Here is a 57671-nt window from a genome sequence, read left to right on the forward strand (position 1 = left end):
CAGCATCAGGTTAATGAACACAAATTTACAGGTAACGAATTTCAGGCTGGAGATACAGAAAATATAAACCAGCAATCAAGAAGTAGAGGCCGATAACCTAACAAAAATCCTATGAACAAACTTTTTAAAAAAATTGACCGCATTAGGGGTAGTGGAACCGCTATGCTTGACCTTCGTCCGAACTCCCCTTATTTCCACCTTGACGGGCAGGTCTTTGCCGTACACAGCATTGGCACTCCAGGCCTTAAATGTCCGGTGGTGCTGATCATCGAAGGCGAGCAGGTGGAGTTTTCAATTGATGATATCCATTAGTCATTATTTATCCATTTTATGAGCAAGATAAAATTAAAAACCCCCATCAGCTATTATGGCGGGAAACAAAAGCTAGCTTCCAGGATCGTATCGGTTATTCCTGAACATGTGCTCTACTGCGAACCGTTCATTGGCGGTGCTGCCGTCTTCTTTGCAAAACCACCCTCAAAAGTTGAAGTGATCAACGATACCAACAGGGAACTGATGAACTTTTATAGGGTGGCCAAGGAAGATTTCGTTTCCCTGGAAAAGGAAATCCGCATCAGCCTGCACAGCCGTGACCTATACCGCAAGGCTTCGGTAATCTATAACAACCCCGATATGTTCAGTGAGATCAAGCGGGCCTGGGCCGTCTGGCTAAGTGCCTCCCAAAGCTTCAGCTCTCAGCTGGATAGCAACTGGGGTTATGATAAACAGAGCAATACTACCAGTAAAAGAATCCAGAACAAAAAGGAGAATTTCGTTGAAGAAATGGCTATCAGGCTACAGAACTGCCAGATCGAATGTGCAGATGCACTCTATATCATTGGCAGCCGGGACACGGAGAACAGTTTTTTCTATTGCGATCCCCCGTACTACAATTCCAACTGTGGCCACTATGATGGTTATTCGGAGCAGGATTTTGAGTCCCTGCTATTTCTTCTTTCCAAGATCAAAGGAAAATTTCTGCTCTCATCCTATCCCTCGCCACTGCTTGAAAAATACACCAAGGAAAATGGCTGGGTGAACTGGTCCATTGAGCAGCAGGTTTCGGTTAACGCAAAATCGGGAAAGCTCAAAAGCAAAACCGAGATGCTCACGGCAAATTATCCATTTGCACTGGAAAAGGAGTTACCAAAAGACCGATCATCTCCCACACCAACTGATGAAATACATAATTAAATCCACTTTATTATCTGCTTACAAAGGAGGCGAGAATGGAAAATACCTGTTGGAACAAACTTGAAATCCTTGGTGAAACGCTTACAATGTCCTTGAGCACTTCTATGAAATGGGCTATGATGCTCCTCCGTTTCTTGCTATCCTGGTCGATACGGAAGCTGTCTATTTTGAATCCCGTATTGCACCTCCTTTAAAAGACCTTCAGGAGATTGCCGAATCCTTTGATGTGGATCTGAAGCTGCTATATATCCTTCCCGATGAACATAAAAGAGAAAAATTCAACTATACATGCCTAAAGAACCGAAAGCTAGAAGGCCTGGCCAGTGACCTAAAGAAGCAGATTTTTAAAGCAGTCTCTGTTCAGGAGCTCGAAAAGGCTTCTGTATCCATTAACGAAAAAGGGCACGGGTCGCACATTAACATGAATGAATGGACAATCTTGGCCTACCTGGCAGAAAAGAAGTACAATGAACTTGCGATTGCGCATAAACAAGTGGATGAAGGTATCTCATCACCAAAAAGAAAAATAGGCAGATAAGCCCTCTGATTAAAAAGGAAAGCGATTTCGCCTTCTTTTTCTAGCTTCCCTTCTTAGGTAGCCAATAAATACAAGGCATAACACCAACATGAGCATGCCGCTACGGGCAGAATCTTTCATGGCAATTCCAGAAAGCATGATGCCCGCACTGAGCATGGAAAAGATGAATAGATAAATGATATTTTTCATAACACTGATTAACAGAGAATTATCGTCTAATTCTGTTCCACTTTTCGTCCGATCAAAATAAATATTGATTTTTCTGCTAAATCATTTTGTTATTTGGGTTAAAGGTCTACATTTGACCCTGAGAGCGTTAATTTAGATACAGGCAGATTTGGATTCGTCCGGTCTGTCTGTTCTTTTCCACAGCATCGAACTCCAAGTTTTCGCGATTTTCAGGTCTTAGGATATTTCCCCAATTCGTCCCTACCACTATTTACTTCTCGAACTGTTATTCACTATGAATTCTGAACTTATCAAAACCTTGGAGGAAGATAAGACTCCTGGGCAGCATACTTATTCAGTTACCATCAAAAGACCTAAAAAAACGCCCAAAACCTATAAGATAAATGTAACTTATATTCCAACGACCGAAGAAAAAGCAAGAATAAAACTCTCGATTGTAGAAAGTATTATCAAACGGACTTTCATCAAATAGTACGACTGGATATCGCATCCATCCGTTCCTATCTTTCCCCAAGACTTTTTAAAAAGAAACGGGAACAATCATCCCGACTGTTCCCGTTTATCTAAATTAACGCTCTCTTTATAAAGACGACCAATCTGAAAAGATATTGTGTTACCACCAAAGTTTTTCATCTGGTCCAAAAGGCAAATCTGCTAGGCCTGAAAAGCATCTTACCTCCCGAATCCATCTCCTTTCAACAACAGCTCGAGCTGCTCCAAGTTCTCTTTCTTGGGAACAGACTCCCCGGCTTCCCAAGCACCAATTGTCGTGCTATTAACTCCCAAAATTTTACCAAGCCGCTTATGGCTTAATCCATTTTTCCATCGATAAGCCTTTAGTTTCCCTCCAAAATTGCTTTCGTCAAAAGTCAAAGGTGAGTAACCTAAAAATAACTGTATGCCCGGATAATAGTTGATTTGTGGTATACTTTTATTGTTCTCCCAGTTCGTGATACAATCCTCTGAAACACGTAAAATATCAGCTAAATCGCACTGTAACAGCCTTAATTCCATCCTCTTCTTTCTCAGATGCTCCCCAATAGTCATGGGCTTTTTTGGATAGGACTTTGGCATTGGTTTGTTGACTTTTCGCTTAAAATTGACAAAAGGCAACGCAACCATGTCCTTGCGGCTTTTATAATCACCCGGAGAAAGATTGTGTTTGCGCTCCTGGCGTAGTACAGAAATACCTGAGTAAAATATCCGGACCACTTTTAGACCGCATCGATCTTCATGTAGAAGTTACCCCTGTTGATTTTACAGAACTAGCCTCTTCACAGGAAGCAGAAAAAAGCAACCTCATTAGAGAACGAGTAATTAAAGCTAGGGAAATTCAGGATAAACGTTTTGCAGATAAAAAGGAGCTACACTGCAACGCGCAGATGAATCCTAAAATGGTTCGGAAAGTATGCGAGATAAGTGAAGCAGGCACCGGCCTCTTAAAAACAGCTATGGAAAGATTAGGATTATCTGCACGTGCTTACGATCGGATTTTAAAAGTAGCACGTACCATTGCCGATTTAGCAGGTAGTGAAAATATAGCGCTCGAACATTTAGCCGAATCGATTAATTATAGAAGCCTGGATAGAGAGGGTTGGGCAGGGTAACATACCGTGCTCCTACAGCATAAATAAAACACAATAAGCTAATTTTTAAGAAATTACAAACAATCTAAATAAATTAACATGTCAGAAACAGAAAACAAACAGCAGTTAATCAAGCCTCAAATTAAACACGAGCAACATTGGATATTGAGGTTTATCAAAACTTGGATAGTGCTGGCACTATTACTCATTATGGCAGGATTATTCCTTAACCATATTTACGAAATGTCGCACGAAATATATTACTTATTTGGCTGCCACTTCCTAATTATTTTAGGCGAAGCCATTTTTGTAATGTTCACCTTACACTTACTTGTCGAAAAAAGAAATCATGATTACAGTTACTCCCTCTTACAAGAACAGTCTCAAAATTTTAACACAGAATTTAACAATTTAATAATTGGCTTTAAACAGGAAACAAAAGAAACACTCGAAGATTTAAAGGTTAATGGAATTTTTGCTGCTATTTTGAGAGAGAAATTACCCCATCAAATTGTAGAAAAGATGTTAAGCAGCAAATTCCTGAATGCCGCAATCCTCCGCGAAAACTTAAAACTTACTTTCGACTATTTAAGGATCGAAGGAGACAATATCATTTTTAACCAACGTATGGATTTTGACATTAGGTATATTTCTGGATCAAAATCACATTACGACTATGATTTGTATTTAAAACTGAGTAAAACCCCGGTTGCCGATTATAAATTTGAAGAGGCTGGGCATCGATCAGGTGATGACTGGGATAAGCTATATCACCTTGAAGGCGCTGAAAATGGAGGGATTAAGAAAGAACAAAATGATGTTTATAAAATGACTACCAACGTACCAATTGCCAAAAACGAAAAAAATAGTTTTTATCAAATATTAGAAGCAACCTATAATATCGGCGGAGAAGGTACGGTTGACAACTATTTCTCAAACTTACACACCATCAACATGAGTATTGAGATTAATAATTTCCCCAAAGAATATTCGTTTATTGTATATCCCACATTTCCAAGGGCAAACTTTAACCCTAAAATAACTGGCACGAAAATTTCTTATGAGTTAATTGAATTTCTGGTGCCAGGGCAAGGCTTTAGTTTCAGTATTTCAAAAAAATAATAAATTGTATATATTCGTATATTAAATAAAGGAATCATGCCGATTGAAAATTAATTAATTTGGAAAACAGCGTTAAAATTATCACAAAAGCAGTTTTTATGATTAAAACCTGTGAAAAGGGATATTCTTGAGAAGGGTATCCCTTTTTCTTTTTTACCAGCACCAAAGAAAACATGTCTTCTTATTGAATAAAGAAACTGCGGTGCAAAAATCATTTCCATAGTTAGGGGTAAATTGAACCCGGCTCCTGTAAACTAAACAGTTTCTTACTCCTTTCGGTTGTTTTTTATCCTCATAGCCAGGACGAGACCACCCTGCCAAACCACAACATAAGACGCTTAATACCAGCGAATTAAAATTTAAAAAACAAATCAAATCCCTTCATTTTCACCATGCTCTGGCCACCTTTGGCACAGTCGTTGTCATAGCACTGTTACATTTATTACCTATTTAAAATTAAAAAAGTGAAAGAGATGAAAAAGACAGTTCAAATTTTTAGCATGCTATTAATAGCATTAACCGTGATGGTATCGTGTAAAAAAGATACCGATCCTGCAGATCGAGATTTCTTTGTGGGCACTTACAATGGAACCGTTTCTTACCGCAGCGGCGAAACTACGATTAACAGTACCGATGGTAAAGTAACGGTAAGCAAAGTTGGCGAAACGTATAACTTTTACTTTGGCAACAACATTCCTGATATTACAGGTGTAAAGTTTGAAAAAACAGGCGACAATAGTTACGTAAGTATTGGTTCGGGTTTAACCGGTATCAGTATTGACGCTAGCACCCTTAAAATTTTGGTTTCAAAAGATGGAAAAACCTGGACGGCAAATTGCACGAGGTAACCATTTAAAAAAACAGAAGGCCCGATTTTAACAATCGGGCCTTTTTTATGTTTATAATTCTTCTTCCTCATCGTCCTCTTCTTCGGGGACATACTTTTCAATGGCCTGCCCAATGGCATTCACTTCTTCATCTTCCTCAAAAATCGGAAGTTCGGTTTTATAGTCCATTTTCAACCAGATGGATGAAGTATCTTTTTGAATCTGGATGTATTCTTTTCCATCTTTAAAAATGGTATATGAATCATTTCCCTCCGGAAAAACGGAATAATTAACTGGCCCTATTTCTATATCAAAAGGTTCTTGCATGGCGAATATTTTTCTTCAAAGATAAAAAATCTTTTCTTTGGATAATTGCAGTCAACCTGAGCTTCCTGATGAAAACCAACATCCGTAATAGAATGCCCTTGAATATTCTATAATTAAAAAATTACGCCTGATTGTTTAAAAATCCCATCATTTATATTACTTTACGGCTATAGAATTTACTGTACAGATAAGAAGATGAAGTTAACGTTTTGGGGAGCAGCACAACAGGTAACAGGAAGTATGCACCTGCTCGAAGTTGGACATTATAAAATACTGATAGATTGCGGATTAGATTACGAGAAAGAAACCTACCAGGAAGAAAATCAACAATTCCCATTCGATCCGGCAAGCATTAACCTCGTCATTTTAACCCATGCCCATATCGATCACTCTGGAAATTTACCTACGCTGGTTCGATTAGGTTTCGACGGCCAGGTACTCTGTACACCCCCAACCGCCGACCTTACTTCGATACTATTATTCGATTCTGTTGAACTTTTCTTAAGGAAAGCAGGCCGAAAACCCAGAACTAAACGTGGCAATTTTAGCGGGCCAAAACCTTTGTACCTGCACAAACACGTGATGGATACAATAGACCGTTTTGTAACCATTGCCTTTAACAAGCCCTTCAAAATCAATGGCGATATCAGTCTAACATTTGTGCCAGTTGGCCATTTGCTTGGTGCTGCTGCTGCTATTTTAACCGTAAATGATAATGGTCTGGAGAAGAAAATTGCTTTTACAGGCGATATCGGAAGAGAGAACTATCCGGTTTTGGTTAACCCAGAGCCCTTGCCAGAGGTTGATTATCTGATTAGCGAAGCAACTTATGGCGGGAGAATGCACACCAAAGATCAAACGTTAGAAGAAAGGTTGGTTCAGGAAATTACCGAAGCCTGTATTAAAAGTCCTGGTCGATTGATTATTCCAGCATTTAGTATTGGCCGTACGCAATCGCTGGTATTTGCACTGAATCAGATTTTCACCAAAAAGCTATTACCACCTATCCAGATTTTTGTAGATAGCCCAATGGCTATTCAAGCTACAGAGGTTTACCGGAAACACCACAACCTGGTAAATCAGGAGGCGAAGGATTTTTACCAAACCATGGGCGATGAGTTCGAATTTGAGCACCTGGCTTACGTTCAAACTATGAAAGAAAGTAAAGATGTTTCCAATTATTTCGATCCCTGCATTATTATTTCTTCTGCGGGTATGTTAGAAGGCGGACGGATTCAGGATCACCTCTATTACAACATCCAGAACTACTACTGTACTATTCTTTTTATCGGCTATTGTGCTAAGGGAACACTTGGATATAAGTTATTAAGCGGAGCGCCGATAGTGCGCATTAAAGATCGAGAAATGATGGTTTATGCAACAATACGCCAAACCGATCTGCTTAGTGGCCATGGCGATCACAACGACTTAGTGAAAACCATTAAACAAACGGGGCAGCCTAAAAAGGTTTTTTTGGTTCATGGCGAAGATAAAAGCTTGCAGAGCCTGTCAGCAGCTTTACAGGAAGAGGGTTTTAATGTAGAAGTGCCTGAAAGAGGGGCGGTTTTTGAGTTGTAGGCTCAATTGTTCATTGGTGATGATGGTTTTTCTTGACAGTTTATGGTCTTGTGGTTCATCGTTGATGGCCATCACGGCTAATAAACCATCAACAAAACAGATCTTCACTGCAATCAGAATAACAAGGCTTGTATCAACCCAAACATCTCACATCAGCACTCTTACATTTTCCATCATTAACCCCTTACTTGCCCGTCACCTCTTACCACCCACTTATAACTGGTTAATTCTTCTAATCCCATCGGACCACGGGCATGAAGTTTTTGCGTACTAATGCCAATTTCGGCACCAAGGCCAAACTGTGCACCATCTGTAAATCCGGTAGAGGCGTTGGCATACACGGCAGCGGCATCTACTTCATTTAAAAATTGAGCAATATTATCGGCGTCTTCAGAAATAATGGCTTCGCTATGTTTAGAGCTATAATCGGCAATGTGGTTTAAAGCTTCAGTTAAATCAGCTACGATTTTAACGGCTAATTTTAAAGATAAAAACTCTGTACCAAAGTGTTCTGGCGAAGCCTGATTTAACAGTTGCGCAGGATAAGAAACTTTTAGTGCTTCATAACTTTTTTCATCAGCATACAGTTCTACATTTCCATCGGCCAAAGGCGATAAAAGCGCAGGCAAATCAGTAAGCCGGTTTTGATTAATCAGCACACAATCTAAAGAATTGCATACACTTACCCTTCTGGTTTTGGCATTAAAAATAATCGCTTTGCCTTTCTCCAAATCACCAGTTTCATCAAAATAAGTATGCACAATTCCGGCTCCGGTTTCAATAACAGGGATTTTACTGTTTTCGCGTACGTAATTAATTAAAGATTGGCTTCCTCGCGGAATTAAAACATCAACAAAACCTCTTGCATTTAATAAAGCTTCGGTTGCTGCGCGTTCTGCAGGTAAAAGCGTTAAAATATCAGCATTGATTCCGTTTTTATCCAACACCCCATGAATTACTTTCGCAATGGCTAAATTTGAAAACTCCGCATCACTGCCGCCTTTGAGCACAGCAACATTTCCGGTTTTAAAACAAAGCGAGAATACATCGGCCGTAACATTTGGACGGGCTTCGTAAATTACTCCAACCACACCTAACGGTACACTTACTTTTTGTATATGAAGCTGGTTCTCCAGCGTTTTATCCGAAATAATTTTACCCAATGGACTGCTTAAGCCGGCAACATTTTTAAGGTCATTTGCAATATCAGCTATACGTTCTCTACTTAGCTTTAATCTGTCGTATTTGGGGTCTTCGATAGGCATTTTAGCTAAATCCTTGCCGTTTTCAGCAAGAATTAATTCAGTATTGGCCACTAAAGCAGCAGCCAGCGCTGTTAAAACAGCATCTGTTGTTTCTTTGCTCAGGCTAATTAAGGTACGACTAGCCTGTTGTGCTTTTTCGAAGTATTGTTTATAATCCATTGGTTTATTTAAGATCCTGAAACAAGTTCAGGATGACGTATGATTTTATTAAATAGCCGAGTAAAAATAATCGTAATGCACCAGCGCTTTTTGTTTCTTCTGCCCGATTCTTTCTCTGGCTTTATCCGATCCATATTCAGCGATTCCCAGTCCGATCAGGTTGTTTTTTTCATCAACAATTTTAATAATATCGCCTTTTAAAAAGTCTGTCTGGATTTCGATAATCCCAACCGGTAGTAAGCTGGTTGCTTTGCTGGAAGTTAATACCGTTTTTGCGCCATCATTTAATTTCACAACGCCCGTTGCAGCAGTTTCAGAATGGGCAATCCATTTTTTCTTGCCAGATTTGCTTTTTTCGGGCACAAAGCGTGTATGCACCAATTCGTTATTTAACAAAGAAGTCAGCACATTGTCTTTCGTCCCGTTGGCAATATGAACCGTGATGCCCAGTTTAGCCACTTTTTGCGCCATGGTCGATTTGGTAATCATTCCGCCGCGGCCAAATTGCGATTTACCGGTTTGGATAAAAGAGGCCAGATTAGCAACCGAACCATTAATTTCTTCAATAACCGCCGATCCTTCCACTTTGGGATCACCATTGTAGATGCCGTTTACGTTCGATAGGATAATCAAAGCGTCGGCATTTAACATCGAAGCAATTAGGCCCGCCAATTCATCGTTATCGGTGAACATCAGCTCGGTAACCGAAACCACATCATTCTCATTTACCACAGGAATTACCTCATTTTGAAGCAAAATCTGCAGACAGTTTTTCATGTTTAAATAATGTGCCCGGTCACGGAAATCTTCTTTGGTAACCAAAACCTGTGCACATTGTATCGCATGTGCTGCAAAAAAATTAGCGTAGGTATTAATCAGTTTTACCTGACCAATGGCCGCCAGTAGTTGTCGGGTAGTTACGGCATCTTGTTTTTCGGAAACTTTGATCAAACTTCTGCCCGATGCCACTGCTCCGGAAGAAACCAAAATAACCTCAATACCCTGCTTTTTAATGTCGGCCAGTTGATTTACAAGGTGTTTAATTCTTCCTTCATCAGGCAACCCATTCGCTTGTGTAATTACATTCGAACCAACTTTAACAACTATTTTTTTGTACCCTAATTTCATTATTATTTTCAAACGATTTGATGTGGCAATTTACCATCAATTTTTCTAATTCAGATCATTATCTATAGGCATAATGGATTTTTACAAAAATGGCAATGGGTTTGGCGTATGGTGTGAAGCGTTTGGGGTATGGTGTGAAGCGTTTGGGGTTAGGCGTCAATTAAACGATTAACCCTTTCCGCACTAATGAACCAATGACAAATGAACCATTGAACTAATGCCTAATGAACTATTGAACTAAATGATTAAATTGCATTCAACCTAAATTCAAACCGCCTATGAAACGTATCTTACCTGGCTTAATTGTGCTTAGTGCAATTACGGCTTGTAATAACCCTCAAAAGAAAGAAATGAAAGCGATTAAGTGGCCCGATGCCAAAGCTCCGGTAGCAGAAATTATTCCGCACCAAAGAGTTATACACGGCGATACCGTAGTAGATAATTATTATTGGATGATCGATTATTTTAAAAAAGGTCCCGATAGTACAAAAGTTGTCGATTATCTAAAAGCCGAAAACACCTACCTGAACACAATGATGAAAAGTACGGATCAATTTCAGGCTGATCTGTTTAAAGAAATGAAAGGTAGGATTAAAGAAAAAGATGAATCTGTTCCTGTTTTCAAAAATGGCTATTTCTATTATACCAGAACTGAAGACGGACAACAATATTTTAAATATTGCCGTAAAAAAGGGAGTTTATCTGCCGCGGAGGAAATACTCTTGGATGTTGATAAACTGGCAAAAGGCCATGCCTATTACAGCGCAACCGGATTTAATGTTAGTCCCGACAATAAACTTTTGGCCTTTGGCGTAGATCAGGTTTCACGCCGCCAATACACCATTAATGTTAAAAATTTAGAAACCGGTGAAATCCTGAAAGATGCCATTACCAACACCGAAGGTGGGGTAGCATGGGCGAATGATAATAAAACGCTTTTCTATACCTCAAAAAATCCGGTTACCCTCTTAAGCGAAAAAATCAAAAAACACACGCTGGGTACCGATGCTAAAACAGATGTAGTGGTTTATGATGAAAAAGACAACAGCAACTATATCGGTGTGATGAAATCAAAAAATGGCCGTTTTATTTTCATTGCCTCACAAGGAACATTAACTACTGAATACAGAATGATTGATGCCGATCATCCGGAAGCAGCCTTTAAAGTATTTTCGCCCCGCTCAAACGATGTTTTATACGATATTTTAACGGTAGATGATAAGTTTTACATCGTTACGAACTGGAATGCTAAAAATTTCCGCCTGATGCAGTGCCCGCTGGATAAAACAGAAAAAGAAAACTGGAAAGAAGTTATTCCTAACCGAAAGGATGTTTTACTCGAATATGGAGAGGAATTTAAAGATCATTTGGTGTTATCAGAGCGTAAAAACGGCTTAACCGAACTGCGTGTACTGAAAAAAGATGGCAGCGATTATTATATTAAGTTCGATGAACCTGTTTATGCGGCTGGCGTTGGTGCGAACCCCGAGTACAACAGTAAAACATTACGTTATTCCTATACCTCTCTAACTACGCCAAATTCGGTTTACGATTACGATCTGGAGAAAAAGGATAAAAAGCTAATGAAACAGCAGGAAGTTGTTGGCGGCTACGATCCAAAAGATTACGCAACTGAACGTGTTTTCGCTACGGCAAAAGATGGCACAAAAATACCGATTGCCTTGGTTTATAAAAAAGGCTTCAAAAAGAACAGCAATGCTCCATTACTCCTTTATGCCTATGGATCTTACGGATCGAGCACGGATGCAAATTTCTCTTCACCTAGGTTGAGTTTGTTAAACCGTGGCTTTGTTTTCGCTATTGCCAATATTCGTGGTGGACAAGAAATGGGACGTCAATGGTATGAAGATGGTAAACTGATGAAAAAGAAAAACACTTTCACCGATTTTATTTCGGCAGGGGAATACCTCGTTGATCAGAAATATACTTCAAAAGGCCATTTATATGCACACGGTGGTAGCGCTGGTGGTTTGTTGATGGGTGCAGTAGCCAATATGGCGCCCGATTTATGGAATGGCATAATTGCCGATGTTCCTTTTGTAGACGTAATTAATACCATGTTGGATGAAAGCATTCCGCTAACGACCAATGAATTTGACGAATGGGGCAATCCGAAACAAAAAGCAGCTTACGATTATATGAAAAGCTATTCTCCTTATGAAAATGTAGAGAAAAAAGCTTACCCGAATATGCTGGTTACGACAGGCTTACACGATAGCCAGGTACAATATTTCGAGCCGGCCAAATGGGTGGCCAAATTAAGGGCCACAAAAACTGATAAAAATGTATTATTGCTAAAAACCAATATGGAATTTGGTCATGGCGGCGCATCAGGCCGTTTCGATTATTTGAAAGATGTATCGTTACGCTGGGCGTTTTTATTCTCGCTAGAAGGGATAACGAAATAATTTTCCATAAATCCGTCATTCCCAACTTGATTGGGAATCTTAATGCAACCCGCTTTAAGATTCCCGCCTGCGCGGGAATGACGATTATCTTTTAAAATTTAAATTAAGCTAAAATCCACAATGAACACCAAACTAAAAACACTACAAACTATCCATCTTGCTTTATGCTCGGGGGTTTTCCTCTTTGCATTGGTAACCATTTTTCTCAACCGCGAAATCATGTTTTTTGATGCGAACCCTAAAACCACTTCGCCTTTTAATCCAATATTTCCGATTATGGGGTTAATTACCATCTCGGCGAGTATCTTTTTTTACAGAAATTTAATCGCTAAAATTGATAAAGCTGCGCCTGCCGACATAAAAATTAATATGTACCAAAGTGCATTTATCATTAGTTCGGCTTTACTGGAAGGAGGCGCACTTTTCAACATTGTTGGTTTTTTTATGACCCATAATTCATTCTTTTTAATATTTGGCGTTGCTAATTTTATTTTTTTGATACTCAAGAGGCCAACTAAAGATAAATTGATTTCCGCTTTACAATTGCAATACCCCGATACCGAGTCTTTGTAAGCAATTAGCCTTATCTTTGCCCCTCAATGGAATACAATGTTCACACTTTGCCAAACGGCATACGCTTATTGCATGTGCCCGCGGCCTCTGCCATATCTCACGCCTGCATTATCGTCAACACAGGATCGCGCGATGAACCTGAAAACAAAGCGGGTTTAGCACACTTTATTGAGCATTTGATTTTTAAGCGTACCGAAAAACGGAGCACCAACCAGATTTTAAACCGCCTGGAGAGTGTTGGGGCAGACTTAAATGCTTATACCACGAAAGAATATACCTGTGTGCATGCTTCTTTTTTAAATCCATATTTAGACAGAACATTAGATCTTTTCAACGATATCCTGTTTCACTCCACTTTCCCGGAAGAGGAAATGGATAAAGAAAAAAGTGTAATCCTGGATGAGATTTCTTCTTATCTGGATCAACCGGAAGAGGCTATTAATGACGATTTTGAGGACATGCTTTTCGCTGGCCATGCATTGGGCAACAATATTTTGGGCACAACCGAATCCGTTCAGCATTTTACCAGAGCAGATGTCATCAATTTCAGGAAAGCCAATTACCGCACAAACGAAATTGTAGTGGCCGTTTTAGGCAATTACACCTTAAATAGTGTGGTAAATAAAGGAAGCAAACATTTCGCTGATGTTGAAGAGAATAATCCAAACGGAGAAAGGATTAAACCAGGCATAATTGCGCAAAGCAATACCACTATTTATAAGCCAATTACGCAGGCGCACTGCATTTTAGGCACACAGGCCTATTCTACGCACCAATCGCAAAAGGTGCCATTAATGCTGTTGAATAATTATTTCGGCGGCAACGGAATGAGTTCGGTACTAAATCTACAGATCAGAGAGCGGCATGGAATTGCATATACCATCGAATCTAATTTTTCGCCATTAAGCGATACCGGCATTTTTTCGATTTATTTCGGCACCGATAAAGAAAAACAAGCTAAAGCACTCTCTTTAATCTTTAAAGAGATTAAAAAGCTAAGGGAACATCCTTTAAATGAATTACAGCTACAAAAAGCAAAAAACAAATTTATCGGACAGATTGCTTTAGGAGAAGAAAACAGGATTGGTTTAATCATTTCAATGGCTAAAAGCCTCATCGATCACAACAAAATTGATTCTCTGGAAACTGTTTTTGAGAAAATAAATGCCGTTACCACCAAGCAAATGGCAGAAGTTACCGATGAGATTTTAAATATTGAGCAACTGAATATCTTTACTTTCTGCCCAATAGAGGAATAATTCTTATTTTTGTAAAAATAATGCTTTTGCATTGCTTGACTTTTTCGTCATTGCGAGGCACGAAGCAATCCTACAACGATCGCTAGTTACTCTGGCGCATTAAGATTGCTTCGTACCTCGCAATGACGGACGACATAAATATAATACAATGAAATTACCAATAGTAGCTTACGGCGATCCTGTCTTAAAAAAGGTAGGAACCGATATTGATAAAGATTATCCTGAATTAAAACAATTAATCAGCGACATGTTCGACACCATGTATTATGCAAATGGTGTGGGCCTGGCTGCTCCTCAAGTTGGTTTACCTATCCGTTTGTTTATTGTAGACACAGGCGAAGACGAAGATGGCAAACCAGGTTATAAAAAAGTATTTATCAACGCAGAAATTTTGGAAGAAACAGGAGAGGCCTGGAGTTTTAACGAAGGCTGCTTAAGTATTCCAGATATCCGCGAAAACATTATGCGCAAGCCGAATGTGAAGATTACTTATTTTGATGAAAACTGGGTAGAGCATACCGAGGATGTAGATGGAATGGCGGCACGCGTAATCCAGCACGAGTACGATCATATTGAAGGAAAATTATTTACCGATAAGGTAAGCGTGCTCCGTAAAACGATGCTCAAAAGTAAACTGGATGCGATTTCGAAAGGAAATATCAAAACAGATTACAAAATGAAGTTTCCGAATAAAAGCAAAAAAAGATAAGTTTTGATGTAAGATGTTAGGGGGAAAATGGAAACGTTTTCCCTTTTTTTATTTGTGCAATTGACGCAGGCGTCATCCTGAAATGTTTCCCGATCTTTATAACAGCATAGATCCTGAAATAAATTCAGGATGACGAATATCTTAATAAATCATTGTAATGATTGAGTAACTCGGAGTCTTCTCCGCGCAAAAATCCGAACTCCAGACTCCCGACTAATTCGTCCGGCTCTTATCGCCATCAAAAATCTGCTGCATTAGCTTGCCCCAGGCGAAAGGATTAAGCAGGGGATTGGTTTGCACCATATTCTTATTGATCATCCTATCGAAATTATACCGATAGTTTTGGCTGCCGATTTCCTGTCCATCGCGTGGTAAGGTTTGGATCAACCCATCAATTGATGAACGTGAAAGGTTCTTTTTGGCTATGGCCATATCATCATCCGCCAGTTTCATTGATAAAAACTCGCGGGTAAATTCTTCTGTTGTTGCCCATGGAAAAACACGCACCGATGGTAAATCGATCACGTTGGCTTTCAGTTTAACCATTATGGTGTACTTGCTATCCGGTGTGCTTTCAGGAATTACCGTAGAAAACTTTTTGTAACCAATAGCGGTGAACAAGATGGTATCACCAGGCTTTACAATGAAGGTAAAATACCCTCTATAATCGGCACCAACCCTTTTACTCTTCGCAGAAAGGTTGGTGATGGTAACGTAAGGAATAACATTTGAGCTGTCGATATCGGTAATAATCCCAGAAAATTGGATGAGTTTATCCTGTGCCGGCTTTTGTTGTGCAAAAGCGGTAACAGAAAAAATAAGGCAAATTAGGGCAACACAATATCTCATTAAGACAAAAGTAATTTTATTAATAAAACTTCCTTGTTAAATAGTGTTAAAGCTTATTCTTGCTCGGCCATGTTAACGGCAACTACTGAAGTGATCTGAGGAACAGCTTTCATAATGGCTTGTTCGATACCAGATTTCATAGTCATGAAACTCATCGGGCAAGAACCGCAGTTGCCTAAAAGTTTAAGCTTTACTGTTCCTTCAGATGTAATTTCTTCAACAGAAACATCACCTCCATCAGCCTTTAAATACGGCCTAATAGTTTCTAATGCCTGTTCTACTTGTTCTGTTAAATTCATTATATATATTTTAATTTATAAAAATAGTAATTTTTTAGCAATTCACCATTTGCGCATTGTTGATGGATATTTGCTGTGCAATTTTACTTGCAATATCGCCAAATATCACATCCAGCAAAGGATTTTGGTTCAATGCTACCGGTTTGCCTTGATCTCCAGCCTCCGAAATGCTCTGGATAATTGGAATTTCGCCTAAAAATGGCACATCAAAACGTGCAGCAAGTTCAGTACCACCACCTTTTCCGAAGATATAATATTTATTATCCGGCAATTCTGCTGGTGTAAAATACGACATGTTTTCAATAACACCTAAAATCGGGATATTAATCCCTGGCATCCTGAACATCGCTAAACCTTTGTGCGTATCGGCCAGGGCAACCTGCTGAGGTGTAGTAACCACAACCGCCCCTGAAATCGGGAAACTCTGCGTAATGGTGATGTGAATATCGCCAGTTCCCGGTGGAAGATCTACAATCAGATAATCCAGCTCACCCCAGTTGGTATCGTTAAACAATTGTTTTACCGCATTCGATGCCATTGGTCCGCGCCATGGCACTGGCTGCCCCGGATCGGCAAAAAAACCTAAGGATAATAACTTGATCCCGTATTTTTCGATTGGTAAAATTTTCGTTTTACCATCAGCCGTTTCTTCCGCACCTGGCTTGGCATCAACCAGATCGAACATGGTTGGTACAGATGGCCCATAAATATCGGCATCGATAAGGCCCACCTTGGCACCATCTTTAGCCAATACTACAGCCAGATTACTCGCTACCGTAGATTTACCAACGCCTCCTTTTCCGGATGAAACCAAAATGATGTTTTTGATGTTATCTAACGATGATGAATTACTTGGCTGGGTAACCCTCGAAGTTACATTTATGATTACTTCTGCCGTTGGCGATACAAAATGTTTGATGGCATTTGTACAGGCATTTTTTAGCATTTCCTTCATCGGACATGCCGGTGTAGTAAGCTCTAATGTAAAATTGACCTGGTTATCGGTAATCTGTAAATCTTTAATCATGTTTAAAGTAACCAGATCTTTTTTAAGATCGGGATCTTCGACATTTTTAAGCGCATCTAAAACTTGTTGCGGGCTAATCTGCATGGTATTAATTTAAATTCAAAATTAACAAAACATAGCCACAAATACTTTTATTTAGGCTTTTTAACTGTAATTTTAACACGAAATAAACATTTAATTGTTACGTTTAAGCAATTAACCATTTTAACGACTATATGCGAATACCAAAAATTAAGATCCCCAAAAAATATTTAAAAATCGGAGCCTGGGTTTTAGGTGTTTTTTTAGTTGTTTGTATTGCTTTAGGTGCAGTTGCCTATAGCAAAAGGGAAGCACTTCTTAAAAAAATGGTGGCCAAAGCAATTGCTAAAGCCGACAAGGATTATGGTTTGGAGGTTAAAATCGGATCGGCTGGTTTTACCGGACTCAGCACCGTAAAAATGACCAATATTTCTGTTGTTCCGAAAGACAGAGATACCCTTTCAAATATTGGGGAACTCAGTGTAGGCGTAAAACTATTCCCGCTTATTTTTGGTAAAGTAAAACTCTCAGAAGTAAAACTGAACAATGGTTTTGTAAGCGTAGTGCTTAAAGATTCTACCACAAACATCGATTTCATCTTAAAAAGAAAGAAAAAAGACAGTACCCAAACCAATGCAAAAGCCAATTTACCAGAAATAGCCAGTAACATTTTAAATCAGGTTTTATATAAAATCCCTGATGATATGGACGTAAAAAACATGGTTTTTAAATTAAACGACCATGATACAGCCAAATTGAGTTTTGCAACTACTGCCACAATTGATGGCGGTGACCTAAAATCAACCATTGATGTGAATGGTCATGAATCTACCTGGCATGTAGATGGTTATGTAAACCCAGGAAGCAAAGAATTAAGCTTTACGGCTTATGCCGATGGAAAAAAGCTGGAATTACCTTACCTCAATAACAAACTCCACGCAAAAATCAGTTTTGATACTTTGCAAACCGAGTTAAAAAATGCGAAATACAGTGGTGATGATTATAAGATTTCAGGCTCATGGTCGGTTAAAAACATGTTGATTAATCAGCCCCGCATTGCGTCAAACGATATCATTGTCCAAAACGCAAAACTGGATGCCGATATTTTAGTGGGACCTAATTACATTGCTTTAGACAGCACTTCAACGGCTTACCTCAAAAATGCACAGATCCATCCTTTTGTTAAATATACTTTAGGAAAGAATAAAATATATGAATTAAAACTAAATGCCGAAGAGCAGGACGCACAAGGGGTTTTAGATGCTTTTCCGCAAGGTTTGTTCGAATCGCTTGAAGGCTTAAAAGTACAGGGTAAGGTTAAATATAACCTGAATTTTTATTTAGACACTAAAATACCAGATAGTGTCCGTTTTAGCTCTACATTAACACCGGTTAATTTCAAAATTGTACAATGGGGCAAAACCAATCTGCAAAAAATCAACAGTCCGTTTGTTTATACACCTTACGAGTATGGCAAACCGATGCGCGATATTACCATAGGGCCATCAAACTCAAATTTTACCCCTTTATCGTCGATATCTAAAAACTTTATCAATGCGGTTTTAACGGCAGAAGATCCTTCATTTTTTACACATAATGGTTTTGTTGAAGAATCGATCCGTAAATCTATCGCCGTAAACTTTAAAGAAAAGAAATTTAAACGCGGTGGCAGTACCATCAGTATGCAGCTGGTTAAAAACGTTTATTTAAGCCGTCAAAAAACATTGGCCCGTAAAGCTGAAGAAATTTTAATTGTTTGGCTTATCGAACACAATCACCTGGTAAGCAAGCAACGGATGCTGGAGGTATATTTCAACATTATGGAACTTGGTCAGAATATTTATGGAATAGGTGAGGCTTCGCGCTATTATTTCGGAAAACAACCTGCCGATTTAACCATCGGTGATGGATTATTCCTGGCGAGTATTGTACCTAAGCCCAAAGCATCTATGTACAAATTCATGGCCGATGGCAGTTTGAAACCTTACATGTTCAACTACTTCAGGTTCATGGGAAATATCATGGCAAGAAGAGGTCTGGTTGCAAGTGATACTTCGGGTTATGGCTTTTATAACGTCCGTTTAAGAGAAGGTTTACGCCGGTATTTAGCACCTGATACAGCTGTTATTGACACAACTGTATTCGATGATGATGAAGATGGCTTGCCACCGGTAATTGTACAGGATAAAAACAAAAGTTTATTCGATCGTATTTTTGGTGGTGGATCTAAAAAAGATACTTCCAGCAAACAGATAAGCAACCCAGCTGATACGGGTAAAACCAAAAAACAGCTAAGGCAGGAGCGAAGGGAAGAACGAAGAAGACAAAAGGAACTGGAGAAGGCGCAGCAGTAACCAATTGGCGATTGGCAGTCCGCAGTTGAATCAAAGGATTAAACAATTAACCAAATCAAGTTGATCTCAGCAATTCAACAATAAGACAATTAACAATAACCTTACATCACAAATGCACAAAATAAAAGTAGAGGATAAAGAGTTCGAGATATTTTTAGAGAATGACACCTTAAACAAAAGGATCCGTTTGCTGGGCATCCAGATGAACGTTGACTACGAGGGCAAATGCCCCTTGTTTATTGGTGTGCTAAATGGCAGTTTCCTGTTTATGGCCGACCTGATCAAAGAAATTGATGTGCCCTGCGAAGTTGCTTTTATGCGTGTGGCTTCCTACGAAGGAACAGCGAGCTCGGGAAATGTAAAAGAATTAATCGGACTGCCAGATAACATTGAAGACAGAGATATTATCATAGTGGAAGATATTGTTGATACAGGCCTAACCTTAACGCATATTTTAAAAACGATAAAAGAAAAAAATCCGGCTTCGGTTAAAGTAGCTTCGCTTTTACTTAAGCCAAGTGCTTTAAAATATGAAATTGAAGAACTGGAATACGTTGGTTTTGAAATACCTAACGAGTTTGTAGTGGGCTACGGACTGGATTATAATGGCCTGGGTAGAAACCTGACAGATATTTACAGAGCAACGGGCGCATAATTTTTAGATTGGATTAATTTATTTTTCGCACCTTTGCCCAATAATTTCTAAAACAATGACCATACATAAAGAAGGCTACACCACCATTGCCTTAAGCATCTTGTTTATCTTCGTAATCAACGCGGTAGTCGATTATAAATATCACGACATCACCTGGTTACGCTGGTTCATTTACATTTTTTCAGCTGCATTATTTATTATTGTGTTGCAGTTTTTCCGCAACCCGAGCCGCAGCTTTTCTTCAGGCGAAAACCTGGTGATCTGCCCGGCAGATGGTAAAGTTGTCGTAATAGAAGAAACAGAAGAAGGTGAATATTTTAAAGATAAACGTTTACAGGTTTCGATTTTTATGTCGCCAATAAATGTTCACATTAACCGTAATCCGATTTCGGGTGTGGTGAAGTTCTTCAAATATCACCCGGGAAAATATCTGGCTGCATGGAATCCAAAATCCTCAACGGAGAACGAACGCACGACAACTGTCGTAGAACATAAAAATGGTACGCCTGTATTGTTCCGTCAAATTGCCGGCGCTCTTGCCCGTAGAATTGTATGGTATGTAAAAGAAGGAGATCAGGTGGTACAAGCTGAACAATTCGGTTTCATTAAATTCGGATCGAGGGTTGATGTATTTTTGCCTGTAGGCACAAAAGTGAACGTAGAACTTAACCAGGTTGTAAAGGGTGGTATCACTACCCTGGCGACTTTAAGTTAAGGATACAATATTTTAAAAAAAGCCGGTTTAGTGAATGCTAAATCGGCTTTTTTGTTTTTACCTTGCTTTCCAAAAAAGTAATTTCTTTATTAGCCCAACATGGCCATACTTATAGCACTTTCATTAATTAAAGCGGTGGTCTGTGGAGGAACAGACCACGGGATCAGACCTGATAGATTTTAATCAGTAGCATCATTACCCACCTCTTCGTTCGTGCCTGCAGGAGCTGGTCTATCGCTAATTAAACGCTGAGTAGGGTAGGCGAAATCTGATTTATTCCGGATAACGATATCCATAATTTCCAGATTGATTTCCTGCCTGATTTTAAGGAATTCGGCATATTCCAACACTGTTACAAAATAGTTAACTTCTACATTCAAACCAGAGTCGCCAAAGCTTTTAAATGAAGCATTGCCATCATCACTGGTACCCTGATGACTGTTGATGTAACTTTCTATTTCGCTAATGATTTTTCTGAGTGAAGCTGAATTGGTTTCGTAGGTAAGACCGATAATAAAAGATACTTTCCGCGAGTTTCTTAGTGAAAGATTTTCTAAAACACCATCAATCATCCCTCTATTGGGGATCGTAGCCATGGTTTTTTCGGAAGTTCTGATCCTTGTACTCCTGAAACCAACCTTTTCAACCGTGCCTTCCACACCGTCAACCTTTACCAGGTCGCCAACGGTAAATGGTTTATCTAAAAAGATGGTGAACGAACCTATTAAGTTCTCTAAACTCTCTTTAGCGGCCAAAGCAATGGCAATACCACCAATACCCAATCCGGTAATCAGCGTCAATACATTAACCTCGAAAACAAAACCCAGAAGGGTGAAAAAACCGATAAAGATTACGATTGTTTTAAACAGTTCCTTTAAAAAGGGAACCAATTGATCGTCGGCCTTATTATCGGTAAGCGAAGCTTTATATAACAAAACGTGACTAATGAAGTCGATTATCCTTAAAATAATCCAAAAAACAGACAGGATGATCCCAAACAAAAATATCCGGTCGACACAATCTCCAATGGTTACGGGTATTAATTCTTTAACCTTACCAATTAATTTGCTATAATGGAATACAGCTACCTCTAAGGGATGTTTTAACTGGTTGATGGAAAGATAAAGTGTAGTTAACAGAATAAAAACCTCAATAGGTTTTACCAGTAAGGCAACGAAAGCATCGTTATGCGATTGATTGGAAAAGTTTTTAAAAAGCTTAAACAGCAACCTGCTTAACAGCTTAGAAACAATATTTTTGAAAACTAAGCCTAAAAAAAGTATCCCTCCGAAAAGGAAATAGGCTTTTACGGTGTTACCCCAAAAAACTTGGTCGAAAAAAGCAGAATCTAACATTTAACAAAGGTACAAACAAAAAAACCTCCACGAAATTAATCGTGAAGGCTATATCTTATAATAAAGAGTATTATTTTCTCAAAGATTTGATACGAGCAGCTTTACCAGTTAAAGCACGTAAATAGAACAATTTCGCTCTACGAACTTTACCATAGCTATTCACTTCTACTTTCTCAATGTTTGGAGAACTAAAAGGGAAAATACGCTCAACACCAACGCCGTTGCTCATTTTACGAACGGTGAAGGTTTCATTAGCACCTGCACTGTTACGTTGTATTACAACACCTTGGTAAATTTGAACACGTTCTTTATTACCTTCGCGAATTTTATAGTGTACGCTCACTGTATCGCCAGACTTGAACGCAGGAAAATCTTTTTTCGCGATGGCCTGCTCTTCAACAAATTTTACTAAATCCATGATTTTAAGCTATTAAACCAACTTTCTTTACCTTGAAAATCGGATTGCAATATTAGGGATTTTTTTTCATATAAAAAAACCTATTTTAATTTTTTCCACAATCTTTATGAATTCCACATTCGATTGTGTTAAATGCTTCTATTCCAAAAGGTCAGCAGGGCACTTATTCGCCAGCTTATTGCGAAATTTAGCCAATAATATTCTGCGCTAAATTATTTACCCACTGCTCGTTTATGTGTGTATGGCACAGTTGGGCAATGTTTCTTCTGCTTTAATAATTTTTTCCAAAATAGTATCCCGGCTTTCTTCTACTCCTTCATCGTGAGGGGATATATGCAGTTCTTTAAGGTTTTTTAAATCTTTTAAAACCCATATATCTTCTAACCTGATTTTAGTTCTCCAGATATCAAGGTATTCCAAATCGGTTAGTTTGTTCAGATAGGGCAGGCACGCTTTAGTAATATTTTCATGTTTCATGAGCGTTAAATGCTTAAGCTGCTTAACCGTGCTGATCAATTTCACGCCCTCATCGGTTACCCTCGTTTCTTTCAGATAAACGCTCCCCATAACCGAAACTTTTGCAAAAAGCATGGCCAAATACTCATCATCAACCAACGAATCGATGCTGGTAAAACCAGGCAGCTCAGCAGGAATGTTTTTTCGCTTCGGTAATTTGCCCAAAATGCCACCAGAACTGTTTTTCCGCTCCTTTGAGTTTCATTACTTAGCCTTATTCTTCATAGACGCCGTAGCCTACGGTACCCGATTTATCTTTTTCATTAGCCGAGGTTACAAAATTAAGTTTAGATCCCTTTATGCTCCATACACTCGTGGTTATTGTTTCCCCGTCAACATCTTCTTTAATCACTTTAGCTTTGTATCCTTTATCTTTTAGCTCCATCTCGATAAAAACATTATTTGGTGCGCCAGCATAAATGCAACTTACTCCTGTGGTTTTATTTTGTTTGTTGTAATTCACACCAACCAAATCGAACTGCGAACTAAAGGTAAATATTTCATTGGTGTCATCATCATAACCTTTGTCTACCTCTCCCTTTTTAAACCCTTTATCCTTCATAAACGAGTCGACGTTTCCCCTTGTCGTTTTGTAATACACATCGTAAATGAGGGCCAGCTTTTTATTCTCAAATTTTATCTGACTAAAGGCTACGGTTCCCTGAAATAAAAACAATAGCAATATTATATTTTTCATATCTATTTTATTTTTAGTGAAATAAAGCGTTATTGTGTAATTTCTTTTCCTGTTTTATCCATCGAGCCCCATCTGCCATTTAACCTAAAAATGGCTGCCCCATTTTTAAATTCACCAACCGCATCATACTTTATTGGAATCACTTCTTCGCCTGTTTTACTGATAAAACCTTCTTTTCCATTAAGCCCGGCTTTGGCTAAGCCCCCCTCAAAGTCGCTGATAAACCTGTATTTAAAAGGAATAATTTCATTCCCGTTTTTGTCAATGGCGCCATAAACTTTATTCCGTTCAACCGGCGCAACCCCGTCCGAAAAATCTTTAACATAGTCGTATTTAAATTTGGTAATTTCTTTACCTGTTTTATCTATAAAAGCCCATTTGTCTTTTAGCTTAACACCCGCAAAACCATCTTTAAAAGAATTTACGCCCTCATACTTTAGGGCTGTAATTTCCTTGCCTGCCGGGTCAACAAAACCATATTTATCGTTTAATCTTACCCAGGCAAATCCTCCATAAAAATCAAAGGCAACATCGTATTTTATGGCTGTGATTTCTTTACCTGTTTTATCGATATAACCTTCTTTCCCATTTAGTTCAACCTTACCAAAACCTTCTTTAAAATAAGTAGCGTTATCGTATTTAAAAGGAATGATTACTTTACCTGTTTTATCGATAAAACCAAATTTTCCATTTTGTTTAACAGCAATCAAACCTTCCTCGAAACTTCGGCTATCCTCATATATTAATGGGATAACTACTTTTCCGCTTTCATCGATGAAACCATGTTTTCCATTCAGTTTAACGTTTATTATGCCTTCTTTAAAACTATAGCCAACCTCATCGTAAGTAAAAGGAACAACTTCCTTTCCGGTTCTGTCTATAAATCCGTATTTGCCTTTATCGTTTCGTTTGGATTTTAAATTTTGTGCATAACCTGTAATACCCAGTGTACACAGCAATGCTGTAGCGATTAATTGTCTCATTTTCATTAATTTAGAGGATGGATTAATTTGTTAAGCTAAAGTATATGAAAGATACGCCGGCAGGAATACCCAGTAAAGGGTATATTTACAGATACAGAATTTACTGAAACGGCTAAAGTTTAGCGATGGGATGGGATATTGATCTGAATAATCGTGCCTTCGTTTTTAACGCTACTGATTTCGAAATTACCCTTGTAATAATTCACCCGCTTTTCGATGTTTTCGAGGCCAAAACCTTTACTTGTTTTCTGCAGATCGAAGCCGAGCCCATCATCGGTAAATTGAAAATGGTAGTTTTTGGGATATTTATAAAGCTCGATGGTAATTAACTCCGCATTACCATGTTTAATGGCATTGTTTATTACCTCCAGGGTGATAAGGTATACATCATAAATCCATTTTTCATCAATTTTATCAGGAAAATCATAACAAAAAAGCTCAATTTTTGCATCTGTTAAACCCGCATTTAAACTTGAAATCTGGCTTTGCAGACTTGACACCAATGCCCCTTCATCAAGTGCTTTTGGCAGTATTTTATGAGATATCTCTCTGATGTCTTCAGCCAGTTCATTTATGGTTTGTTTGGCAAGTCCAACATTTCTCATGTCGAAGAGGTGGATAATGTGCGCGATCTTACTCCCTACATTGTCGTGAATGATATTGGCGATATTTCTCCGCTCACGGAGCTGAACTTCACTAATGGCCCTTAATGAGCTTTCCTTTTCGAATATAACCTCCTGCATCAGCTCGTTGTTCTTCAAAAAAATATCGATATAATTTCTCGATAAAATGTATCCGAATAAAAATACCTCATAGAGACTGATAAATAACATCCAGTTATCGCCCAGTGATTGTGGAATAATTTCAAATGTTTTTAAAATTAAACATGCGCCCCAAACAAGTTGCGGAACAAAGGCAAGAAGCGCGTAAACGGCCTGGGTTTTTTCTATTTTTAGGTGTGCCACTGCCGACCAGAAAAGTATGAATATTGAAGCCAGGAATATGATGTAGCCCAGCACAAAAAAGTAACGGAACTCAACATCTTTATAAAGCACCAATAACGAAACCGAAATTAAAATCAGCAAAAAGTTTATGCCTCCGAGTGCTATAATTAATTTATGCTTAACGGGCTGATTTTCTTTGAGCTTTAAAAAATGTCCAAGGAAAATACTCAGGGCAATGTACCAAAGTGCCCCGGTGTAAACCCGGCCCTCGCTAAAAAACCTAAACTCCGGAAATAAAACATGCTTGGCAAAGTTGGTTGTAATTGCCGTGTAAAATGCAGTTAATATGGAATAGCCAATGTAATAAACATACAGCCTGTCCTTCGTCATCAAAAATAATATTGCATTGATCATGAGCAGCAAAAAGACGATGCCAATAAAAAAGGAAGTCAGCGCTGTTTTTCTTGATGACTTAGCTTCAAGGTAATCCTGATTTTCAAGGCTGTAGGAAAAATCTAAATAGGAGGTCACTTTTTTAACCCTAACCCAGACTAACCTTTCTTCGTTTGGCTGCAGATTAAGCTCGAATGCCAGGGTTTCGATAAAAGGGCTTTTGCCAACCGTCCTATCACCAATGGTTTTAATTACTTTACCATCATAAAGGCTCAGGCTATCGATATGGTTATTGTTAAAACATAGCCATGTTTTTGTGCTTTGTGAAGTGTTTACATTTTTTACAATGAACCTGCACCATACCGCTGCATCTCTGTTGTAGCCGATGTTAATTTTGTCGTTTTGCTTAAATGCATGAAATTTTTGTTGCTGAAGAAGGTCGATCGTCCACGATGAGTTTTGGTCTACGGCATAGCTGGAAACTACCGATACTGATTTGCTTGTGGTTTGTGCCCGGGAGAATAGCGGGAATAGCAGAAAGCTAATCAAGTAGATTATTCTCATGAGCAAATTTAATGAGCGAACTACTGTTATTAATTTCCAGCTTCCGGTGGATATTCTTCCGATGGGTAGTTACGGTGGTGATGCTGATAAACAGTACTTCAGCAATTTCCTTACTGGTTAATCCTTTGATGATTAACTTAATAATCTCTTTCTCCTGTTTAGATATCCGGAATTTATTAACGATTGAACCATCAATGGCACTGTATACACTCTCGCCTTTTTTATAAATCTTATTGGTATAAAACTCCCTGTTTTTGTTTGATTCGATAATACTGATCAGCTCCTCGGCAGGTGTTTCTTTTTTCAGGAAAGCATTTACACCCAATTTCTTTGCCTTTTGAATCAGAAAATCCTCGTAATAAGCAGTGAGTACAATTATTTTGGTGTTTTTCAGCTGAAGTTTGAGTTCTTCAATCAATACAAACCCATCAAAGTGGTTAATATTTAGATCACAGATGAACACATCAGCATGGTTTTGCATTAAATGGTTTCTGCAAGAATGCGCATCACTAAATTTAAAAATGTCGTAGTTATTCCCCGTATTTTTAAGCAATTCGGAAATGCCATTTAAAAAAAGTAAATGGTCATCACAAATAACAATCTGTTTGGGCATATGATCGGGACTAGAAGCTTTTCTCCTAAAATAGAATTTACCTTTATTATTTACAAGGAAATTTACTCTAAAAGATCAGGACGGCGCGTTTTAGTTCGCTCCAGGGCCTGTTCGTGTCTCCATTCATTCACTTTAGCCTCGTGGCCGCTTAATAAAACATCAGGCACTTTATGCCCACGCCAGTCTGCCGGACGGGTATAAACCGGTGCATCAAGCAGTTCTCCCTGAAAACTATCAGATAGGGCAGAAGTTTCATCATTTAAAACCCCTGGGATTAAACGCACAACAGCATCTACCACAATTGCAGCAGGCAGCTCTCCGCCACTCAAAACATAATCCCCAACCGATATCTCCCTCGTTACAAAGATATCCCGTATACGCTGATCTATGCCCTTATAGTGGCCGCACAAAATAATGATGTTTTTTTTAATGGAAAGTTCGTTGGCTGTGCTCTGGTTTAAAGTAACACCATCCGGGCTCATGAAAATAATTTCATCGTATGCTCTTTCCGCCTGCAGTTTTTCAATACAGGCCGCAAATGGCTCAATACTCATCACCATACCGCTACCGCCGCCATATTGGTAATCGTCTACACTTTTTTGTTTGTTGGTGGCATAATCCCTCAGGTTATGAACAACAATTTCGGCTATGCCTTTTTTTTGCGCACGTTGCAAAATAGAATGAGCAAACGGACTTTCTAATAAAGCGGGCAAAACTGTGATAATATCGAAACGCATGGTGCAAAGGTAAGTCTTTAGTCTGAAGTCTTTAGTCCGAAGTAAAATTTTGCGATTACTAAGTTGTCCACTGATCGTGTATTACAGCAACTAAGTAATAACCATTCTCATATTTTTTAAAAACAAGCCTCAAACTGCTCCAGTCTAAACCATTGTATTTTTGATCGAAACCACTGAAATAATATTCGGTAAAGTGAAGTTGAGGATAAATTTCTTTGAGGTTATTGATCGAATTGCCATTACCAATAAAAGCATCGTAGTCTTTTTTCTCGGCAGCTAAATAATCGGCATTGTAAATATAACGGTCGATATAAGGCTTAACCCGCAGCTTAATTGCTTCTCCTGATCCATCGTAATGTCCCCAGGTTAATATCCAATGTTTATCAATGGCCTCCAAAAAATCTTTGGCCAGGATTTGTTTATGCGTAAAATCTATAAAACCGTATGGCGAAAAGCGTACGCCTTCAACAGGATGGAAACACGATGCGAAACGGCTGTAATCTTTTGCTTTTAGAGCGCTTAACACTATGGAAGCCACTTTTTGAATCGAATCTTTTTGGGTGATCTTTCGTGCCTTATTTAAAGTCGTTTTATTTCCGGCCTGATCATTTTGTTTTGTTTGATTACAGGCGAAAAAAAGAAACACTGCGATGATCAGTAAATACCTCATAACAGATAGAACGAAAAACCACAAAAAAAGTTTCTTGTTAAATTTACTATTGCATTAAGTAAACATCCAGCAAACCTTCTGGTAAATCGAGGGTTAGTGTTTTTTCATCCTCATCGTATTCTACAATGAAATCTTCGTTTAGCGGGAACAGGATTTCGGTTTCTTTATACATCACGGTAGCCACAAATTGTTGCGGATATTCGTTCACCTCCACAATTTCGCCCAGTTCGCCCAAAGTTTCATCAATGGCTAAATATCCTTTAAAGTCGGTATAGAAAAATTCTCCTTCTTCGCGCTCGGGCATTTGCGCCAGGGGCAGGTATAATTTCTTTTTTAATAGCGGCTGTACCTTATCGATATGGTCAGCATCATCAAAGTTGAAATAGCCCGTTTTATTGGCTTGTAGTTTTGCCGAAGCCACGAAATAGGGAACAAGCTTACCATTCATATCGGCAAATACCACATCAAATTCGAGTTGTTCGTATTCATCAAATTCGAAAAATACCTGAACTTCTCCCTTTAAACCCCTTGTTTTGGTAACGTAACCTATATAAAATGCTTCTTCGTGTTTCATAACTACCCCTAAATCCCCTAAAGGGGACTTTTTAACACCCCCCTTTAGGGGCAGGGGGTATTAAAAAAATAGCGTTCCGAATATCCGGAACGCTATTTTGTGAGACAAAATAATTAAAATTATTCTGCTCCTTCTTCTTCAGTTGCTTCAGCTTCAACAGCTGGTGCTTCTTCAGTAACTTCTTCTTCAACAACTTCTTCTGCAACTGGTGCATTTTTAGCTGCGATAGCTGCTGCTTTATCTTCTTTTTTCTTAGCTTCTGCTGCTAATGCTGCTTTACGCGCATCTGCTTTAGAAGTAGCTAAACCTTCTGTTTTACCAGAGATTTTACCAGCCTTAGCATCTAACCAAGCAGCAAATTTCTCATCTGCCTGTTCTTGAGTTAAAGCTCCTTTTTTAACACCACCTTCTAAGTGTTTTTTGTATAAAACACCTTTGTAAGAAAGGATAGCACGAGCGGTATCAGTTGGTTGTGCACCACTGTTTACCCAAGCTAAAGTTTTTTCGAAGTTAATTTCGATGGTAGCAGGATTGGTGTTTGGGTTATAAGAACCTAAACGCTCAATAAATTTACCATCACGTGGAGAGCGAGAATCTGCTACCACAACGTGGAAAAAAGGTTTTCCTTTTTTACCGAATCTTTGCAATCTGATTTTAGTTGCCATTTCTTTTTGTATTTATGTATTCAACATAGTTCCCGGAGCTTCATGCTGCGGGGCTGCAAAGATAACTAAAATACTGTAAATTAAAAACATAGTTTAATTTCTTTGTTTTCAGGATATTTGCGCCAAAATATTTGCAGATACAAAATGGAAAGAATTGCGATTGATATGGACGAGGTGATTGCCGATCCCCTTGGAAAATTTATTAAACTATACAACCGGGATTTTAATGTTCCCTTAGATTTAAAAATTGATGCCGGAAACGAAATCTACCACCATGTTCCGCAGGATGTGAACCAGAAATGGTTCGAATATATAAATGAACCTGGCTTTTTCCGCGATCTTGAAGTTATTGCCGATAGCCAGCGGGTAATTAAGGCGCTACAAGAGAAATATGATGTTTACATTGTTTCTGCAGCGATGGAGTTCCGTAATTCATTGCTTGATAAATACGACTGGATGGCCGAACATTTTCCTTTCATCGATTGGCAACACATCATGTTCTGCGGAAATAAAATTGTGAATGTTGACATTATTATCGACGACCGCACTAAAAACTTTGTGAATTTTGCCGGCAGGCCATTATTGTTTACCTCTCCGCATAATTTACTGGTAACCGAATACGAGCGCGTTAATACCTGGGAGGAGGTTGCTGGATTGTTATTGTAATATTAATTCATAGGGGTCGACTTAAGTCGACGCCCATGAATGTGAAAAATCAATATCATTTCTAAAAATTAAACTCCCCGACCAAATTTCCCCCGCTTTTTCCAGCCGCCATTGGCAGCACAATTACTTTTCTTTGTTGATTACCTGTTGCATATCGGGTATAGATCTCGGCGGTTACGGTTGTTGGGCCGCTAATGTTAATCTGCCTGTCGCCGTAATAGTTCACTTCTATTTTATATTTTCCCTTGATCGCTTTTTTGATCATAAATTGTTCAGGACCATAACCTGAAGTAAAATCGTTGCTAATCCTGCCACCTATTTTTGTCTTCGCGTTTCCATAAAATCCTTTTTCGCCTGTTGGGTCGGTTAACCAGAGGTCGATATCGGTATCATTTTTATTCCAGTTTAGCACCACGCGTACATCTACTGGCAATGGCTGAATTAACCTTTTATCAATTCCTTTGGTACTTAATTTATTGCCATGTTTGGCAATCAGATTATTGATTTCGGAAATCACAATCTCTTCAATTCCCTGGTCGCGATCAGCAATCTGCGTATTATAACTTTGGGTAAGTACCTTATAGAGGTTATCTAAGGCATTTTGGTACTGCCCGTCATCGGCTAAGGCCAGGGCATAATCGCGATAACTTTGAGCGTCCATTGGCCGCCATTGCAAAACCTTCTGTGTGATAAAAATCTCATCTTTATAATTACCGGTCTGTTTTAATTTATAGGCTAGCGTTTTATATAAATCGGCATTTTCGAGATCCAGATCAGCAATATTACTTAAAATGGTCAGTGCCCTAACGCTATCCTTCTGTTGATAAAACCAATTGGCCACATCAAAATAAAACATAGGCGTACTCATGTAAGCCGAACGCATTTTCAGATAAGCCTGATAAGCACTATCTGGTTTTCCCACCAGGTTTTTCATATAATCCTTATCGCTTTTAAATTCGGGAATTATTATAGCCGGCTGGTTTTCTGCTATGGTCCTGGAGCGGGTTATATTCAGACCAGCCACCTTGCCCTGAAGCTGGCTCATTACATCTGTAGATGAACTTTGCTGTAAATCCTTTCCACTAATGGTTGCTACGGAGCCCGTAACAGTTGTTTTTCGTTGAGTACCATATCCCACGACCACAACTTCATTAAGCGCGTTAGCTTCATTATTGGTTAATGCCTGTTTCGCAACCGCAGCAGGCATTCTTACCTGACTTGCAGACTCGGCCCTGTATCTCGCACGCGCTTGGTCGGCAGCCTGATCTCTTCTTCTCTCTTCGCCAACCGGATCTGAGATGACAATATTCGCTGTGGGATCTCCATTTACATCACTTCGCCGCGGATCAGGATAGCCCTCTTTCTTCTTTTCTGTTCCTTTATAATAGAAATCGGTATTCCACCAGGTTTTCAGCTCTTTGGTCATGGCTACCGCCGCATTGATCAAATCTTCTTTACGTTCTAAAATAGCCGTTCTCCGTTGCTTTAAAACCGCATTATAGGCCTGTTGCAATTCAACGGGTGGTACGATATCATAACGCAAATAATCATCAAGGTTTTCTAAAACGATAAGACTGGTATTGCGGGTAACGATACCAAACTGTTTGCTTAAAACACTAATATCGTCCTTATTATCTTCATATTGAATGTCCATTTCAGCAATTTTCTTCTGTGCCCAAATACGGCTAACATCAATGCTGCTTAAAGCATGCTCCGTAACATTTAACCGAACAACTTGTTCTGAAATGACTGTATTTCCGAAGCCGAACTGCAACGTAAATTCGGTGTTAAACTCATTCATAATGCCGGCCAGAGAGAAATGTCCGTTTACATTTACTTTCATTGACGGATAAGTCTGCCTTACATCTGCGCCGTTTTTAATCCCTAAAAACTGAAGGTTTTGCTGGTTCAATTGTTTAAAAGCCTCTGTAACAGAAGTGGAATTGAGGTTTACAAACTGTCCGCCACTTTTCATACTGATCAATTTCAATGTACTATAATCAGCTTTAAGGGCTGTATTAATGCAGTGGACAGGTTTATTTAAGTTAACCGTATTTTTTCCAAACGTAGATAGTCCATCAGTAAATAAGATATATTCGTCGGCCTGCAGGCTTTTAGTGTTGATGGCGCTGAAATTTGTACCTCCATCATATACCAGATGATTCAGTTTATCTTTTAATGGTGTCCAATTACCGTTCGAGATTACAAAAGTTCCTGCATCTTTAAAGCCATTGTTAACCAAGCCCAACTGTATGGTTAAATTTTGTTTCTGTTGGATAATCAAATCCAAGAGTTCGATTTCCTTCTCCGTATTACGCTGAAGACCACTTAAAGAAACATCCCATATTAAACCGATTTGATTACCCCACTGTTTTTTGCGACTCTCGGCTTTAGGGAAAACATTCACCAGAAAATAATAACCTGTTGATGCTTTTTGCATTTGCACCTCGGTCAGATCATTTCGTTTTGGCAGATTGATAGTCAGACCTTTTTTAGGCTGATAATTGGTTTTATTGATCTCCCCAACATAGGTATTGCCATTGGCCTTTAAATCGAAGCTGCCGTCGGGCTGTTCGCCAAGCTCAGGCTTGATGATGCTTTCGAAAACAGTGGTTTTTAGTGTAAAGCTTTCAATTGCCTGGTTGTAATCGAGCGGTAAATGATATTTTAAAACGTTGTTATTGTTAAATCCGAGCTCTTCTTCATAACCAACCATTATGGTTCTGCTGCCATTGGCAGGCAAGGGATAAATCCTGGTACGGAAATTATTTCCCTCTACTTTCTCCAGCAAACCCGGATCAACTCTTCTCCGCTCAATACTTTCAAAAACCTCAGTTGCTTTGGCTTTTTCTACCGGAACAGCTTCGCGCATTTTCCCGTTAATATCTAAAGCGTAACGGCTTATACTTACCCCCTCCGGCATTGGAAAGGTGAGTTCACCCTCTAAAATGCGGTTACTACTGTTGTGGAAGGTCATGGTCATTACCGTGGTCGCCACATTTCCTGTAATCTGCACATCAATATTTAACTTTTTAAGTTTAACGGCATCTTTTTGTTCGCCGGTTACCGCTTGTTGTACTTTTAACACGGGCATTTGCGCCTGAACGAAAGATCCAATCAATAATAAGGCAAAGAGGACTAAGGTTTTAGAAGGTTTCATAATGGTAATTTTAAATAGTGATGCAAAAGCATTCCCGATTGCATAAATTTATTTTACGCGAAACACATTTTATTTGATTTAACATTCGCCATTGCCAGCCTAAAGTGAAATTGACTTTTCTAAAAAATGTAACATTTCTAAAAAAATTTGTTCTAATTATTAAAACTGAAGCTATGTTAGTCACTACAACGCCCACGGTTGAGGGCAGAAAAATTGTAAAATATATTGGTCTTGTTACCGGAGAAACGATTATTGGGGCAAATATTTTTAAGGATTTATTTGCAGGAATAACGGATATCGTAGGGGGAAGATCGAGTTCTTACGAACGCGTTTTAAGAGAGGGGAAAGATACTGCAGTTAACGAAATGCAACAATATGCAGCAGCCCTTGGTGCAAATGCTATTGTTGGTGTAGATTTAGATTACGAAACTGTAGGAAGCGGTGGAAGCATGTTAATGGTGAGCGCCAATGGCACCGCTGTAATTTTAGAAGATTAAGAAATTTGCTTATTGCGAAACTAAGCAAAAACAAGAAAGTCTTTCCGGTGCGGGAAAGACTTTTCTTTTATAAACTATTTTCGTTTAAAACGAAAGAATATCAATTAGTTTTAACCATTTAGAACTCACCTTCTCGGCATTGATGTGCTTGATCGCATGATCAAAAGGAGTAAAAACAATTTCGCGGTTGATCTGGCCAGCCATTACACCACTTTCACCATTAATTAAACCTTCTACCGCCGCAACGCCTAAGCGACTGGCCAATACGCGGTCCATACAGGTTGGTTTACCCCCGCGCTGAATGTGCCCCAGAACCGAAACCTTTGTATCGTAATGTGGGTATTTTGCCTGCAAAATTTCACCAACTTTAAATGCACCACCAGTATCATCACCTTCGGCAACAATAATAATTTTTGATGCCTTATCCTTACGGCTATGCTCTAACTTGTGCAAAATATCGTCTGCATTCATATTTGCCTCCGGAATCATGATGGCTTCGGCACCAACACCGATTCCACTTCTCAAAGCAATTAGCCCCGAGTCGCGACCCATTACCTCAACAATAAAAAGCCTGTCGTGCGATTCGGCTGTATCTCTGATTTTATCTACCGCATCGATAACCGTATTAATCGCAGAATCGTATCCAATGGTAAAATCGGTACCCGCCAAATCGTTATCAATAGTGCCCGGCAGGCCTACAATCGGGAAATCGAACTCTTTAGAAAAAATATTGGCTCCTGTAAATGTTCCATCACCACCAATTACAACCAAGGCATCAATTCCATTGGCTTTCAGGTTTTCGTATGCTTTTTTTCTGCCTTCTACGGTTTTAAATGCTTCGCTACGGGCTGTTTTTAAAATGGTCCCCCCACGTTGAATAATATTCGCTACAGATTTGCGGTCCATAGGGATAAAATCATTGTTGATCAGCCCTTCGTATCCCCGCATAAAGCCGGTTACTTCAATGTCATAATAAATAGAGCCCCTAACAACAGCTCTGATTGCGGCATTCATGCCTGGCGAATCTCCGCCAGAGGTTAAAACGCCAATATTCTTAATCTTATTCATTTGTTTGTTTCTTAGCAAATTCGGATAATCCATTATCCAGGTATTGCAAATATTTATCTATATCAAATTCAACTCCAATAGGAGGCGAAACTAATTCTTTTTCATCAGTACCCAAAAGTACATAATATGGTTGCGAAATGGTATTAAATCTTTCGGCCTGCAAATGTTTAAATTTTTTGCCAACAGTATTCACTTTGGTTCCTAAAATTTTAGACTCAAATTGCTCTGGAACGGGTAAACTTGTTTTATCATCTGTATAAAGCGATACAACGATATAATCTTCTTTTAATTTTTTAAGCACTCTTGGGTCAGACCATACCCTGGCTTCCATTTCTCTACAATTTACACAGCCATGGCCTGTAAAATCTAAAAACAATGGTTTTTTTACTTCTTTAGCATAAGCCAGTGCTTCCTGGTAATCGAAGAATCCATCAATATTATGGGGAATATGCAGGAATTCTGAATATTTCCTTTTTGCATGCGTAGGTGTTGCGCCAGCGTTCGAGCCAGCACCACTATCTTGCCCAATTACAAAATCCTGAGTTGATAAAGGTGGCACCAATGCACTTACTGCTTTTAAGGGTGCGCCCCATAAGCCAGGGATTAAATAAATGGCAAATACAAAAGTTGCTGTTGCAATAAATAATCTCGGTACAGAAACATAAGGAAGATCGCTATCGTGAGAGAATTTAATTTTTCCCAGTAAATAAACACCCAGGATTAAAGCGAGCACAATCCAGATGGCCAGGAAAATCTCCCGGTCTAATATTCCCCAGTGGTAGGCCAAATCGGCAGTAGAAAGGAATTTTAACGATAATCCCAACTCTAAGAAACCAAGGAAAACTTTAATCGAATTTAACCATCCTCCAGATTTTGGCAAGCCCGTCATTAAACTAGGAAAAATGGCAAACATGGTAAAAATCAACGCTAATGATAGTGAAAAACCAAACATTACCACTACAGGCGTTAACAGGTCAGTATTAATGGCCACCAATGAGGTTCCAATTAGCGGGCCTGTACAAGAGAAGGAAACAACCGCTAGGGTTGCTGCCATAAAAAATATCCCGCTTAAGCCTTTGGCATCCGATTTTGCATCAAGTTTATTCACAAATGAACTTGGCAAGGTAATTTCGAAAGCACCTAAAAATGATACCCCGAAAATAATCAGGATAAGGAAGATAAAAATATTAAAAAATCCATCTGTGGATATTTCATTTAATGCACTTGCACCCCAGATCAAGGTAATAATTACACCTAAACCAACATAAATTACAATGATGGATAGGCCATAAATGATGGCGCTCCTGATTCCTTTTGCCCTGCTTTCAGCCCTTTTGGTAAAAAAACCAACGGTAAGTGGAACCATAGGGAAAATACATGGAAGAAAAAAAGCAGCTATACCAGCCAGCAGCCCTAAGCCAAAGGTTACCCATAGCGATTGTTTCGGAGCAACAGTTGCAGCAACCGAAGCTTTTTCTACTTTGGCGGAATCCTTTTTAACCGTATCATTAACCGTTTTTACGGCGCTGTTTGCTGCACTATCCTGTGCAGAGCCTACTTCGGTAAAAACAATATCATCAGGAGGAGCAGTTGCTGTGGTGTCTTGTGTTACTAAAGCGTAACTCTTAACGGCAGGCAATGCCATAAACATTGTAGCCATTAACAACAATAATAAGACCTTTTTCATTTGTGTGTTTTGTGTGTGTGTTTTGAAACCGTGAAATTAAGAATAATTTTAGAAACGATTTTTTCTTAAGCCCTACACCACGTAGATTTTACTTTAAAAAGAAACAGTCCCGAAAATTCGGGACTGTTTGTAAATATTTTTGTTTCAACTATTTAACCGGAATGCTAAATTCAACTTCCTCTGGTGGAAGGCATTGTTTATCGTTACAAACCATAAACTCTACTACGCCTTTAACAACAGTTGTACCTTTATTCAATTTTACTTTTTGCTGGAAAATAACGGCTTTTTCAAAATAACTCACGTTCATTTTAAAAGTGCTTTCATATTTTACAATGGCTTTTGGCTCAATCGTTTTACCAACCAGGCTAAAATCTTTTGAGGGTGTAAATGTAAAAGTAGTTTTTACCGGACCACCGTCTTTCACGTTCTGTGAATAGATGTGCCATCTATCTTCTATAGTTGCTTTTAAATAGATAACGGCTTCCGTTTTACTTACTTTTTTAGCAGAATAGGCCCAGGTAACAGGCTTTTCGATCTGAGCAAATGCACCTGCAATGGTAAAAAGCACCATCGAAAGTACTAATGTGATTTTTTTCATTATGTGTTTATTTTGTGTGTGTAAATTCAATTTCTTTAAAGTTAAAGGCTTTTAAACCGTGTTTCGTATCAACAGTTAACCTACCGCCATCTTCAACTCCTTTTATTGTACCTTCAAAAAACGCTCCATTTTGCATATACAACGCCGGGATATTAAAGTTATAAAGCTTTGAAAGGTAATCCTTTTGTAAAATACCATATTTCCCGGCCCTCAAAATTAAGTAGTATTTTTCCATAAATATGAATATTTTATCCATAATATCCATTAAAGGCACATCTCTTTGTAAAATTTGAATGACGGAAGTAGCTCGATGGCTAATATTATCCGAAAATTCGGATTGATTTATATTTAAACCAATGCCAATTACGGATGATTTAATAGAACTGCCTGTCAGTGTATTTTCGATTAATATTCCGCCTAATTTCTTATTCTGGTAATACATATCATTCGGCCATTTTACTTTTATCCCATCTGGTATAAAAAAAGATAAAGCATCACTAACAGCCAAACTAACGGCTATATTTAAATAAAACTGCTTATCAAGGGGCAAAAAAGAAGGTTTTAAATAAATGCTTGTGCTAATATTTTTCCCGGCCTGGGTTTGCCAAACGCTTTCCTGCTGTCCTCTTCCTGCAAACTGATTATCTGCCATAATTACAGTCCCTTCGGCTAATGGCTCGGATTTTGACACCAAATCTTTTAAAAAGTTATTAGTAGAATCAACTTCTTTTAATTTGATTAAATTTTGACCAACAAATAGTGTCGAAAAAGTGTTATTTTGCAAGTGTTGAATTTATAATATTGTAATTCCAAAATTAAAGCATTTTAATGGTAAAAAAGAAAATAGTAGCCCTTTCTACATACCTTTCTGAGTTAGCCGTTCACGGCATACAGGAGAAAAAAGGAGAAGATATTGTGCGGTTAGATCTTAGAAATATTCATACTTCAGTAGCTGATTACTTTATTATTGCGAGCGCCAACTCTGGTACGCAGGTAAAAGCTATTGCCGATAGTGTAGAAAAAGAAATATATAAAGCCACTCAGGCCGATCCCAGACATAAAGAAGGTTTCGAATCAGCAGATTGGATTATTCTTGATTATTTCGATGTGGTTGTGCACATTTTTAAAACCGAAAAGCGCCACTTTTATGGCATAGAAGAACTTTGGGGGGATGCTGAAAGCACAAATTATCAAAGCGCATAACCTATAGAACCATTTTGACAAAGACAAATGAACGACAATCAAAATACCAACGAAAAACAAGGGAAGAGGATTCCAAACATCCCCAAAAAACCACAAAAAGGATCAAAATTTAATATTTTCTGGGTTTATGCGGCCATTATCATCGCAATTATAGCGGCGCAGTTTTTATTTACTACTGATGGTGGTAAAGAGGTTACTTACCAAAAGTTTGAACAACAGATGTTACTTAAGGGTGACGTTCAAAAAGTTGTCGCTTATAAATCTGATGATTTAGTCCGGGTAGAGGTTTATATTAAAAAAGACAGCTTAAAAAAACCGGCGTACGATGCCTATAAAAGCACCAGCACTTTTAGTGTAAATAATACTGCAAGTCCGGTTGTATTTTTCAATGCCGGCACCATGGATGGCCTTGACAAACAACTTGCCGATTCGCAAAAAGATCTTCCAGCAAACCAACCAAGGGTATTGGCAGAAAAAACCAGTCGCAGCAATCCATTAGCCAGCTGGTTCTTAAGCATTATTTTACCAGTGTTGCTTTTAATCGGCTTCTGGATTTTTATGATGCGCAGAATGGGCGGTGGCGCCGGAGGTGGTGGTCAGATTTTCAGTATCGGAAAATCTAAAGCTACTTTATTCGACAAAGAAAGCCAGGTAAACATTACATTTAACGATGTTGCAGGCTTAGAAGAAGCAAAAACTGAGGTAATGGAAATTGTAGATTTCCTTAAAAATCCTAAAAAATATACTGACCTGGGTGGAAAAATTCCGAAAGGTGCTTTATTGGTTGGTTCGCCAGGTACCGGTAAAACCTTATTGGCTAAAGCGGTTGCAGGCGAGGCTCAGGTTCCTTTCTTCTCTTTATCAGGATCTGATTTTGTAGAGATGTTTGTAGGGGTAGGTGCATCACGTGTGCGCGACTTGTTTAAACAGGCAAAAGATAAATCACCTTGTATCATTTTCATCGATGAGATTGATGCGATTGGCCGTGCGCGTGGTAAAAACGGTGTAATGGGTGGAAATGATGAACGCGAAAACACTTTAAATCAACTTTTAGTTGAAATGGATGGTTTCGGCACCAATACACATGTTATTATCTTAGCCGCCACTAACCGTGCTGATGTTTTAGATAAAGCTTTATTAAGAGCGGGTAGGTTTGACAGACAGATTTATGTTGATTTACCGGATGTTATCGAACGTAAACAAATTTTCGAAGTTCACATCACGCCACTAAAAAAATCAGAAGAACTTGATACCGAGTTTTTAGCTAAACAAACGCCAGGATTCTCAGGAGCAGATATTGCAAATGTTTGTAATGAAGCGGCATTAATTGCTGCCCGTAAAAACAAATCGGCAGTTGACAAACAAGATTTCCTGGATGCTGTAGATCGGATTGTAGGTGGTTTAGAAAAGAAAAACAAAATCATCACACCGAGTGAAAAACGCGCTATTGCTATTCACGAGGCTGGTCACGCCACAGTAAGCTGGCTGTTAGAACATGCCGCGCCTTTAGTTAAGGTTACGATTGTTCCACGCGGACAGAGCTTAGGTGCTGCCTGGTACTTGCCGGAGGAACGCTTAATTGTTCGTCCTCATCAGATGCTTGATGAAATGTGTGCCACAATGGGTGGTAGAGCAGCAGAAAAAGTAATGTTCGATACCATTTCTACCGGCGCACTTAGCGATTTAGAAAAAGTAAATAAACAAGCCAGGGCAATGGTTACCATTTATGGTTTAAATGAGAAATTAGGAAACATTACTTATTACGATTCATCTGGTCAGAATGAGTATAACTTCTCTAAACCCTATTCAGAGGATACCGCTTTAACGATCGACAAAGAAATTTCGGCATTAATTGAAGGCCAATATCAAAGAGCAATTAATTTATTAGAAGAAAATAAAGATAAATTGATCCAGTTGGCAGATATCCTGATCGAAAAAGAAGTTTTATTTAAAGACGATTTAGAAGTGATTTTTGGTAAAAGATTATTCGAAAATCAGGGAGAAAGCGGAACTCCCGGACATATTACTCCGGTAGAAGCATAAATAAATAATTTCTATTATTACATTTGCTACCCTAGTTTAATTATTAGGGTAGCTTTTTTTTATAATGAAGGATAATACGACAGCGAAGGAACAAATACTAAAAAAGATAAGGAAAGCACTATTAGAGAAGCGCGAAAACCCTTATCCTAATTTAGAGGAAAGTCAATTGTATAAAAAAAATACAGATGAGCTGGAGGTACTATTTGCCGAGCAGCTTACTGCTATATCCGGTAACTTTATCTTTTGTGAGGACGGGATTGATTTTTTTGAAAACATGTTGCAGCTGGCCGATAAGTTTAAATGGCGCAAAATCTACTGCTGGGAACCAGAACTTCAGCAGTTTTTAAGCAAATACGAATTTCCTTTTTACCAAACCGATAAAGATTTTGAACAGGCTGAGGTGGGCATTACCCTTTGCGAAGCCTTAATTGCCCGCAATGGGAGTGTAATGGTAACCAACCAGGGTGCTGCAGGAAGACGACTCAGCATCTTCCCGCATCACCATATTGTGATTGCCAAAACAAGTCAGTTGGTTTTAGATCTTAAAGATGCTTTTCTGTTATTGAAGAATAAGTATGGTAATCAAATCCCATCCATGATCAGCAACATTACAGGCCCCAGCAGAACTGCGGATATCGAAAAAACATTGGTTTTAGGTGCGCACGGTCCTAAAGAGCTTTTTGTGTTCTTGATTGATGATTTTAGTTAATTACCATTCGTAATAAAGCTGTAGATCGGCCCAGGAGTGCCATCTTTCAAATTCTTTTACGGTACTAAACTCAGGCGAACGTCCAACAGCCATTACCGATGCCCTGATTGCCCGGTTTTTGCAGAATGGTATTTTGGTACCTACGCCTAAATTCCACTCCATCGTAAATTTATTAAGCTGCTTAAAGCTTAGTGTATATGGGCTATTCCTAAACTGCCCCATCAATAAGGCGTTGTAAAGCCAGCTGTTTCCCTTTAATCCACCCATAAGAAATAGTTCAAAAGGATTTTTTTGTGAAGAAACGATGCTGTAACCACTGCTGATCGGTAAGGTATTCATTCCCCAGTTTCTTTTATCCAAGAGTCCAACTCTGGTGTTTATTCCGGCGCTGCCACTAACATAATAACCCAGGCGTAGCTCGGTGTTGGCACTAAGCTGAAAATTGCCTTTATTATTACCTGAGCCGTCTGATTTCCCAACAATGAGCCAATCGTATTTCCCTGATACCAGCAACGTGGGTTCACCTCCATCCGATATCTGATCTTCCCAGCCGTAAGGAATGTCGGCTACCGTACCAAACCAATGATCTCTGTGAACAGTTGTTTGAAATGCCTTAGAAACATCTAATCCTATAGCACCAACATTTATTCCTATCGATAATAACTCATTCCCCGAATCTTGCTTTACACCAAAGCTTGTCCCAATAAAATTCAAACTTGCAAAAGGTCGGTCATTTTTACGTTTATATTCACTCTCGGGATCATGTAGATTACCAAGATAGAGCGGTGTAAATGTCGTATTTGCGAGCATAACTGTCGCATCCGCAAGCCTATAATTAGTTACCGATTTTCCTAGGATAGATTTGGCCAAAAACCGATGTGGCGCATATACCCATCCCTTTTCGCCCATTTTAGCGTACTGAAAAACCGGCAGGGCAGCCCCCATGGTATAATTTCTATCCTGGTTCAGGCCTGGCTTAACAAATTTTAAAAAATAGTCCTGATTGATCACAACACCAACGCGATGGATGGATTCTTCAGTTCCTTGAGCATTCGTGTTATTCACAAAAAAAACCATTGATAATAACGCAACGATAATCGTTTTCATAAGAGAGCTTAATTATTCTGTTTTAAAATGGTGCTATTACCACAATTGTTTGTAAAGTGCAGACAAGTAAATATACCAATCTGAAATTTATCATATTGGTACATTTATCCAGCAGACAATGAAATTGCTGAAGCAGAATTGTCTTTATCTACTTAGAGTCGATGGAACAGATTCTCTACATCAGCAATTTCACATATCTTAGAGGCTGCTGCTACCTATCCGCTTTTAGTACTTTTTTAACCACCATTTCTCTATTGGCATTCAGGCAATACACATCTTCATCATAGTTGGTGTACACGCGCGAAAGAAAAGGTTTAAGATCAGGCTCACCCGGCATTTTTCTACCACCAACATAAATCGATATGCTTACAAATCGGCCGGCATCTTTATCTAGTTTTATGCTTTTTTTGGTTTTAAGGTTGTAAATTTCAACATTTTCATATCCCGTATAATTATTTCCATAAGAGCGCCACTCAGGAAGGGTTGGGCTTTTGCAAACCACAAAATAATCGTCTGCCAGATGGAAAATGGTACTAATGGTTTTGTCGTTAAAATACCTTTTCCCTTTCAGGTCTACTATGTCGGCAACATTCTGTTCTCTTCCATTTGATATTGTATTGGTTTCCTTTAAAAGCACGATACCAATGTTCTTTGGAAAATTATCTTTGTTTTCGCGCCACACCGCATAGGTTTCCAAATAGTCGTTACTCTTTAATACCGTATCTTTATTCTCATTTAAAAAGAAATTTGTCCGACTGTTGTGCGTAAACATCCCCATTCCCCAACCAGCATATAGCTCTATATCTTTAGCTAGTTTAACAGGCCCCTTCTTTACAGGAGGTTCGGCTTTTTTGTTCTCCGTTGCAATGGTTTTGGGCATAGTAACATGCACTTCAGTTACCTTATTTCTAGCGGTAATTTCAGCCTGTTTCTTTTTAGAAGCAATTGCGTTTTCCGCTTTAAGCTTTTCATTTTTAATTTTATTAGCGTCTGAAGCGGCCTTATCATCCGCTATCTTCTTTTTACGGGCATCCTCTTTTTCTTTGTCACAAGCAGGGCACATCAGTTTTCCCTCCGCGTTATTCCAGCCTTTAGGCGCAAATCTGCAGTTATAACGGGCGTATTCACTTTTAGAAACATGCGATTGGGCGCTTGCCACCTGTACCATAAACAGGAGCAAGATAATAGTTAAGAAACTTTTCATTTTTAAGTCGTTTAATTTGATGTAAAAGTAATCGACAGCTAAAGTGATTTATATACCCTATACTCGGTATATTTAGTGCTTATTTTATATCCTATATTTATGAAATATTGACTGGTAGTTTAAAACACGCCACTAATTCTCTCAAAAAAATGAATAAAGTTTTCCTGCTATTCTTATTTTTCGTGCATCCGTTTTGCATGTGCTTTGCACAACAGGGCAACCCAATTTTAATCGATACGGCTAAAAAATTCAATATTAGCAAACATGGCTATTTTTATGAGGATAAAAATTTAAACCTCAGTATCGATTCTATTATAAAATATAAACAGGCCGGTAAACTCTTGCCATTAACACCAGGAAAAGTTTTTAGTAAAGGTTACACCCAATCTTATTACTGGGTTGCTTTTGATATCGAAAATACCTTAAATCAATCGGTGCACCTCATGTTTAAGGAGCAGAGCTCAAGCATTAACCAGCTCCAGCTATTTAAAGTAGATCAGCAGGGAAAGATTTATCCCTTAGGCTTAACAGGCGATCATTTTCCTTTTAAGCAACGCCCTTATCGCAACAGAAGTTTTATTTATCCAATGGTTCTTTTACCGCATGAAAAAGCCACTTTTTATTTGTGGGCCGATAAACGAGGACAGAACATGTACATGCCAATATCAATCGGACGCGATGTTGATATTATTCAGGCGGAAATTCCGCAGCACACGCTGTTTGGTTTCTACACGGGCATTTTTGTTTTTGCTGTGATTTTTAACCTGTTGTTGTTTGCTTCTGTTAGAGATAATATCCACCTGTATTATGCCATTTACATTTTTTGCACCCTAATTTTTATCCTGGAAGAGGAGGGACTGGCCTTTCAATGGTTCTATCCAAATTTACCAGGTCTCCAGGATTATATGCGCTTAATAATGGCATCACTAAGCTGTGGCCTGTTAATCCAGGTGATGCAGCTGTTTGTTAACCAAAACAGCACCAATAGCCGATTATACCGCTTTACCAACTATTATAAAAAGTTTTGCTGGGCCATGTCCATCATTCCGGTATTTATGCTGTTCAAATCATTTATTCTCTTAGAGAAAACGGTTTTTTACATTAACAATTTTCTTGCGCTCCTTACGGTAATCATTATTATTATCTGTGTAGTGGAAAGGATAAGGGCAGGTTATAAGTTGGGCTGGTATTATTTTATTGCAACTGTAATGTTATTATTTGGGGTTTTTAACTATGTTTTTAACACCTTAGGGCTTACCAACTTTAACCTATTAAAGCCAAATGGCTTAGTGGTGGGTTTAACCGCCGAAATCATTTTCCTTTCATTTGCTTTAACACAACGTTATAACTTTCTAAAAAAAGAAAAAGAAATCCTTTTGGAAGAAAAAAGCAAACATCAGGTAGACCTCGCAGATGGTATTTTTAATGCGCAGGAAGATGAACGCACGCGTTTGGCCCGCGATCTTCATGATGACCTCGGCGGCACACTTTCCATAATAAAACTGAATATCACCGCTTTTCAGCACAAAGTTTTAAAACTTACTGAAAATGACCGCGTATTTTATGACCAGACCATTGGCATGATTGAAAAGGCATGCGCCGATTTAAGGGAAATATCGCACAATTTAATGCCGAAAAACTTTGAGCAATATGGTCTGATTGAAACCTTGAATGAGCATTTCAGAACCCTGAACCACTCTGGTAAAATTGCATTCGAATTTGTTTTCCAGGTTGAACACCCTATTGAAAGCGGAATGGAAATTACCATATACCGGATTGTTAACGAACTGGTAAACAATATCATTAGGCATTCTTTTGCTTCAAAGGCAACCATACAGATTTTATCTTTCGACGAAAGAATTAGCATTATGGCCGAAGATAATGGCATTGGTTTTAATCCCGATAAAGACAAAAAGGGTTTAGGGATGCAAAATATCCTATCGAGGGTAAATTACCTTAACGGCAAAATCCATGTCGACAGTAATCAAAACGGTACCACAACAACTATTGATATTCCGCTAAAATAATGGACACGATTCAACAGAAACCCACCACGTTGATGATCGCTGATGATCATAAACTGTTTGCCGAAGGCTTATCGGCCATTCTCTCTGAACAGCCCAATTTTAAAATAATCGGGATGGCATCGAACGGAAAAGAGGTTTTACATCTCCTGAACAACCAGGTACCTGATATTTTAATTCTTGACCTGAACATGCCGGTTTTAGATGGCGAAATTGCTGCTGAAAAAATCAGACAATTATTCCCTGCTGTTAAAATAATGGTCTTATCGATGTATTACACTGAAAAGCTAGCGGTAAAGCTCGAAGGCATTGGGGTAATGGCCTTTATTCAAAAAGATACCAATGCCGAAACATTATTTAAAATTATAAGGGGTATACAGCAAGGAGAAAAATATTTCCAGAAAATAAAACCTGATGCTCAGGCATCATCGGCATTTAACGATGGCGATCATTTCCAAAAAAGCCACAATTTAACTGCAAGGGAAATGGAAATTCTGAAATTAATAAGCGAAGACTATTCGTCACAACAAATTGCCCAAAAATTATTTATAGCTTTAAACACGGTTGATACACACCGTAAAAATATGGTACAGAAGCTAAACGTAACCGGAAAAGCTGGATTATTAAAGTTTGCGCTTGAAAATAAGTTTCGTTAAAATTAAATTTATTTTCGATTACCGAATATAATTGATATTTTTATACTACATACCGTTTTAGTATGCGGTATTATAATTATGAGCAGAGCAATAAATACGGTAATTACCGGCACTGGAAGTTATATCCCACAGAATATTATTTCTGGTCGTGAATTCTTAAATTCTACGTTTTTTGAGAATGGTAACCGATTGGAGAAAGAGAATGCAGAGATCATTGACAAATTCTCTGAAATTACGGAAATCGTAGAAAGACGCTACGCCTGCCCCGAGCAGTTAAGCAATCATATCGGCGCAAAAGCTGCAGAAAAAGCCATTGAAAATGCAGGTATTGATAAAGAAACTTTAGACTATATTATATTCTGCCATAATTTTGGTGATATCCCTTTGGGTAGCAACCGCATTGATATTTTGCCGTCTTTAGCTTCAAAGGTGAAACAACAGTTAGGAATTGAGAATCCAGACTGCGTTGCCTACGACATCATTTTTGGTTGCCCGGGTTGGGTTCAGGGTGCAATACAGGCAGATTATTATATTAAAAGCGGCGATGCAAAACGTGTTATGGTGATTGGTGCAGAAACCTTAAGCCGTATTATCGATCCGCATGACCGTGATAGCATGATTTTTTCGGATGGTGCCGGAGCGGTAATTTTCGAAGCAGAAGAATCAGCAGAAAAAAGAGGAATATTAGCACATAAAACAGAAACACACGCCGTTAATCATGGTAATTTACTCACCATGGGTAAAGGATCTCATCCCGATGAGACCAGCGGAAACTTTTACCTGAAAATGAATGGGCGTAAGCTGTACGAATTTGCGGTAATCCAGGTACCCCAGGTAATTAAAAAAGCCATTGATAAAGCGGGTTTGAGTGTTGAAGATGTAAATATTGTATTCGTTCACCAGGCCAACGGCAAAATGGATACCGCTATCATGAAACGTTTGTTCAAACTTTATGGTAAAGATACGGTGCCTGAAAATTTGGTTCCAATGACGATTTCATGGTTAGGAAACAGTTCGGTTGCCACTGTGCCAACCTTATTAGACCTGGTATTAAAAGGCGAAGTTAAAGGCTATAAAGTTAAGGCTGGCGATGTAGCTGTTTTTGCTTCAGTAGGAGCAGGGATGCACATTAATGCTTTTATACACCGCTTCTAATTCGCTAACCGTTTTAATCCGGCCTTAGCCTGGCTTTCAATACTGCTTTCAAATTCATGATTTTTCATGGCAATGGCTGTATTGAAAGCCTCTTTCGCTTTTACGTTATTTTTCCTTCTCTCGTAAACCTTTCCCATCTGTACCGCTGCATTTGCAGCGAAATAATATTTTAGATTTTTACCTTCATTAATGGTTTGCTGGTAGGCTGCTAACGCCTGATCGTCCTTCCCTAAATCGTCATAAATCCTACCCAAACGGTAGTTCAGTTCCGTTTTATCCTTATCGTTGGTATAATCAGCCGCTTTTTTATCATCAAGTATCTGCAAGGCCCTGCTTAAATAGCCACCATCAAACAACAGCCGGGCTTTTAACAGGTCAATGGTTGGCGTTCCTGCGGTAGCTTCCGCTTTTGCCTGCTTGTCCTTTTCCATGTAAGTATATCCGTTTTTAACTGCCTTGGCTGCAAATGCCGCATAAGCCGCCTTATCTCCTTTCAGAAGCGAGATCCAGCCCAAATGAAGATAAGCGTCCTTCACAAAATTAACGCCCCTGGTGGCCTGCAAAAATCGGTTAAAATAGGTTGCCGAGTTAAGGTCGAGTTTATTCAGGTGCGCTATTCCTTCCAGATAATCTAAGTAGGGAAAAGGCTGATAGACGCCGCCTTCAGGCCGTTTGGCTAAAATAGCAATGGCTTCTTCGCTATGCCCGTTTTTAATGCACACATAACTCTGCAAATAACTTTTCAGTAAACTGGTATCGGCAATTCGATCGGTATATTTTATGGTTTTGGCATAGGCCTGCGGGCTATGTGCCACATCGGTTAATACATAGGCATAATAAAACACCACTTCCTCGTAAAAAGGTTCGTAGGAAGATTTAGGTAGGTTATCAGCCAGCTTTTCGAACATATTTAATCCGTTCTGAAGGTTTCCCTTAATTCCAAAAGTAGATAAAGCTGTTTTTAAAGCGCCATCCGGAAGATTTCCCAGAACCGCATTAATCAGCCCCAGCCCCTTTAAGTTCAGGTGAAAGTTCGGAAACTTTTTATTGTTCTCCTGCAAAAGACTGTTTGCTTTCTTAACTTCCATAGCTGCGTTGAAATATTCACCAAAACGCCCACGGATGAGCGCCCATTGTAAATTAATTTCTGCCTGCGCATACAGGTAATAGGGCGAACTTTTATCATCATCACTTATCTGATCTAAGCGTGTAGACTTGTTGCCTTTCAGGCGGTCAAAATCAGCTTTGCTCTCAGAAGTTAAAACCGTAAAATAATCTACATAGTTTTCTAAAAGCGGAATAATGGAATTATTGGGGTGTTGTTTTTTCTCTGTGGAGATATAAGCTCTCGCATTGCCTAATTTAAGTTCGAATATACTTTTATACGCATTTAGGCAATTGTTGTTAAAGTCGAAATTTGCAAATAAAGATGTCGGTAACAGGAGAAGAGCAGAAAACGCAAAAACAGGGAAGATTTTAGTCATTCGGGATTATATTTCAGTTTGATCCTGCGCTATAGCAACAGTAATTCACATTTAAACAAATATCTACATTAAACGCTAAAATCGTACTCTTGTTTTGCGTAAACAAAAATAGGCCAAAACAAAAACGTCCCGATTAAATCGGGACGTTTTAAAAATTTTAAGCTATTGATTAGGCTTCTGCTACTTCGTGAGTTAAAGCTTCATCAACCAAAATACGACCACAGTGCTCGCAAACGATAATTTTTTTACGCTGACGAATATCTAACTGACGTTGAGGTGGAATCTGGTTAAAACAACCTGAGCAAGAATCGCGATCGATTGTTACGACTGCTAAACCATTTACCGCATTTTTGCGTAAACGTTTGTAGGCAACCAATAAACGTTCTTCGATCTGAGGCTCCGCTTTATCTGCTTTCTTTTGTAAATCTTGCTCTTCTTTTTCAGTTTCAGCAGTAATTACATCAAGTTCACCTTTTTTAATGTCTAAATCTTTCTTTCTGCCATCTAACTCTGCTTTAGCTGCTTCGTAGATTTCAGTTTTAGAAGTGATTTCGAAACCATGTTCTTTAATTTTCTTTTCAGAAACTTGGATATCTAAACCTTGAATCTCAATTTCTTTCGTTAAAGCATCGTATTCACGGTTGTTTTTAACTTCTTTTAATTGAGTATCGTATCTTTTGATGGCTGCTTGCGCATCTTTAATTGTATTTTTACGGGTTACGATTGAATCCTCAAGATCATCAAGTTCGCCTTTGATTTTTGCAATTCTAGTTTCTAATCCTAAAACGTCATCCTCAAGATCGGCTACTTCCATTGGTAATTCACCACGTACCTGGCGGATCTTATCAATTTTGGTGTGGATATTTTGTAATTCGTATAAAGCTTTTAGCTTTTGTTCTACGGTTTGTTCCATTAAAACAAGTAATTTATGGGGTTTGTATTTTGCTCCGTTAAACGGATTGCAAAGTTAGTAAATTTTTTCTGAATAATTTCAAGCAATAAATTTGAGGTAAATTGTTCAGTTTCAAAGTGTCCGATGTCGGCAATGATCAGTTTTTCCTCTGCATCAAAAAACTCGTGATATTTAAAATCGGCAGTGATAAAAGCATCCGCCCCCGCAGCAATGGCCTCTTTTAAAAGGAAGCTTCCTGAGCCACCACAAACGGCCACTTTTTTGATTCTTTTACCAATTACCTCGGTATGCCTAACCACTTTGGCCTGCATCCTGTCTTTTACCAGGTGTAAAAAATCATAGGCATCCATATCATACTCCAGCCAGCCCACCATACCCGAGCCCACCAGCTGGTGTTTATTTTCGAGTTTGTAAATATCGTAAGCGACTTCTTCATAAGGATGGTTTTCGAACAGTGCAACCAGAATTTTGCGTTCGGCTTGTGTAGGGTAAACCATTTCAATCCGCACTTCTGCCTCGCGATGACGAATTCCTCTTTCACCCACAAAAGGGTCTGAATCTTCGTTACCCTTAAATGTACCAAAACCATCGGCATTGAAACTGCATTCGCTATAGTTGCCAATATTGCCTGCACCCGCATAAAACAATGCAGACCGCAATTGCTCTGCCTGGGCCTGCGGACAATAGGTAACCAGTTTTTTCAAAAGACCTGTTTTAGGTGAAAGTACTTTGGTACCTGTTAAGCCTAAACGCTCACAAATCCTCGCATTTACGCCGGTATGGATACTATCAAGATTGGTATGGATGGCATAAAGCGCAATATTATTTCTAATGGCTTTAAGCACTACCCGTTCCACATAATTTTTACCGTTGAGCTTTTTTAAACCTTTAAAAACAATTGGATGGTGTGTAATAATCAGGTTGCAGCCTGTCGAAATCGCCTCGTCTACAATCTTTTCTACACAATCTAAAGCGACCAAAGCACCGCGGATTTCCATATTCGGATCGCCAACAATTAAACCAGAGTTGTCATAATCTTCCTGATAATTAAGTGGTGCGATGCTTTCTAAATAGTTCGTTATTTCGGCTAATTTCATTTGATAAATATATAGATAATGTATTTTTCCTATTTATTGTTAGACTTTGTTTTCTATATAATTCAAGAGCCATTTGTTGTATTATGAATTCTCCTTTAATTATTTAGCGTAAGTTTTCTAATTTTTTTTGGTCCGGCACCAAATAACAACCCACCATTTTGTATGAAAATAATATCACCATTAGCTTTTGCAGCTAGAGAACCAAGTCCTCCCAAACCAGAAATTCTGGCATTATAATAGTCTGGACCATGGCCAGTCTGCTTTCCATACCCAGCAATAGTACTAATTTTATTATCGCTTGATGATAGCTTTCTGATGACAGCATTTCCAATGTCAGAAATAAACACGTTCCCTAAATCATCAACAGCGACTCCACTGGGATAATTTAATTGCGCATTTGTACCTATATCCCCATCTCCAGAATAACCTTGTTTTCCATCCCCAGCTATTACTCTGATTTTTCCATCCAAGTTGTATTTCCATATGCAGTTATTAATTCCATCGCATATGTAGAGATTAGCATCCTTATCCACGGATAGTTTTGTTGGGGCAAGCCAGATATCTAAAGCCGAAATAGGTGAGGGATTAAATTTTTGTCCTGTGTAATCCTTAGCCCCAATTATTGTTTTAATCATCCCTGTCTTTTTTTCGATCATCCTCACCCTTGCTTCGTCTACTACATAAATATTTCCTTCATGATCAACAGCTATTTCCTTTGGATTGCCCAGAGATGACTCTTTATATGGAACATTGTCTATAACTGGCTTCCCAGGGCTCATTAAAGTTGTAACGGCTTTTGATAATTTATCGACTTTTTTTAAATAGCTTCCGGCACAGTATAAAAGATCTCCGGAAGGGTCTATTGCTAAACCCAAAGGATTTAAAATATCGTCAACCCACCTAGAACTATTAGAAGTGTTTTTTAAAACTTTCAAAATCCCAAATGTTTGTGTTATATAAATATTCCCCTCTGAATCTGATGTTAAAGAATTAGGGGAATACTCCATACTTGGAATAATTGTTGAGATTAAGTATGGAGTACTAGGCGTAGCCACTCGAAAATACCTGGATATTTTTTTATCCACTTCAAAGACAAGAGAATCACGAGTTAATTTCTTAAGCGGAAACAAACCACCGAGCGATTGTAAAGTCGAGTCATTGGAAAAACGCCAATTAATTAATGCATCTCCCGCAGTCCCATTCCAAAGCGCCAAACCTGAATGATTTGCATCAAAATATATAGCTTTTGATGTATTAGGATTTTTAACCCCTATCCAATAGCCAGATAAAATATTTGTATCAATTTTAATGATGGGCTTTGTTTTATCATCTGGATCAATTGTATTGGGAATTTGCTTCTTACATGATACAAATGCGAGCGTTAGCAAAATCAATAGACTATTTTTTTTTAACATAGAGCGTTCTTTATCATGTAAATATTAAAATATTTAAAGAGAAAACAAAAAAGCTTAATGATATATAGTATTTGGATATTTGCTCAAAAAAGTTGTTAGGATTAACAAGTCCGTCCCGATCTAAAATCGGGACGGACTTGTCGTGTATGGTGGGACGAACATTAAAAATTATGCTGTCTTGGCTTTCCAAAAAATATTAACCGTAAAAAAATGATAGGCTTACTGAAAACCGCCCATTCTTACCATCTGTAAGCTTTCGAAAACCATTTTCTGGTTGTGTTCAAAAGCCAGGGTTTTGTGGTTTACCACATCGATAATCGATCCGATAAAACATAAACCTGCGGTTACCAGGTATAAAATACCCATCCCAATCTGCCCGATGATAAACCTTTGCAATCCTGGAACAGCAAATAAACCGATTAAACAGAATATAAGCATATCTGATGGATTTTTCCTTTTGCTGCTGTAAACCATTAGGAAGTTACGCAACTGCTGCTCGGTTAATCCAGTGGTGGCCTGCTGTAAGTATGAAAATTCTTCTGGCGTTATGCCTGGTAACGACATTAGCGGTGATTGATATATATCCATGGTTTCTATGTATTTGTGGTTGAAATTTTAAACTTATTTTTATTTTTTATCAATGTGTAAATTCTATAAACGATAATCAAAAGTGCCGGAAACCCAAACCAATGTTCGGAAAAGCTTTCGGTAAACTCGCCATGTAAAATATGGCTGATTGACCTGCCTATACCACATCCCGGACACCAGTCTTTAAAACCTAAATTGGCCAAAGGACAAAGTGTAAAGTGATGCTCGTGGCTATTCGCTGTTGCCAGTAATACTAAAGCCGCTACCCAGAAAAAAAGTTCTAGTGGAAAGCTTTTGATGTACTTCATTGTTTCACTTTTTATATAGTTTAGAGGCTATAGTGCACCCTTTGTTACATCAATTTGCCCCTAATCGACGAAAGGGGGATATATTTCGACAAAACGAGTAATGGAATCTAAGAATAAGATCTTATTTCTTTTCCTTTTTTGATTTTCACCTGCAACCCGGCCAAAAATAGTTAAAAAAACCTTTACACAAATTGCGGGTTAATATTAAAAGATAAGCTTATTTTTGTGCCTTGAACATCCGCGATTTAATAAACCGATACAAAACCGACGATAGGGTAACTCAATTTACCAAAGCGTTGAACAGCAGCAAAAACCCAAAAATACAATTAAAGGGATTGGTGGGTTCGGCTGACGCTATCGTTGCACTTTCTTCTTATTTCCTGTTACATAAGCCCATCCTGTTCGTTTTGCCCGACAGGGAAGAGGCCGCTTATTTTCAATCCGACCTTGAAAGCGTATTGGATAAGCAGGTTTTATTGTTCCCCTCCTCTTACCGCAAATCTTTCGATTTTACCCAGGTAGATACCGCAAATGTGCTGGCCCGGGCAGAGGTATTGAATGAGCTGAACCACGATTCGGAATACGGAAAAATTGTAGTTTCTTACCCCGAAGCCATTGCCGAAAAGGTAATTGACCGGTCTGCTTTAGAAAAAAACACGTTAGAAATTAGTTTAGGTGCTAAATTGGGCATCGATTTTATCAATGAATTTTTGATTGATTACGATTTCGACAGAAGAGACTTTGTTTATGAACCAGGGCAGTTTTCTATCCGTGGTGGTATTGTAGATATATTTTCTTTTTCTTCTGATTTACCCTACCGTATTGAGTTTTTTGGCGATGAGGTAGAAAGTATCAGAAGTTTTGAAATAGAAAGCCAGTTGTCGGTTGAAGATGTTAAATCGTTAACCATTGTACCCAACGTACAGGCCAAGTTTTTAACCGAAAGCAACATCAGCATTCTCGATTACATTGATCAGGATACACAGCTTTGGTTTAAGGATGTAGAGTTTACGCTCGATATTATTAAAGCGGGTTTTAAAAAAGCGGTTGAGCTGTGGAAAGCCCTTCCAGCGGCAGATAAAAACCAAAATCCCGAATGGATTGATCCTAAATTCGCCTTTACTGACGAAAAATTATTGGGTGATCATCTTCAGGATTTTCCGATTATCGAATTCGGCAAGCAGTTTTTTTATAAAACCGACGACCGTTTTGAGTTTGAAACCAAGCCGCAGCCATCGTTTAATAAAGATTTCAATCTCCTGATCCATAACCTTAAGGAAAACGAAAAAGAAGGCATTGTTAATTTTATTTTTACTGATTCGCCAAAACAGATTGAGCGTTTATATGCCATTTTAGAGGATATCGATAAAACCGCCAAGTTTACGCCAATCAATAGTATGCTGCGCGAGGGTTTTGTAGATCCGCAGATCCAAACGGCATTTTATACCGATCACCAGATTTTCGACCGTTATTATAAATATAAACTTAAAAAGGGTTATCAGAAAAGTCAGGCCATTACCCTGAAAGATCTTCGCGAACTAAAATCCGGAGATTATGTTACCCACATCGATCACGGGATTGGCAAATACGCCGGATTGGAAAAAGTAGAGGTAAATGGCAAAACCCAGGAAATGATCCGTTTAATTTATGCAGATAACGACCTGCTTTATGTAAACATCAACTCCTTAAACCGCATCGCCAAATACAGTGGCAAAGAAAGTGGTGTGCCCAAGATGAATAAACTGGGGACCGATGCCTGGGACAAGCTAAAAAAAACCACTAAAAAAAAAGTTAAAGATATCGCTCGGGACCTGATCAAGTTATACGCTTTGCGCAAAACCCAGGCCGGAACGGCATTTTCACCAGATAGCTATTTACAGACCGAACTGGAGGCTTCTTTTATTTACGAAGACACCCCCGATCAGTTAAAGGCTACCCAGGATGTAAAAAAAGATATGGAATCGCCACACCCAATGGATCGTTTAGTGTGTGGTGATGTAGGCTTTGGAAAAACAGAGATCGCCGTGCGTGCAGCATTTAAAGCGGTGGCAGAAGGTAAACAGGCCGCTATTCTGGTGCCTACCACTATTCTGGCTTTACAGCATTTTAAAACCTTCTCTTCGCGCTTAAAAGATTTTCCGGTTACGGTTGATTACATTAACCGTTTTAAAACCAGTAAGCAGATTAAAGACACACTCGCTGAAGCCGCCGCCGGTAAGGTTGACATTTTAATCGGCACACACCGTTTGCTGAGCAAGGACGTGAAGTTTAAAGATCTCGGCATCATGATTATTGATGAAGAGCAAAAATTTGGTGTTACCGCAAAAGAAAGATTAAAAGCGGTACGTGTAAATGTCGATACTTTAACACTTACGGCTACGCCGATTCCGAGAACGCTACATTTTTCTTTAATGGGTGCAAGGGATTTATCCATCATCAGTACACCACCACCTAACCGCCAACCGGTGAGTACGGAATTACATGTTTTTAACGATAAGCTGATCCAGGAAGCCGTTCAATTCGAATTGGATCGTGGCGGGCAGGTTTTCTTTATCCACAACCGCGTAAACGACCTGATGCAGTTGGGAGGGTTAATCCAGAAACTGGTCCCAAAAGCAAGGATAGGTATAGCCCACGGTCAGCTAGATGGCGATCAACTGGAAGATGTAATGCTCGATTTTATTAATGGAGAAAAAGATGTTTTAGTGGCTACCACGATTATCGAAGCTGGTTTAGATATCCCAAATGCCAATACCATTATCATTAACCATGCACATATGTTTGGTTTGAGCGATCTGCACCAAATGCGTGGCAGGGTAGGCCGGAGCAACAAGAAAGCCTTCTGTTATTTGCTTTCGCCACCATTATCTACTTTAACTTCTGAAGCCCGAAAGCGCTTAAGCGCTATTGAAGAGTTTTCTGATCTGGGAAGTGGTTTTAACGTAGCCATGCGCGATTTGGATATCCGTGGAAGTGGAAATTTATTGGGCGCCGAACAGAGCGGTTTCATTGCCGAAATCGGTTTTGAGATGTACCACAAAATTTTGGACGAAGCCATCCAGGAATTAAAAGAAGCTGAATTTAAAGGCCTCTTCGAAAATGAGCCTGCGCGTCCGTTTGTAGGTTTTACACAAGTAGATACCGACTTGGAACTATATATTCCTGATGCTTACATCACCAATATTACCGAGCGTTACAATTTATATACCGAACTTTCTAAACTCGATAACGAGGCCGAACTGGCCATTTTTGAAAAACATCTGGCCGATCGTTTCGGACCGGTTCCTTCACAGGTGAAAACCATGCTGAGCGTGGTACGCCTGCAGTGGCTGGGTAAAAAATTGGGCTTCGAGAAAATCAGTTTCAAGAAAAATAGTTTGCGCGGTTATTTCTTAAGTGATAAACAATCGGCTTATTTCGACTCGAATACTTTCACCAGGATTTTAACCTTTGCTCAAAATCACCCTAGGATGTGTAATTTAAAAGAGGTAAAAAACACTTTAAGAATAGCCTTCGATAATATAAGTACCGTTGAGGAAGCGATTGAAACTTTAGAATTGATTGATTAAAAACATTAATTGAGTCAGTCGGTTGACTGAATTAACGTTAATTGAGTCAGTCTATTGACTGAATTAACGTTTTTTACTACATTTGGCTTAATGGAAAGTCAAATTATTAGATCTTTGAAGCCTATTATCCTCAATAAAATTGGGAAAAATAAGGTCATATTAATTTTCGGGACAAGGAGAGTAGGCAAAACCTGGCTAGTGGAAAGCATTATTAAAGATGCCAACATCAACCATCTTTCTTTAAATGGAGAAGATCAGGATGTACAGGTATTACTATCTACCCTTACTGCGGCTAACTATAAAAGAGTTCTGGGAGATGCCAAATTACTCATTATTGATGAAGCTCAGGTTATACCAGAAATCGGTAAAGTATTGAAATTGCTTATCGATACCTTTAAAGACCTTACGATTATTGCAAGCGGATCGTCTACTTTTGATCTTTCTAACCAAACAGGCGAGCCGCTAACGGGAAGAAGTTTAACCTATTATCTTTATCCAATAGCACAGGTTGAATTGAATAAGCAGGAAAATGCTTTACAAACCGCGCAAAACCTGGAAGAACGTTTAATTTTTGGTTCGTACCCAGAG

57 protein-coding genes and 1 pseudogene (2 of these 58 only partly in view) are annotated in these 57671 nt (G+C 38.8%); 26 read left to right on the forward strand and 32 right to left on the reverse strand.

The window, feature by feature from the left end:
- The 4 genes from AC07YT_RS04195 to AC07YT_RS04210 form a co-directional block, all read left to right on the forward strand.
- On the forward strand, window positions 1-96 hold the 3' portion of the coding sequence (locus tag AC07YT_RS04195) for a hypothetical protein (protein ID WP_086548410.1). Its footprint begins 759 nt before the window's first position; only the last 96 of its 855 coding nucleotides appear in the window; the start codon falls outside the window, past its left edge; it ends in the stop codon at window positions 94-96.
- A 15-nt stretch (window positions 97-111) separates the two neighbouring features.
- The gene (locus AC07YT_RS04200) at window positions 112-312 is read left to right on the forward strand and encodes a hypothetical protein (RefSeq protein WP_086548411.1); all 201 of its coding nucleotides are present in this window, start codon (window positions 112-114) and stop codon (window positions 310-312) included.
- Window positions 313-330: 18 nt separating this feature from the next.
- A complete protein-coding gene (locus AC07YT_RS04205) occupies window positions 331-1194 on the forward strand; it encodes a DNA adenine methylase (RefSeq protein ID WP_086548412.1) in 864 nt (287 codons plus the stop codon).
- Between the two features lie 109 nt (window positions 1195-1303).
- Window positions 1304-1732: a hypothetical protein gene (locus AC07YT_RS04210; protein ID WP_086548413.1), complete on the forward strand. Its 429-nt coding sequence runs from the start codon at window positions 1304-1306 to the stop codon at window positions 1730-1732.
- 9 nt (window positions 1733-1741) lie between these two features.
- Here the strand turns inward: AC07YT_RS04210 and AC07YT_RS04215 are convergent, their stop codons facing one another.
- A complete protein-coding gene (locus AC07YT_RS04215) occupies window positions 1742-1921 on the reverse strand; it encodes a hypothetical protein (RefSeq protein ID WP_145954288.1) in 180 nt (59 codons plus the stop codon).
- A gap of 274 nt (window positions 1922-2195) precedes the next feature.
- Here AC07YT_RS04215 and AC07YT_RS04220 point away from each other — a divergent pair, with 274 nt between their 5' ends.
- Entirely contained in the window at window positions 2196-2393 is a 198-nt protein-coding gene (locus AC07YT_RS04220; protein WP_086548414.1) for a hypothetical protein, read from the forward strand.
- A gap of 200 nt (window positions 2394-2593) precedes the next feature.
- On the opposite strand, the gene AC07YT_RS04225 is transcribed toward AC07YT_RS04220, so the two are convergent.
- Entirely contained in the window at window positions 2594-2995 is a 402-nt protein-coding gene (locus tag AC07YT_RS04225) for a helix-turn-helix domain-containing protein (RefSeq protein WP_086548415.1), read from the reverse strand.
- 44 nt (window positions 2996-3039) lie between these two features.
- On the opposite strand from AC07YT_RS04225, the pseudogene AC07YT_RS04230 reads away from it, so the two are divergent.
- The 3 genes and pseudogenes from AC07YT_RS04230 to AC07YT_RS04240 all read left to right on the forward strand — a co-directional run.
- Window positions 3040-3528, forward strand: a pseudogene (locus AC07YT_RS04230) (magnesium chelatase subunit ChlI family protein); the annotation flags it as partial.
- A gap of 78 nt (window positions 3529-3606) precedes the next feature.
- A complete protein-coding gene (locus AC07YT_RS04235) occupies window positions 3607-4629 on the forward strand; it encodes a hypothetical protein (RefSeq protein ID WP_086548416.1) in 1023 nt (340 codons plus the stop codon).
- 473 nt (window positions 4630-5102) lie between these two features.
- On the forward strand, window positions 5103-5477 hold the full coding sequence (locus AC07YT_RS04240; RefSeq protein ID WP_086548417.1) for a hypothetical protein: 375 nt from the start codon (window positions 5103-5105) through the stop codon (window positions 5475-5477).
- 51 nt (window positions 5478-5528) lie between these two features.
- Here AC07YT_RS04240 and AC07YT_RS04245 read toward each other — a convergent pair whose 3' ends face one another.
- Window positions 5529-5783, reverse strand: a complete 255-nt coding sequence (locus AC07YT_RS04245; protein ID WP_086548418.1) for a hypothetical protein — start codon at window positions 5781-5783, stop codon at window positions 5529-5531.
- 195 nt (window positions 5784-5978) lie between these two features.
- On the opposite strand from AC07YT_RS04245, the gene AC07YT_RS04250 reads away from it, so the two are divergent.
- Window positions 5979-7361 carry an MBL fold metallo-hydrolase RNA specificity domain-containing protein gene (locus AC07YT_RS04250; protein ID WP_086548419.1) on the forward strand — a complete coding sequence of 461 codons (1383 nt, stop codon included), beginning with the start codon at window positions 5979-5981 and terminating at the stop codon, window positions 7359-7361.
- Between the two features lie 176 nt (window positions 7362-7537).
- On the opposite strand, the gene AC07YT_RS04255 is transcribed toward AC07YT_RS04250, so the two are convergent.
- Together AC07YT_RS04255 and proB are read right to left on the reverse strand one after the other, a co-directional pair.
- Complete coding sequence (locus AC07YT_RS04255; protein WP_086548420.1) at window positions 7538-8785, reverse strand: glutamate-5-semialdehyde dehydrogenase; 1248 nt, start codon at window positions 8783-8785, stop codon at window positions 7538-7540.
- Between the two features lie 48 nt (window positions 8786-8833).
- The gene (gene proB / locus AC07YT_RS04260) at window positions 8834-9913 is read right to left on the reverse strand and encodes a glutamate 5-kinase (protein WP_086548421.1); all 1080 of its coding nucleotides are present in this window, start codon (window positions 9911-9913) and stop codon (window positions 8834-8836) included.
- Window positions 9914-10191: 278 nt separating this feature from the next.
- Between proB and AC07YT_RS04265 the strand changes: the two genes are divergently transcribed.
- The 4 genes from AC07YT_RS04265 to def all read left to right on the forward strand — a co-directional run bounded on the left by AC07YT_RS04265 (window position 10192) and on the right by def (window position 14883).
- Window positions 10192-12342, forward strand: coding sequence for a S9 family peptidase (locus AC07YT_RS04265; protein ID WP_086548422.1), 2151 nt, complete (start codon window positions 10192-10194; stop codon window positions 12340-12342).
- A 120-nt stretch (window positions 12343-12462) separates the two neighbouring features.
- Window positions 12463-12915: a hypothetical protein gene (locus AC07YT_RS04270; protein WP_086548423.1), complete on the forward strand. Its 453-nt coding sequence runs from the start codon at window positions 12463-12465 to the stop codon at window positions 12913-12915.
- Window positions 12916-12941: 26 nt separating this feature from the next.
- Complete coding sequence (locus tag AC07YT_RS04275; protein WP_086548424.1) at window positions 12942-14174, forward strand: M16 family metallopeptidase; 1233 nt, start codon at window positions 12942-12944, stop codon at window positions 14172-14174.
- A 148-nt stretch (window positions 14175-14322) separates the two neighbouring features.
- Complete coding sequence (gene def / locus AC07YT_RS04280) at window positions 14323-14883, forward strand: peptide deformylase (protein WP_086548425.1); 561 nt, start codon at window positions 14323-14325, stop codon at window positions 14881-14883.
- 213 nt (window positions 14884-15096) lie between these two features.
- Here the strand turns inward: def and AC07YT_RS04285 are convergent, their stop codons facing one another.
- Genes AC07YT_RS04285 through AC07YT_RS04295 form a run of 3 tightly spaced genes read right to left on the reverse strand, consistent with a single transcriptional unit; the run spans window position 15097 to window position 17142 of the window.
- Window positions 15097-15732 carry a peptidase associated/transthyretin-like domain-containing protein gene (locus AC07YT_RS04285; RefSeq protein ID WP_086548426.1) on the reverse strand — a complete coding sequence of 212 codons (636 nt, stop codon included), beginning with the start codon at window positions 15730-15732 and terminating at the stop codon, window positions 15097-15099.
- 53 nt (window positions 15733-15785) lie between these two features.
- A complete protein-coding gene (locus tag AC07YT_RS04290) occupies window positions 15786-16031 on the reverse strand; it encodes a NifU family protein (protein WP_025141622.1) in 246 nt (81 codons plus the stop codon).
- 34 nt (window positions 16032-16065) lie between these two features.
- Window positions 16066-17142, reverse strand: coding sequence for an Mrp/NBP35 family ATP-binding protein (locus tag AC07YT_RS04295; RefSeq protein WP_086548427.1), 1077 nt, complete (start codon window positions 17140-17142; stop codon window positions 16066-16068).
- A 131-nt stretch (window positions 17143-17273) separates the two neighbouring features.
- On the opposite strand from AC07YT_RS04295, the gene AC07YT_RS04300 reads away from it, so the two are divergent.
- The 3 genes from AC07YT_RS04300 to AC07YT_RS04310 all read left to right on the forward strand — a co-directional run bounded on the left by AC07YT_RS04300 (window position 17274) and on the right by AC07YT_RS04310 (window position 20803).
- Window positions 17274-19433, forward strand: coding sequence for a transglycosylase domain-containing protein (locus AC07YT_RS04300; protein ID WP_086548428.1), 2160 nt, complete (start codon window positions 17274-17276; stop codon window positions 19431-19433).
- Window positions 19434-19545: 112 nt separating this feature from the next.
- The gene (hpt, locus tag AC07YT_RS04305; RefSeq protein WP_086548429.1) at window positions 19546-20088 is read left to right on the forward strand and encodes a hypoxanthine phosphoribosyltransferase; all 543 of its coding nucleotides are present in this window, start codon (window positions 19546-19548) and stop codon (window positions 20086-20088) included.
- Between the two features lie 55 nt (window positions 20089-20143).
- Window positions 20144-20803, forward strand: a complete 660-nt coding sequence (locus tag AC07YT_RS04310; protein WP_086548430.1) for a phosphatidylserine decarboxylase family protein — start codon at window positions 20144-20146, stop codon at window positions 20801-20803.
- A gap of 179 nt (window positions 20804-20982) precedes the next feature.
- Here AC07YT_RS04310 and AC07YT_RS04315 read toward each other — a convergent pair whose 3' ends face one another.
- From AC07YT_RS04315 to AC07YT_RS04365, 11 genes are all read right to left on the reverse strand, one after another.
- Window positions 20983-22158, reverse strand: a complete 1176-nt coding sequence (locus tag AC07YT_RS04315; protein ID WP_086548431.1) for a mechanosensitive ion channel family protein — start codon at window positions 22156-22158, stop codon at window positions 20983-20985.
- Window positions 22159-22228: 70 nt separating this feature from the next.
- A complete protein-coding gene (rplS, locus tag AC07YT_RS04320; RefSeq protein ID WP_057930964.1) occupies window positions 22229-22576 on the reverse strand; it encodes a 50S ribosomal protein L19 in 348 nt (115 codons plus the stop codon).
- Window positions 22577-22807: 231 nt separating this feature from the next.
- A complete protein-coding gene (locus AC07YT_RS04325; RefSeq protein ID WP_494945179.1) occupies window positions 22808-23257 on the reverse strand; it encodes a hypothetical protein in 450 nt (149 codons plus the stop codon).
- 49 nt (window positions 23258-23306) lie between these two features.
- Complete coding sequence (locus AC07YT_RS04330) at window positions 23307-23789, reverse strand: hypothetical protein (protein ID WP_086548432.1); 483 nt, start codon at window positions 23787-23789, stop codon at window positions 23307-23309.
- A gap of 29 nt (window positions 23790-23818) precedes the next feature.
- Window positions 23819-24772, reverse strand: coding sequence for a WG repeat-containing protein (locus tag AC07YT_RS04335; RefSeq protein WP_494945180.1), 954 nt, complete (start codon window positions 24770-24772; stop codon window positions 23819-23821).
- Window positions 24773-24891: 119 nt separating this feature from the next.
- Window positions 24892-26673 (reverse strand): sensor histidine kinase, encoded by a 1782-nt coding sequence (locus tag AC07YT_RS04340; RefSeq protein ID WP_086548434.1) that lies wholly within the window; start codon window positions 26671-26673, stop codon window positions 24892-24894.
- Window positions 26651-27286, reverse strand: coding sequence for a response regulator (locus AC07YT_RS04345; protein ID WP_086548435.1), 636 nt, complete (start codon window positions 27284-27286; stop codon window positions 26651-26653). The genes AC07YT_RS04340 and AC07YT_RS04345 overlap by 23 nt, the downstream gene beginning before the upstream one ends.
- Window positions 27287-27348: 62 nt before the next feature.
- Entirely contained in the window at window positions 27349-28023 is a 675-nt protein-coding gene (trmD, locus tag AC07YT_RS04350; RefSeq protein ID WP_086548436.1) for a tRNA (guanosine(37)-N1)-methyltransferase TrmD, read from the reverse strand.
- Between the two features lie 58 nt (window positions 28024-28081).
- Window positions 28082-28693 (reverse strand): hypothetical protein, encoded by a 612-nt coding sequence (locus AC07YT_RS04355; RefSeq protein ID WP_086548437.1) that lies wholly within the window; start codon window positions 28691-28693, stop codon window positions 28082-28084.
- A gap of 46 nt (window positions 28694-28739) precedes the next feature.
- Complete coding sequence (gene rimM / locus AC07YT_RS04360; RefSeq protein ID WP_086548438.1) at window positions 28740-29267, reverse strand: ribosome maturation factor RimM; 528 nt, start codon at window positions 29265-29267, stop codon at window positions 28740-28742.
- Window positions 29268-29386: 119 nt separating this feature from the next.
- Window positions 29387-29932, reverse strand: a complete 546-nt coding sequence (locus AC07YT_RS04365) for a 30S ribosomal protein S16 (protein WP_086548439.1) — start codon at window positions 29930-29932, stop codon at window positions 29387-29389.
- Window positions 29933-30076: 144 nt separating this feature from the next.
- Between AC07YT_RS04365 and AC07YT_RS04370 the strand changes: the two genes are divergently transcribed.
- Complete coding sequence (locus tag AC07YT_RS04370) at window positions 30077-30598, forward strand: 5' nucleotidase, NT5C type (RefSeq protein ID WP_494945181.1); 522 nt, start codon at window positions 30077-30079, stop codon at window positions 30596-30598.
- 61 nt (window positions 30599-30659) lie between these two features.
- Here the strand turns inward: AC07YT_RS04370 and AC07YT_RS04375 are convergent, their stop codons facing one another.
- Entirely contained in the window at window positions 30660-33758 is a 3099-nt protein-coding gene (locus AC07YT_RS04375; RefSeq protein ID WP_086548440.1) for a DUF2135 domain-containing protein, read from the reverse strand.
- 173 nt (window positions 33759-33931) lie between these two features.
- Here AC07YT_RS04375 and AC07YT_RS04380 point away from each other — a divergent pair, with 173 nt between their 5' ends.
- Complete coding sequence (locus AC07YT_RS04380; protein ID WP_025141635.1) at window positions 33932-34255, forward strand: heavy metal-binding domain-containing protein; 324 nt, start codon at window positions 33932-33934, stop codon at window positions 34253-34255.
- Window positions 34256-34339: 84 nt separating this feature from the next.
- Here the strand turns inward: AC07YT_RS04380 and pfkA are convergent, their stop codons facing one another.
- The 4 genes from pfkA to AC07YT_RS04400 form a co-directional block, all read right to left on the reverse strand.
- Window positions 34340-35323, reverse strand: coding sequence for a 6-phosphofructokinase (gene pfkA / locus AC07YT_RS04385; RefSeq protein WP_086549464.1), 984 nt, complete (start codon window positions 35321-35323; stop codon window positions 34340-34342).
- Window positions 35316-37010 (reverse strand): protein-disulfide reductase DsbD family protein, encoded by a 1695-nt coding sequence (locus AC07YT_RS04390; RefSeq protein WP_086548441.1) that lies wholly within the window; start codon window positions 37008-37010, stop codon window positions 35316-35318. Before AC07YT_RS04390 ends, pfkA begins: the two co-directional genes overlap by 8 nt.
- 148 nt (window positions 37011-37158) lie before the next feature.
- A complete protein-coding gene (locus AC07YT_RS04395; RefSeq protein ID WP_086548442.1) occupies window positions 37159-37608 on the reverse strand; it encodes a protein-disulfide reductase DsbD domain-containing protein in 450 nt (149 codons plus the stop codon).
- Between the two features lie 7 nt (window positions 37609-37615).
- Window positions 37616-38392 carry a biotin--[acetyl-CoA-carboxylase] ligase gene (locus AC07YT_RS04400; protein ID WP_086548443.1) on the reverse strand — a complete coding sequence of 259 codons (777 nt, stop codon included), beginning with the start codon at window positions 38390-38392 and terminating at the stop codon, window positions 37616-37618.
- 44 nt (window positions 38393-38436) lie between these two features.
- On the opposite strand from AC07YT_RS04400, the gene rsfS reads away from it, so the two are divergent.
- The 3 genes from rsfS (at window position 38437) to AC07YT_RS04415 (ending at window position 41563) form a co-directional block, all read left to right on the forward strand.
- Window positions 38437-38811: a ribosome silencing factor gene (gene rsfS, locus AC07YT_RS04405; RefSeq protein ID WP_057930976.1), complete on the forward strand. Its 375-nt coding sequence runs from the start codon at window positions 38437-38439 to the stop codon at window positions 38809-38811.
- 27 nt (window positions 38812-38838) lie between these two features.
- On the forward strand, window positions 38839-40854 hold the full coding sequence (ftsH, locus tag AC07YT_RS04410; RefSeq protein ID WP_086548444.1) for an ATP-dependent zinc metalloprotease FtsH: 2016 nt from the start codon (window positions 38839-38841) through the stop codon (window positions 40852-40854).
- 64 nt (window positions 40855-40918) lie between these two features.
- A complete protein-coding gene (locus AC07YT_RS04415; protein WP_029274908.1) occupies window positions 40919-41563 on the forward strand; it encodes a LutC/YkgG family protein in 645 nt (214 codons plus the stop codon).
- On the opposite strand, the gene AC07YT_RS04420 is transcribed toward AC07YT_RS04415, so the two are convergent.
- Window positions 41564-42670: a lipid A-modifier LpxR family protein gene (locus tag AC07YT_RS04420; protein WP_086548445.1), complete on the reverse strand. Its 1107-nt coding sequence runs from the start codon at window positions 42668-42670 to the stop codon at window positions 41564-41566.
- A 211-nt stretch (window positions 42671-42881) separates the two neighbouring features.
- Window positions 42882-43874, reverse strand: a complete 993-nt coding sequence (locus tag AC07YT_RS04425) for a hypothetical protein (protein ID WP_086548446.1) — start codon at window positions 43872-43874, stop codon at window positions 42882-42884.
- A gap of 149 nt (window positions 43875-44023) precedes the next feature.
- Here AC07YT_RS04425 and AC07YT_RS04430 point away from each other — a divergent pair, with 149 nt between their 5' ends.
- From AC07YT_RS04430 to AC07YT_RS04440, 3 genes are all read left to right on the forward strand, one after another.
- Entirely contained in the window at window positions 44024-45901 is a 1878-nt protein-coding gene (locus AC07YT_RS04430) for a sensor histidine kinase (RefSeq protein WP_086548447.1), read from the forward strand.
- Complete coding sequence (locus tag AC07YT_RS04435; protein WP_086548448.1) at window positions 45901-46554, forward strand: response regulator; 654 nt, start codon at window positions 45901-45903, stop codon at window positions 46552-46554. Before AC07YT_RS04430 ends, AC07YT_RS04435 begins: the two co-directional genes overlap by 1 nt.
- Before the next feature lie 78 nt (window positions 46555-46632).
- Window positions 46633-47709, forward strand: a complete 1077-nt coding sequence (locus tag AC07YT_RS04440; protein ID WP_086548449.1) for a 3-oxoacyl-ACP synthase III family protein — start codon at window positions 46633-46635, stop codon at window positions 47707-47709.
- Here AC07YT_RS04440 and AC07YT_RS04445 read toward each other — a convergent pair.
- The 6 genes from AC07YT_RS04445 to AC07YT_RS04470 all read right to left on the reverse strand — a co-directional run bounded on the left by AC07YT_RS04445 (window position 47706) and on the right by AC07YT_RS04470 (window position 53514).
- On the reverse strand, window positions 47706-49193 hold the full coding sequence (locus tag AC07YT_RS04445) for a YfgM family protein (RefSeq protein WP_086548450.1): 1488 nt from the start codon (window positions 49191-49193) through the stop codon (window positions 47706-47708). The two genes, AC07YT_RS04440 and AC07YT_RS04445, sit on opposite strands and share 4 nt — an antisense overlap.
- Before the next feature lie 169 nt (window positions 49194-49362).
- Entirely contained in the window at window positions 49363-50106 is a 744-nt protein-coding gene (locus AC07YT_RS04450; RefSeq protein ID WP_086548451.1) for a zinc ribbon domain-containing protein, read from the reverse strand.
- Window positions 50106-51203, reverse strand: coding sequence for a Nif3-like dinuclear metal center hexameric protein (locus AC07YT_RS04455; protein ID WP_086548452.1), 1098 nt, complete (start codon window positions 51201-51203; stop codon window positions 50106-50108). Before AC07YT_RS04455 ends, AC07YT_RS04450 begins: the two co-directional genes overlap by 1 nt.
- A gap of 95 nt (window positions 51204-51298) precedes the next feature.
- Entirely contained in the window at window positions 51299-52618 is a 1320-nt protein-coding gene (locus AC07YT_RS04460) for an NHL domain-containing protein (RefSeq protein WP_086548453.1), read from the reverse strand.
- 219 nt (window positions 52619-52837) lie between these two features.
- On the reverse strand, window positions 52838-53206 hold the full coding sequence (locus AC07YT_RS04465) for a TM2 domain-containing protein (RefSeq protein WP_086548454.1): 369 nt from the start codon (window positions 53204-53206) through the stop codon (window positions 52838-52840).
- A gap of 5 nt (window positions 53207-53211) precedes the next feature.
- Window positions 53212-53514: a DUF2752 domain-containing protein gene (locus tag AC07YT_RS04470; protein WP_057930985.1), complete on the reverse strand. Its 303-nt coding sequence runs from the start codon at window positions 53512-53514 to the stop codon at window positions 53212-53214.
- 230 nt (window positions 53515-53744) lie between these two features.
- Between AC07YT_RS04470 and mfd the strand changes: the two genes are divergently transcribed.
- Both mfd and AC07YT_RS04480 read left to right on the forward strand, forming a co-directional pair.
- Entirely contained in the window at window positions 53745-57083 is a 3339-nt protein-coding gene (gene mfd / locus AC07YT_RS04475; RefSeq protein ID WP_086548455.1) for a transcription-repair coupling factor, read from the forward strand.
- Between the two features lie 90 nt (window positions 57084-57173).
- Window positions 57174-57671, forward strand: partial view of an ATP-binding protein gene (locus AC07YT_RS04480; RefSeq protein ID WP_086548456.1) — the 5' portion only. The gene runs 639 nt beyond the window's last position; only the first 498 of its 1137 coding nucleotides appear in the window; its start codon is at window positions 57174-57176; its stop codon lies off the right edge, out of view.

Source organism: Pedobacter sp. GW460-11-11-14-TSB4, from assembly GCF_059423705.1.

What these genes read in the sequence shown, in the direction of transcription:
- AC07YT_RS04200 (WP_086548411.1), top strand. Translation starts at nt 112, where the DNA reads ATGAACAAACTTTTTAAAAAAATTGACCGCATTAGGGGTAGTGGAACC.
- AC07YT_RS04205 (WP_086548412.1), top strand. Translation starts at nt 331, where the DNA reads ATGAGCAAGATAAAATTAAAAACCCCCATCAGCTATTATGGCGGGAAA.
- AC07YT_RS04210 (WP_086548413.1), top strand. Translation starts at nt 1,304, where the DNA reads ATGGGCTATGATGCTCCTCCGTTTCTTGCTATCCTGGTCGATACGGAA.
- AC07YT_RS04215 (WP_145954288.1), bottom strand. Translation starts at nt 1,921, where the DNA reads ATGAAAAATATCATTTATCTATTCATCTTTTCCATGCTCAGTGCGGGC.
- AC07YT_RS04220 (WP_086548414.1), top strand. Translation starts at nt 2,196, where the DNA reads ATGAATTCTGAACTTATCAAAACCTTGGAGGAAGATAAGACTCCTGGG.
- AC07YT_RS04225 (WP_086548415.1), bottom strand. Translation starts at nt 2,995, where the DNA reads ATGCCAAAGTCCTATCCAAAAAAGCCCATGACTATTGGGGAGCATCTG.
- AC07YT_RS04235 (WP_086548416.1), top strand. Translation starts at nt 3,607, where the DNA reads ATGTCAGAAACAGAAAACAAACAGCAGTTAATCAAGCCTCAAATTAAA.
- AC07YT_RS04240 (WP_086548417.1), top strand. Translation starts at nt 5,103, where the DNA reads ATGAAAAAGACAGTTCAAATTTTTAGCATGCTATTAATAGCATTAACC.
- AC07YT_RS04245 (WP_086548418.1), bottom strand. Translation starts at nt 5,783, where the DNA reads ATGCAAGAACCTTTTGATATAGAAATAGGGCCAGTTAATTATTCCGTT.
- AC07YT_RS04250 (WP_086548419.1), top strand. Translation starts at nt 5,979, where the DNA reads ATGAAGTTAACGTTTTGGGGAGCAGCACAACAGGTAACAGGAAGTATG.
- AC07YT_RS04255 (WP_086548420.1), bottom strand. Translation starts at nt 8,785, where the DNA reads ATGGATTATAAACAATACTTCGAAAAAGCACAACAGGCTAGTCGTACC.
- proB (WP_086548421.1), bottom strand. Translation starts at nt 9,913, where the DNA reads ATGAAATTAGGGTACAAAAAAATAGTTGTTAAAGTTGGTTCGAATGTA.
- AC07YT_RS04265 (WP_086548422.1), top strand. Translation starts at nt 10,192, where the DNA reads ATGAAACGTATCTTACCTGGCTTAATTGTGCTTAGTGCAATTACGGCT.
- AC07YT_RS04270 (WP_086548423.1), top strand. Translation starts at nt 12,463, where the DNA reads ATGAACACCAAACTAAAAACACTACAAACTATCCATCTTGCTTTATGC.
- AC07YT_RS04275 (WP_086548424.1), top strand. Translation starts at nt 12,942, where the DNA reads ATGGAATACAATGTTCACACTTTGCCAAACGGCATACGCTTATTGCAT.
- def (WP_086548425.1), top strand. Translation starts at nt 14,323, where the DNA reads ATGAAATTACCAATAGTAGCTTACGGCGATCCTGTCTTAAAAAAGGTA.
- AC07YT_RS04285 (WP_086548426.1), bottom strand. Translation starts at nt 15,732, where the DNA reads ATGAGATATTGTGTTGCCCTAATTTGCCTTATTTTTTCTGTTACCGCT.
- AC07YT_RS04290 (WP_025141622.1), bottom strand. Translation starts at nt 16,031, where the DNA reads ATGAATTTAACAGAACAAGTAGAACAGGCATTAGAAACTATTAGGCCG.
- AC07YT_RS04295 (WP_086548427.1), bottom strand. Translation starts at nt 17,142, where the DNA reads ATGCAGATTAGCCCGCAACAAGTTTTAGATGCGCTTAAAAATGTCGAA.
- AC07YT_RS04300 (WP_086548428.1), top strand. Translation starts at nt 17,274, where the DNA reads ATGCGAATACCAAAAATTAAGATCCCCAAAAAATATTTAAAAATCGGA.
- hpt (WP_086548429.1), top strand. Translation starts at nt 19,546, where the DNA reads ATGCACAAAATAAAAGTAGAGGATAAAGAGTTCGAGATATTTTTAGAG.
- AC07YT_RS04310 (WP_086548430.1), top strand. Translation starts at nt 20,144, where the DNA reads ATGACCATACATAAAGAAGGCTACACCACCATTGCCTTAAGCATCTTG.
- AC07YT_RS04315 (WP_086548431.1), bottom strand. Translation starts at nt 22,158, where the DNA reads ATGTTAGATTCTGCTTTTTTCGACCAAGTTTTTTGGGGTAACACCGTA.
- rplS (WP_057930964.1), bottom strand. Translation starts at nt 22,576, where the DNA reads ATGGATTTAGTAAAATTTGTTGAAGAGCAGGCCATCGCGAAAAAAGAT.
- AC07YT_RS04330 (WP_086548432.1), bottom strand. Translation starts at nt 23,789, where the DNA reads ATGAAAAATATAATATTGCTATTGTTTTTATTTCAGGGAACCGTAGCC.
- AC07YT_RS04335 (WP_494945180.1), bottom strand. Translation starts at nt 24,772, where the DNA reads ATGAGACAATTAATCGCTACAGCATTGCTGTGTACACTGGGTATTACA.
- AC07YT_RS04340 (WP_086548434.1), bottom strand. Translation starts at nt 26,673, where the DNA reads ATGAGAATAATCTACTTGATTAGCTTTCTGCTATTCCCGCTATTCTCC.
- AC07YT_RS04345 (WP_086548435.1), bottom strand. Translation starts at nt 27,286, where the DNA reads ATGCCCAAACAGATTGTTATTTGTGATGACCATTTACTTTTTTTAAAT.
- trmD (WP_086548436.1), bottom strand. Translation starts at nt 28,023, where the DNA reads ATGCGTTTCGATATTATCACAGTTTTGCCCGCTTTATTAGAAAGTCCG.
- AC07YT_RS04355 (WP_086548437.1), bottom strand. Translation starts at nt 28,693, where the DNA reads ATGAGGTATTTACTGATCATCGCAGTGTTTCTTTTTTTCGCCTGTAAT.
- rimM (WP_086548438.1), bottom strand. Translation starts at nt 29,267, where the DNA reads ATGAAACACGAAGAAGCATTTTATATAGGTTACGTTACCAAAACAAGG.
- AC07YT_RS04365 (WP_086548439.1), bottom strand. Translation starts at nt 29,932, where the DNA reads ATGGCAACTAAAATCAGATTGCAAAGATTCGGTAAAAAAGGAAAACCT.
- AC07YT_RS04370 (WP_494945181.1), top strand. Translation starts at nt 30,077, where the DNA reads ATGGAAAGAATTGCGATTGATATGGACGAGGTGATTGCCGATCCCCTT.
- AC07YT_RS04375 (WP_086548440.1), bottom strand. Translation starts at nt 33,758, where the DNA reads ATGAAACCTTCTAAAACCTTAGTCCTCTTTGCCTTATTATTGATTGGA.
- AC07YT_RS04380 (WP_025141635.1), top strand. Translation starts at nt 33,932, where the DNA reads ATGTTAGTCACTACAACGCCCACGGTTGAGGGCAGAAAAATTGTAAAA.
- pfkA (WP_086549464.1), bottom strand. Translation starts at nt 35,323, where the DNA reads ATGAATAAGATTAAGAATATTGGCGTTTTAACCTCTGGCGGAGATTCG.
- AC07YT_RS04390 (WP_086548441.1), bottom strand. Translation starts at nt 37,010, where the DNA reads ATGAAAAAGGTCTTATTATTGTTGTTAATGGCTACAATGTTTATGGCA.
- AC07YT_RS04395 (WP_086548442.1), bottom strand. Translation starts at nt 37,608, where the DNA reads ATGAAAAAAATCACATTAGTACTTTCGATGGTGCTTTTTACCATTGCA.
- rsfS (WP_057930976.1), top strand. Translation starts at nt 38,437, where the DNA reads ATGGTAAAAAAGAAAATAGTAGCCCTTTCTACATACCTTTCTGAGTTA.
- ftsH (WP_086548444.1), top strand. Translation starts at nt 38,839, where the DNA reads ATGAACGACAATCAAAATACCAACGAAAAACAAGGGAAGAGGATTCCA.
- AC07YT_RS04415 (WP_029274908.1), top strand. Translation starts at nt 40,919, where the DNA reads ATGAAGGATAATACGACAGCGAAGGAACAAATACTAAAAAAGATAAGG.
- AC07YT_RS04420 (WP_086548445.1), bottom strand. Translation starts at nt 42,670, where the DNA reads ATGAAAACGATTATCGTTGCGTTATTATCAATGGTTTTTTTTGTGAAT.
- AC07YT_RS04425 (WP_086548446.1), bottom strand. Translation starts at nt 43,874, where the DNA reads ATGAAAAGTTTCTTAACTATTATCTTGCTCCTGTTTATGGTACAGGTG.
- AC07YT_RS04430 (WP_086548447.1), top strand. Translation starts at nt 44,024, where the DNA reads ATGAATAAAGTTTTCCTGCTATTCTTATTTTTCGTGCATCCGTTTTGC.
- AC07YT_RS04435 (WP_086548448.1), top strand. Translation starts at nt 45,901, where the DNA reads ATGGACACGATTCAACAGAAACCCACCACGTTGATGATCGCTGATGAT.
- AC07YT_RS04440 (WP_086548449.1), top strand. Translation starts at nt 46,633, where the DNA reads ATGAGCAGAGCAATAAATACGGTAATTACCGGCACTGGAAGTTATATC.
- AC07YT_RS04445 (WP_086548450.1), bottom strand. Translation starts at nt 49,193, where the DNA reads ATGACTAAAATCTTCCCTGTTTTTGCGTTTTCTGCTCTTCTCCTGTTA.
- AC07YT_RS04450 (WP_086548451.1), bottom strand. Translation starts at nt 50,106, where the DNA reads ATGGAACAAACCGTAGAACAAAAGCTAAAAGCTTTATACGAATTACAA.
- AC07YT_RS04455 (WP_086548452.1), bottom strand. Translation starts at nt 51,203, where the DNA reads ATGAAATTAGCCGAAATAACGAACTATTTAGAAAGCATCGCACCACTT.
- AC07YT_RS04460 (WP_086548453.1), bottom strand. Translation starts at nt 52,618, where the DNA reads ATGTTAAAAAAAAATAGTCTATTGATTTTGCTAACGCTCGCATTTGTA.
- AC07YT_RS04465 (WP_086548454.1), bottom strand. Translation starts at nt 53,206, where the DNA reads ATGGATATATATCAATCACCGCTAATGTCGTTACCAGGCATAACGCCA.
- AC07YT_RS04470 (WP_057930985.1), bottom strand. Translation starts at nt 53,514, where the DNA reads ATGAAGTACATCAAAAGCTTTCCACTAGAACTTTTTTTCTGGGTAGCG.